Origin of the sequence: Rhizobium sp. S152 (assembly GCF_030380735.1) — a bacterium.
Lineage (GTDB): Bacteria > Pseudomonadota > Alphaproteobacteria > Rhizobiales > Rhizobiaceae > Rhizobium.
This window is the reverse complement of sequence record NZ_JAUDRZ010000009.1, coordinates 112,542-167,397: the sequence shown is the minus strand read 5'-3', so window position 1 is coordinate 167,397 and position 54,856 is coordinate 112,542. Positions and strand designations below refer to the sequence as shown.

At 62.5% G+C, this 54,856-nt stretch carries 61 protein-coding genes and 1 tRNA gene (2 of these 62 only partly in view); 33 read left to right on the top strand and 29 right to left on the bottom strand.

The features are described from left to right. Positions 1-274, bottom strand: the 5' end (the start) of a protein-coding gene (gene phnC, locus QTL95_RS13750; protein ID WP_289720525.1) for a phosphonate ABC transporter ATP-binding protein. It extends 575 nt beyond the left edge of the window; the window shows 274 of its 849 coding nt (coding positions 1-274); the start codon lies at positions 272-274; its stop codon lies beyond the left edge, outside the window. 199 nt (positions 275-473) lie between these two features. On the opposite strand from phnC, the gene QTL95_RS13745 reads away from it, so the two are divergent. Beyond that, positions 474-881, top strand: coding sequence for a type II toxin-antitoxin system VapC family toxin (locus QTL95_RS13745; RefSeq protein ID WP_289720524.1), 408 nt, complete (start codon positions 474-476; stop codon positions 879-881). A gap of 60 nt (positions 882-941) precedes the next feature. On the opposite strand, the gene QTL95_RS13740 is transcribed toward QTL95_RS13745, so the two are convergent. From QTL95_RS13740 to phnG, 11 genes are all read right to left on the bottom strand, one after another. Further along, positions 942-1,529: an NYN domain-containing protein gene (locus QTL95_RS13740; protein WP_289720523.1), complete on the bottom strand. Its 588-nt coding sequence runs from the start codon at positions 1,527-1,529 to the stop codon at positions 942-944. A 138-nt stretch (positions 1,530-1,667) separates the two neighbouring features. Then, complete coding sequence (rsgA, locus tag QTL95_RS13735) at positions 1,668-2,687, bottom strand: ribosome small subunit-dependent GTPase A (RefSeq protein WP_289720522.1); 1,020 nt, start codon at positions 2,685-2,687, stop codon at positions 1,668-1,670. 177 nt (positions 2,688-2,864) lie between these two features. Continuing rightward, the gene (locus QTL95_RS13730; RefSeq protein ID WP_289720521.1) at positions 2,865-3,401 is read right to left on the bottom strand and encodes an RNase H family protein; all 537 of its coding nucleotides are present in this window, start codon (positions 3,399-3,401) and stop codon (positions 2,865-2,867) included. A gap of 78 nt (positions 3,402-3,479) precedes the next feature. After that, a complete protein-coding gene (locus QTL95_RS13725) occupies positions 3,480-3,881 on the bottom strand; it encodes a hypothetical protein (protein WP_289720520.1) in 402 nt (133 codons plus the stop codon). 331 nt (positions 3,882-4,212) lie between these two features. Beyond that, the gene (locus tag QTL95_RS13720; RefSeq protein ID WP_289720519.1) at positions 4,213-4,830 is read right to left on the bottom strand and encodes a DapH/DapD/GlmU-related protein; all 618 of its coding nucleotides are present in this window, start codon (positions 4,828-4,830) and stop codon (positions 4,213-4,215) included. After that, a complete protein-coding gene (phnL, locus tag QTL95_RS13715) occupies positions 4,827-5,537 on the bottom strand; it encodes a phosphonate C-P lyase system protein PhnL (RefSeq protein ID WP_289720518.1) in 711 nt (236 codons plus the stop codon). The genes QTL95_RS13720 and phnL overlap by 4 nt, the downstream gene beginning before the upstream one ends. A gap of 68 nt (positions 5,538-5,605) precedes the next feature. Continuing rightward, the gene (gene phnK, locus QTL95_RS13710) at positions 5,606-6,382 is read right to left on the bottom strand and encodes a phosphonate C-P lyase system protein PhnK (RefSeq protein ID WP_289720517.1); all 777 of its coding nucleotides are present in this window, start codon (positions 6,380-6,382) and stop codon (positions 5,606-5,608) included. Between the two features lie 154 nt (positions 6,383-6,536). Next, the gene (locus QTL95_RS13705; protein WP_289720516.1) at positions 6,537-7,412 is read right to left on the bottom strand and encodes an alpha-D-ribose 1-methylphosphonate 5-phosphate C-P-lyase PhnJ; all 876 of its coding nucleotides are present in this window, start codon (positions 7,410-7,412) and stop codon (positions 6,537-6,539) included. Continuing rightward, positions 7,409-8,518, bottom strand: coding sequence for a carbon-phosphorus lyase complex subunit PhnI (locus QTL95_RS13700; protein ID WP_289720515.1), 1,110 nt, complete (start codon positions 8,516-8,518; stop codon positions 7,409-7,411). Before QTL95_RS13700 ends, QTL95_RS13705 begins: the two co-directional genes overlap by 4 nt. Positions 8,519-8,521: 3 nt before the next feature. Beyond that, positions 8,522-9,145 carry a phosphonate C-P lyase system protein PhnH gene (gene phnH / locus QTL95_RS13695; protein WP_289720514.1) on the bottom strand — a complete coding sequence of 208 codons (624 nt, stop codon included), beginning with the start codon at positions 9,143-9,145 and terminating at the stop codon, positions 8,522-8,524. Continuing rightward, positions 9,145-9,621 carry a phosphonate C-P lyase system protein PhnG gene (phnG, locus tag QTL95_RS13690; protein WP_289720513.1) on the bottom strand — a complete coding sequence of 159 codons (477 nt, stop codon included), beginning with the start codon at positions 9,619-9,621 and terminating at the stop codon, positions 9,145-9,147. Before phnG ends, phnH begins: the two co-directional genes overlap by 1 nt. A gap of 116 nt (positions 9,622-9,737) precedes the next feature. On the opposite strand from phnG, the gene phnF reads away from it, so the two are divergent. Next, a complete protein-coding gene (phnF, locus tag QTL95_RS13685) occupies positions 9,738-10,469 on the top strand; it encodes a phosphonate metabolism transcriptional regulator PhnF (protein ID WP_289720512.1) in 732 nt (243 codons plus the stop codon). A gap of 8 nt (positions 10,470-10,477) precedes the next feature. Here phnF and QTL95_RS13680 read toward each other — a convergent pair whose 3' ends face one another. Continuing rightward, the gene (locus tag QTL95_RS13680; RefSeq protein ID WP_289720511.1) at positions 10,478-10,636 is read right to left on the bottom strand and encodes a hypothetical protein; all 159 of its coding nucleotides are present in this window, start codon (positions 10,634-10,636) and stop codon (positions 10,478-10,480) included. Between the two features lie 83 nt (positions 10,637-10,719). Then, positions 10,720-11,586, bottom strand: a complete 867-nt coding sequence (locus QTL95_RS13675) for an oxidoreductase (protein ID WP_289720510.1) — start codon at positions 11,584-11,586, stop codon at positions 10,720-10,722. Between the two features lie 87 nt (positions 11,587-11,673). Here QTL95_RS13675 and QTL95_RS13670 point away from each other — a divergent pair, with 87 nt between their 5' ends. Further along, positions 11,674-12,087, top strand: coding sequence for a winged helix-turn-helix transcriptional regulator (locus tag QTL95_RS13670; RefSeq protein WP_289720509.1), 414 nt, complete (start codon positions 11,674-11,676; stop codon positions 12,085-12,087). Positions 12,088-12,150: 63 nt separating this feature from the next. Here QTL95_RS13670 and QTL95_RS13665 read toward each other — a convergent pair whose 3' ends face one another. The 6 genes from QTL95_RS13665 to mepA all read right to left on the bottom strand — a co-directional run bounded on the left by QTL95_RS13665 (position 12,151) and on the right by mepA (position 18,150). Continuing rightward, entirely contained in the window at positions 12,151-12,786 is a 636-nt protein-coding gene (locus QTL95_RS13665; RefSeq protein ID WP_289720508.1) for a 2,3-bisphosphoglycerate-dependent phosphoglycerate mutase, read from the bottom strand. A gap of 21 nt (positions 12,787-12,807) precedes the next feature. After that, on the bottom strand, positions 12,808-13,632 hold the full coding sequence (dapB, locus tag QTL95_RS13660) for a 4-hydroxy-tetrahydrodipicolinate reductase (protein WP_289720507.1): 825 nt from the start codon (positions 13,630-13,632) through the stop codon (positions 12,808-12,810). Between the two features lie 23 nt (positions 13,633-13,655). After that, on the bottom strand, positions 13,656-15,443 hold the full coding sequence (locus QTL95_RS13655) for an ABC transporter ATP-binding protein (RefSeq protein ID WP_289720506.1): 1,788 nt from the start codon (positions 15,441-15,443) through the stop codon (positions 13,656-13,658). 93 nt (positions 15,444-15,536) lie between these two features. After that, positions 15,537-16,568 carry a glucokinase gene (locus QTL95_RS13650; RefSeq protein WP_289720505.1) on the bottom strand — a complete coding sequence of 344 codons (1,032 nt, stop codon included), beginning with the start codon at positions 16,566-16,568 and terminating at the stop codon, positions 15,537-15,539. Positions 16,569-16,600: 32 nt separating this feature from the next. After that, positions 16,601-16,984 (bottom strand): methylglyoxal synthase, encoded by a 384-nt coding sequence (locus tag QTL95_RS13645; protein WP_289720504.1) that lies wholly within the window; start codon positions 16,982-16,984, stop codon positions 16,601-16,603. A gap of 95 nt (positions 16,985-17,079) precedes the next feature. Continuing rightward, positions 17,080-18,150, bottom strand: coding sequence for a penicillin-insensitive murein endopeptidase (gene mepA, locus QTL95_RS13640; RefSeq protein ID WP_289720503.1), 1,071 nt, complete (start codon positions 18,148-18,150; stop codon positions 17,080-17,082). A gap of 208 nt (positions 18,151-18,358) precedes the next feature. Here mepA and QTL95_RS13635 point away from each other — a divergent pair, with 208 nt between their 5' ends. The 13 genes from QTL95_RS13635 (at position 18,359) to QTL95_RS13575 (ending at position 30,937) form a co-directional block, all read left to right on the top strand. Continuing rightward, positions 18,359-20,197 carry an extracellular solute-binding protein gene (locus QTL95_RS13635; RefSeq protein WP_289720502.1) on the top strand — a complete coding sequence of 613 codons (1,839 nt, stop codon included), beginning with the start codon at positions 18,359-18,361 and terminating at the stop codon, positions 20,195-20,197. Positions 20,198-20,355: 158 nt separating this feature from the next. Further along, a complete protein-coding gene (locus tag QTL95_RS13630) occupies positions 20,356-21,447 on the top strand; it encodes a microcin C ABC transporter permease YejB (protein ID WP_018899212.1) in 1,092 nt (363 codons plus the stop codon). Beyond that, on the top strand, positions 21,447-22,595 hold the full coding sequence (locus tag QTL95_RS13625) for an ABC transporter permease (protein WP_289720609.1): 1,149 nt from the start codon (positions 21,447-21,449) through the stop codon (positions 22,593-22,595). Before QTL95_RS13630 ends, QTL95_RS13625 begins: the two co-directional genes overlap by 1 nt. 70 nt (positions 22,596-22,665) lie before the next feature. Continuing rightward, on the top strand, positions 22,666-22,962 hold the full coding sequence (locus tag QTL95_RS13620) for a hypothetical protein (RefSeq protein WP_289720501.1): 297 nt from the start codon (positions 22,666-22,668) through the stop codon (positions 22,960-22,962). Beyond that, the gene (locus tag QTL95_RS13615) at positions 22,959-23,444 is read left to right on the top strand and encodes a type II toxin-antitoxin system VapC family toxin (protein ID WP_289720500.1); all 486 of its coding nucleotides are present in this window, start codon (positions 22,959-22,961) and stop codon (positions 23,442-23,444) included. The genes QTL95_RS13620 and QTL95_RS13615 overlap by 4 nt, the downstream gene beginning before the upstream one ends. Then, positions 23,444-25,072: an ABC transporter ATP-binding protein gene (locus QTL95_RS13610; RefSeq protein WP_289720499.1), complete on the top strand. Its 1,629-nt coding sequence runs from the start codon at positions 23,444-23,446 to the stop codon at positions 25,070-25,072. Before QTL95_RS13615 ends, QTL95_RS13610 begins: the two co-directional genes overlap by 1 nt. Before the next feature lie 21 nt (positions 25,073-25,093). After that, positions 25,094-26,047, top strand: coding sequence for a 2-hydroxyacid dehydrogenase (locus QTL95_RS13605; RefSeq protein ID WP_289720498.1), 954 nt, complete (start codon positions 25,094-25,096; stop codon positions 26,045-26,047). Positions 26,048-26,139: 92 nt separating this feature from the next. Next, positions 26,140-26,472 carry a hypothetical protein gene (locus QTL95_RS13600; protein WP_289720497.1) on the top strand — a complete coding sequence of 111 codons (333 nt, stop codon included), beginning with the start codon at positions 26,140-26,142 and terminating at the stop codon, positions 26,470-26,472. 177 nt (positions 26,473-26,649) lie between these two features. Next, the gene (gene pncB / locus QTL95_RS13595; RefSeq protein ID WP_289720496.1) at positions 26,650-27,954 is read left to right on the top strand and encodes a nicotinate phosphoribosyltransferase; all 1,305 of its coding nucleotides are present in this window, start codon (positions 26,650-26,652) and stop codon (positions 27,952-27,954) included. A 143-nt stretch (positions 27,955-28,097) separates the two neighbouring features. Continuing rightward, a complete protein-coding gene (locus tag QTL95_RS13590) occupies positions 28,098-28,835 on the top strand; it encodes a glycosyltransferase family 25 protein (RefSeq protein WP_289720495.1) in 738 nt (245 codons plus the stop codon). A gap of 125 nt (positions 28,836-28,960) precedes the next feature. Further along, entirely contained in the window at positions 28,961-30,115 is a 1,155-nt protein-coding gene (locus QTL95_RS13585) for an MFS transporter (protein WP_289720494.1), read from the top strand. A gap of 121 nt (positions 30,116-30,236) precedes the next feature. Beyond that, entirely contained in the window at positions 30,237-30,566 is a 330-nt protein-coding gene (locus tag QTL95_RS13580) for a DUF6665 family protein (protein WP_289720493.1), read from the top strand. Positions 30,567-30,652: 86 nt separating this feature from the next. Beyond that, complete coding sequence (locus QTL95_RS13575) at positions 30,653-30,937, top strand: hypothetical protein (RefSeq protein ID WP_289720492.1); 285 nt, start codon at positions 30,653-30,655, stop codon at positions 30,935-30,937. 93 nt (positions 30,938-31,030) lie between these two features. On the opposite strand, the gene QTL95_RS13570 is transcribed toward QTL95_RS13575, so the two are convergent. Beyond that, positions 31,031-33,097, bottom strand: coding sequence for a methyl-accepting chemotaxis protein (locus QTL95_RS13570; protein WP_289720608.1), 2,067 nt, complete (start codon positions 33,095-33,097; stop codon positions 31,031-31,033). Between the two features lie 236 nt (positions 33,098-33,333). Continuing rightward, positions 33,334-33,423, bottom strand: a tRNA-Ser gene (locus QTL95_RS13565). A gap of 226 nt (positions 33,424-33,649) precedes the next feature. On the opposite strand from QTL95_RS13565, the gene QTL95_RS13560 reads away from it, so the two are divergent. From QTL95_RS13560 to deoA, 9 genes are all read left to right on the top strand, one after another. Continuing rightward, a complete protein-coding gene (locus tag QTL95_RS13560) occupies positions 33,650-33,967 on the top strand; it encodes a hypothetical protein (RefSeq protein ID WP_289720491.1) in 318 nt (105 codons plus the stop codon). A gap of 266 nt (positions 33,968-34,233) precedes the next feature. Beyond that, positions 34,234-35,226, top strand: a complete 993-nt coding sequence (locus QTL95_RS13555; RefSeq protein WP_289720490.1) for a BMP family lipoprotein — start codon at positions 34,234-34,236, stop codon at positions 35,224-35,226. A 71-nt stretch (positions 35,227-35,297) separates the two neighbouring features. Next, complete coding sequence (locus QTL95_RS13550; RefSeq protein WP_289720489.1) at positions 35,298-36,809, top strand: ABC transporter ATP-binding protein; 1,512 nt, start codon at positions 35,298-35,300, stop codon at positions 36,807-36,809. 7 nt (positions 36,810-36,816) lie between these two features. Further along, positions 36,817-37,920, top strand: a complete 1,104-nt coding sequence (locus tag QTL95_RS13545; protein WP_289720488.1) for an ABC transporter permease — start codon at positions 36,817-36,819, stop codon at positions 37,918-37,920. A gap of 11 nt (positions 37,921-37,931) precedes the next feature. After that, on the top strand, positions 37,932-38,903 hold the full coding sequence (locus QTL95_RS13540; RefSeq protein WP_289720487.1) for an ABC transporter permease: 972 nt from the start codon (positions 37,932-37,934) through the stop codon (positions 38,901-38,903). A 4-nt stretch (positions 38,904-38,907) separates the two neighbouring features. Next, positions 38,908-39,294: a cytidine deaminase gene (locus tag QTL95_RS13535; RefSeq protein WP_289720486.1), complete on the top strand. Its 387-nt coding sequence runs from the start codon at positions 38,908-38,910 to the stop codon at positions 39,292-39,294. Then, positions 39,294-40,097: a purine-nucleoside phosphorylase gene (locus QTL95_RS13530; protein WP_289720485.1), complete on the top strand. Its 804-nt coding sequence runs from the start codon at positions 39,294-39,296 to the stop codon at positions 40,095-40,097. The genes QTL95_RS13535 and QTL95_RS13530 overlap by 1 nt, the downstream gene beginning before the upstream one ends. Continuing rightward, complete coding sequence (deoC, locus tag QTL95_RS13525; protein ID WP_289720484.1) at positions 40,097-40,876, top strand: deoxyribose-phosphate aldolase; 780 nt, start codon at positions 40,097-40,099, stop codon at positions 40,874-40,876. Before QTL95_RS13530 ends, deoC begins: the two co-directional genes overlap by 1 nt. A gap of 1 nt (position 40,877) precedes the next feature. Further along, on the top strand, positions 40,878-42,197 hold the full coding sequence (deoA, locus tag QTL95_RS13520; RefSeq protein ID WP_289720483.1) for a thymidine phosphorylase: 1,320 nt from the start codon (positions 40,878-40,880) through the stop codon (positions 42,195-42,197). On the opposite strand, the gene QTL95_RS13515 is transcribed toward deoA, so the two are convergent. The 7 genes from QTL95_RS13515 to QTL95_RS13485 all read right to left on the bottom strand — a co-directional run bounded on the left by QTL95_RS13515 (position 42,187) and on the right by QTL95_RS13485 (position 47,611). Further along, entirely contained in the window at positions 42,187-42,759 is a 573-nt protein-coding gene (locus tag QTL95_RS13515) for a TIGR02281 family clan AA aspartic protease (protein ID WP_289720482.1), read from the bottom strand. The genes deoA and QTL95_RS13515 overlap by 11 nt on opposite strands. A gap of 120 nt (positions 42,760-42,879) precedes the next feature. Further along, on the bottom strand, positions 42,880-43,509 hold the full coding sequence (upp, locus tag QTL95_RS13510) for a uracil phosphoribosyltransferase (RefSeq protein ID WP_037188447.1): 630 nt from the start codon (positions 43,507-43,509) through the stop codon (positions 42,880-42,882). 109 nt (positions 43,510-43,618) lie between these two features. Beyond that, complete coding sequence (locus QTL95_RS13505) at positions 43,619-44,587, bottom strand: adenosine deaminase (protein ID WP_289720481.1); 969 nt, start codon at positions 44,585-44,587, stop codon at positions 43,619-43,621. Next, entirely contained in the window at positions 44,584-45,804 is a 1,221-nt protein-coding gene (locus QTL95_RS13500; RefSeq protein ID WP_289720480.1) for a phosphopentomutase, read from the bottom strand. The genes QTL95_RS13505 and QTL95_RS13500 overlap by 4 nt, the downstream gene beginning before the upstream one ends. Positions 45,805-45,894: 90 nt before the next feature. Then, complete coding sequence (locus tag QTL95_RS13495; RefSeq protein ID WP_289720479.1) at positions 45,895-46,470, bottom strand: TadE/TadG family type IV pilus assembly protein; 576 nt, start codon at positions 46,468-46,470, stop codon at positions 45,895-45,897. After that, positions 46,470-47,084, bottom strand: a complete 615-nt coding sequence (locus QTL95_RS13490; protein WP_289720478.1) for a TadE/TadG family type IV pilus assembly protein — start codon at positions 47,082-47,084, stop codon at positions 46,470-46,472. The genes QTL95_RS13495 and QTL95_RS13490 overlap by 1 nt, the downstream gene beginning before the upstream one ends. A 119-nt stretch (positions 47,085-47,203) precedes the next feature. Further along, the gene (locus QTL95_RS13485; RefSeq protein ID WP_289720477.1) at positions 47,204-47,611 is read right to left on the bottom strand and encodes a pilus assembly protein N-terminal domain-containing protein; all 408 of its coding nucleotides are present in this window, start codon (positions 47,609-47,611) and stop codon (positions 47,204-47,206) included. Positions 47,612-48,005: 394 nt separating this feature from the next. Here QTL95_RS13485 and QTL95_RS13480 point away from each other — a divergent pair, with 394 nt between their 5' ends. The 8 genes from QTL95_RS13480 to QTL95_RS13445 form a co-directional block, all read left to right on the top strand. Beyond that, positions 48,006-48,188, top strand: a complete 183-nt coding sequence (locus QTL95_RS13480) for a Flp family type IVb pilin (protein WP_289720476.1) — start codon at positions 48,006-48,008, stop codon at positions 48,186-48,188. Between the two features lie 96 nt (positions 48,189-48,284). Continuing rightward, positions 48,285-48,797 (top strand): A24 family peptidase, encoded by a 513-nt coding sequence (locus tag QTL95_RS13475; protein ID WP_289720475.1) that lies wholly within the window; start codon positions 48,285-48,287, stop codon positions 48,795-48,797. A gap of 109 nt (positions 48,798-48,906) precedes the next feature. Next, positions 48,907-49,719, top strand: coding sequence for a Flp pilus assembly protein CpaB (gene cpaB / locus QTL95_RS13470; protein WP_289720474.1), 813 nt, complete (start codon positions 48,907-48,909; stop codon positions 49,717-49,719). Between the two features lie 11 nt (positions 49,720-49,730). Then, complete coding sequence (locus QTL95_RS13465; protein ID WP_289720473.1) at positions 49,731-51,239, top strand: type II and III secretion system protein family protein; 1,509 nt, start codon at positions 49,731-49,733, stop codon at positions 51,237-51,239. Positions 51,240-51,256: 17 nt separating this feature from the next. After that, a complete protein-coding gene (locus QTL95_RS13460; RefSeq protein WP_289720472.1) occupies positions 51,257-51,982 on the top strand; it encodes a CpaD family pilus assembly protein in 726 nt (241 codons plus the stop codon). A 19-nt stretch (positions 51,983-52,001) separates the two neighbouring features. Beyond that, positions 52,002-53,279, top strand: coding sequence for an AAA family ATPase (locus QTL95_RS13455; RefSeq protein ID WP_289720471.1), 1,278 nt, complete (start codon positions 52,002-52,004; stop codon positions 53,277-53,279). 26 nt (positions 53,280-53,305) lie between these two features. Continuing rightward, a complete protein-coding gene (locus QTL95_RS13450; protein WP_289720470.1) occupies positions 53,306-54,778 on the top strand; it encodes a CpaF family protein in 1,473 nt (490 codons plus the stop codon). Position 54,779: 1 nt separating this feature from the next. Then, a protein-coding gene (locus tag QTL95_RS13445) for a type II secretion system F family protein (RefSeq protein WP_289720469.1) crosses the window boundary here: on the top strand, positions 54,780-54,856 show its 5' end (the start). It continues 931 nt past the right edge of the window; 77 of the gene's 1,008 nt are visible here — the first part of the coding sequence; it begins with the start codon at positions 54,780-54,782; its stop codon lies beyond the right edge, outside the window.

Here is a 54,856-nt window from a genome sequence, read left to right as displayed (position 1 = left end):
GCGGCACGAGATTGAACTGCTGGAAGATCATGGCGCAATCGCGCTGCCAGTTGCGCAGGTTTTTGCCACGCAGGCGCGAGACCTCGGCGCCGTTGAAATGGATCGAGCCGGAGCTCGGCTCCTGCAGGCGGTTGATCATGCGCAGAAGCGTGGACTTGCCAGCACCCGAACGACCGATGATGCCGACCATCTGACCCTGAGGGATGTCAAGCGTCACGCTATCGACGGCGGTCTTCTTGCCGAATTGACGGGTGACATTCTTCAGCTCGAACATCATGCTCTTCCTCATAGTCCAAACGCGATATGAGGGAGTGCATTAGGCCCGATCCGTGAAGCTCCAATGTCAGTTTTGTGTAACTGCTGTCACAATTCGGGCTGCTGTGGATTGATTTGTGACAGCGTGATCACAACTCTGTGACCACTCTGAGAGAGCCGGCAGGTCACGCGTGGTGGCCGGGAAAGAGGAGATCGACTTGGCGAAGCGATTTGCGATAGCACTCGACGCGGCGCTGTTTCTTTCGGAACACCGCGCCAAGGTACCCAGCGAGCATTTTCTGGTCGCCCCGACGCTGCTGCGCTCGCAGATGCTGTCGCATCTTTATGCCGCGGTCCGGCACGGCGACCTGCAGAAGCGGGACGCCGAGCAGCGGCTGGATCACCTCAGGAAGCTGCGCATCCGGCTGCTCGGCGACAGGGTCCTGCAGCGGCACGCATGGTCGATCGCGAGCCAAATGAATTGGGCCAATACCTATGACGCCGAGTATATCGCGGTGACGCAGTTGCAGGCGGATGCGCTGGTGACTGGCCACGCGGAGCTTGCGGCAGCTGCCAAGGCTTTTGTGGCTGTGTGTTCGGTGGAGGAGTTGCTGGGTGGCGGGTGAGCGGTGGGATTAGCCGCATCGGCTGGCTTCGGTCATGAGGATCGATTTTACCAACATGCATTATTGGGCCGGCCAAGCCACCCGTCTTTCAATGTCGGCATGGCGCAGCATCTCGTTGGACGCTGCCCGATTGGGAAACCCGACCAATACGATCTGCAACCCCGCGATGCGGGCATACTTCATTGCCGGTATGCAATCAGTATCGCCGGTCACCAGCACCAATCGATCAGCAGCCTTCGATGCGCAAAAAGTGGCGATATCCAGACCGATGCGCATGTCGACGCCCTTCTGTTCGAAGTCCGCCTTGAAATCGTTGTCCGTCACCGCCTGTCCGGCCGGCAGGATCTTTTTCGGCTTAAAGCCGCGAAACTTCAACACCCCCAACCTGACAGCGAAGAGATCCTTCGCCGCAAGCTCTCGCAGCCACGCATCCGAACCTGAGAATGTCTTGGGTTCCGCCGACACCGGCAGCTTCACCGTTCCGCTATAAGGAGCGCAATCGTAATAGAGGAATCGGAAAGCGTCCTCATCCGGCTCCACGCAAGCCTTGGCTATCTTCTCGATGTAGTCGGGATTGTAGTTCATTCCGGCATTTCGAGCCAGAACGCGGACATGGCCGCCATCGATCAACACCGCAACGTTCTTCAAATAAAAGACCCCCTCGGCTCGTCGCCTTGGGGGTCTCAGAATACGTGCCCGCCTACGGGCGTACGGATATGCGGTGATAATGCTCCAGCGCCGCGATTAGTCAATTGAAATTGTGCACGACAAGCCTTGGTGCCCCCCTCACCGCCGCTTCTGCAGCACTTTATTGCCCTTTGGCCCGGTCATCTTCGGTGTGTTCTTGTCGTTTTCCTCGCGCAGCACTCGCCAGCGGGCCAGGCGCTCCGGCGCCAGCGTGCCTGATTTGACGGCGGCCTGGACGGCGCAGCCGGGTTCGTGGTCGTGGGTGCAATCGCGGAAGCGGCAGTGTTCGGCGAGTTCGGTGATCTCGGAAAAGACCTGCTCGATCCCTTCCTGGACATCGCTGACGTGAAGCGTGCGCATGCCTGGGGTGTCGATCACCCAGCCGCCGCCGGCCATGGCGTGCAATGAGCGGGCGGTCGTGGTGTGGCGGCCCTTGGCGTCGCGTTCACGGATGCCGCCGGTGGCCTGCGAGCCCTCGCCGCTCAAGCTGGCCAGCGCATTGACCAGCGTCGACTTGCCGACGCCGGAGGAGCCGATCAGCGCAATGGTCTGACCGAAGCCGCTCCATGGACCAAGAGCTGCAGCCGCATCGTCGCTCTTGGCGTTGAGGACCACCACCGCGAGATCGCGCTGCAGGGCCTTCGCCTGCGCTTGGTATTCCGCGACGTCGGGCGCGAGATCGGCCTTGGTGAGCACGATGACGGGGGTTGTCTCGGCCTGGTTGGCGAGCGCCGTGTAGCGCTCGAGGCGAGCGACGTTGAAATCGGCATTGCAGGAGGTGACGATCAGAAGCGTATCGACATTGGCGGCGCCGAGCTGCTGGCCCTGACGACCCTCGACGCGGCGCTGCAAAAGCGTGCGGCGCTCCAGCCGGCGCACCAGCCTGTCGTCCTCGGGATCGACCATGACCCAGTCGCCGACGGCGAATTCGGAGGTGTTGAGCTGATGCGAGATCTGCAGCCGGATCAGGCCGTCGAGCGAGGTGACGCTCAGCCGGCTGCGGTGCACTTCGGCAATGCGGCGGGGTTCAAGGCCCTGATCGGCATCCGTCAGCTGATCGGAAAAGAATTCGGACCAGCCGAGCGAGGCGAGGAATGTCGCTTCGGGATCGGTCGTCAAAGGCTCACCGGGGATTGCGGCGTGTGGTTCAAGATGTGCTCCGTGATGCGGCGTGGCTTTGGTGCGATCTGGCCGGATATCGGCCCGGACAATGCCATGATCCGCCTGTTAGCGGAACTCTTCGGTCGAAGATAGGCAAGAACGGCGGCGCCCGCAAATGGGAGAGCCATCGGAATTCTACGACCGTGGTTGTTTTCCGAGAGAAAGACGCCCCTGCTCAGCGAGCATGTCCGCCCGCTCGTTGCCTGGGGTGCCGGCGTGGCCCTTGCACCATGCAACGACAAGCAACGGATTTCGCGAGAGGATGGCATCAATGCTTTTCCAGAGATCGACGCTGGCGATCACGCGGCTGCGGAGATTCTTGTTGGCGCTGATCTTCTTCCAGCCGTTATTCCTCCAGATCGGCCGCCAGTTGTTGCAGCCGTTCACCGCGTACACAGAATCCGACCAGATCACCGCTGCCTGAAGCGGAGCGTTGACGGCGACCCAGGACGAGGCCGCAAGCAGTGCAGCGACTTCGGCGGCATTGTTTGCCGTATCCTCGACGCCGCCCGAACCGGACGCGATCTCGATGTCATCGCGATAGATGACGAAGCCCCAGCCGCCGTTGCCCGACTGAGGCTCGAAACAACCATCGGCAAAGAGATGAAGGCCGAACCGCGTATCAGGCGCGACATCGACGGCATCGATAGTTCCGGAGGAATGATCTGTCATTTCGGGGAAGGACGGCCGTGGGAAAACAGACCCGAACGATCCGAGCCCGCTTCAACGCCGGACGACAGTCTCGGCGGATTATTCGGCAGCGGCAAGGAATACGGGATTCTGCGACGAAGCAGCAAGCGCCTGGACGCGGGCCTCGGTCCTGGCGATCAGGCGGTAGAATTCCTCCTGGGCGTCGACATCGAGCTGGATGACCGCATTGACGTCATCCGGCGTATCGCAGACACAGGCGACCACGGAAATGGGACAAATGCCGCCGGGATAGCGCTTGCCGGCGCCGGTGTAGGCGCGACGACCCCACTGCTCGGAGTAAACCGTCTCTTCGCGATCGAGCTCCAGGATCGTGCCCTTGCAGGCCGTCACAATGGCAGCCTTGCCATAAGCGAACCAGTGATAGTTCAGCTTGCGCAGGATATATTTGCCAGTGATGTCTTCGCCTGCGAGCTCCGCAGGATCTTCAATCATTCTGATCATGACGGCTTCCTCAAGATGAGGCTAATATCCATGAAGTCGATTCATCAGACAAGTCGGAAAAGCGCAGCTTTTGTAATGGCTTAGTCACAATGTGTTTCCAATTCTTACAAGAACTGGCGCCGCCGCGAGGCTGTTGGCCGAAAAAGCCGTCCACCGGAGCGACAAACCAGGGTTGTCTTTAATGCTTCCTTAACAGAGGCAGACGCGACTATTGTGACAGTTGCTGCGCCGAAAGCTTCGTCGGCTGCATTTTTTTGGCCGCGCGCACGGCACGGCAGCCACCCCTGACGCGAATGGCTTCAGGGGTGGAAAATCGGCGGTCGGACGCCGGTCAGCCTTCGTGGCGGGAAAGGAAATCCTCGGCGCTCAAGGCGCGGAAATCGGCGAGCGCGGTGCGCAGTCGGTCGTGCTCCCAATCCCACCATGCCAGCCTGTCCATGCGCTCGCCGATCTCTTTCGGAAAGCGCTCGCGGATCAGCTTGGCGGGGACGCCGCCGACGATGGTGTAGGGCGCCACATCCTTGCTGACAACCGCGCCGGCGCCGATGACGGCGCCATTGCCGACGCTGACTCCAGGCAGGATGGTGACACCATGGCCGATCCAGACATCATGGCCGATCCAGACGCGGTTGGAACGGCGCCATTCGAAGAACTCCGTTTCCATATCCGCATCCGGCCAGTAATCGGCGGCGCGATAGGTGAAGTGGTGCAGCGTGGCGCGCCATGTCGGATGGTTGGTGGCGTTGATGCGCACCGAGGCGGCAATATTGACGAACTTGCCGATCGTGGCACACCAGATGGCGCCGTCCTGCATGACGTAGGAGTAATCGCCGAGTTCGACCTCGTCGATACGGCAGCGCTCCGACAGCTCGGTGTAGCGACCAAGCGTGGCGTTGTTCACCGAGGCGGTCTCGTGGATATAGGGCTCGAGTCCAAGCTTGCGGCTCATGCTGCGATCGGCCTCCGTGGCGAGAATTTCTGCACGTCGAGGATGCGGTCGGCGACGGCCTCGCGGACCTCCTCGTCGTGGAAGATGCCGAGCAGGCCGACGCCCTTCTGTTTCTTCTCGGCGATCATCTCGACGACCACCGCGCGGTTCCTGGCGTCGAGCGAGGCCGTCGGTTCGTCGAGCAGCAAGATGGTGTGATCGGTGATGAAGCCGCGGGCGATGTTGACGCGCTGCTGCTCACCGCCGGAGAAGGTGGCCGGGGGGAGCTGCCAGAGCGCTTCCGGCAGGTTGAGCTTGGCGAGCAGCTCGGCTGCCTTTTCGCGGGCGATATCGGCCTTCGTGCCACGGGCGACCAGCGGCTCGGCGACGACATCGATGGCGGCCACGCGCGGCACGGTGCGCAGGAACTGGCTGACATAGCCGAGCGTGTGGCGGCGCACATCGATGACGGTGCGCGGATCGGTGGTGGCGAGATCGACGAGGCGATCCTGATGCTTGACGAGGATCTGGCCGCTGTCGACGGCGTAGTTGCCGTAGATCATCTTCAAGAGCGAGCTCTTGCCGATGCCCGAGGGGCCGCCGAGCACGACGCATTCGCCCGAGGCGACGGAGAAGGAGACATCCGAAACGACCGGCAGCTTGATGCCGTCGCGCAGATGCATGGTGAAGCTCTTAGAGACTTCCGAAACAACGAGTGGCGTTGCCATGATGTGGTTTCCCTGGTTTTCTGGCGACAATCCGCATCCATTAGCCGGCTTACAGATTTCGCTCTCAACTATACCTGCAGGATCGAGGACACGAGGAGCTGGGTGTAGGGCTCGCGGGGATCGTCGAGCACCCGGTCGGTCAGGCCATGCTCGATGACGTGGCCGTCCTTCATCACCATCATCCGGTGCGACAGCAGGCGGGCGACGGCGAGATCGTGGGTGACGATGATGGCGGCGAGGCCGAGGTCGTTGACGAGGCCGCGAACGAGATCGAGCAGACGGGCCTGGACGGAGACGTCGAGGCCGCCGGTCGGCTCGTCCATGAAGACGAGGCGCGGGCCGGTGACGAGGTTGCGGGCGATCTGCAGGCGCTGGCGCATGCCGCCGGAGAAGGCGCGCGGCTGGTCGTCGATGCGGCTCTCGTCGATCTCGACACGGCTCAGCCAATCGACCGCGGTGGCGCGGATATTGCCATAGTGACGATCGCCGATCGCCATCAACCGCTCGCCGACATTGGCACCGGCAGACACCGTCATGCGCAGGCCGTCAGCCGGATTCTGATGGACGAAGCCCCAGTCGGTGCGCATCAGGAAACGGCGCTCGGCTTCGCTCATGTGGTAGAGATCGCGGTATCGGCCATCGCGCATGTGATACTCGACGCTTCCCGTGGTCGGCATCAGACGGGTGGAGATGCAGTTGAGCAACGTCGTCTTTCCGGAGCCGGATTCACCGACGATCGCCAGCACCTCGCCGGGCCAGAGCTCGAAGGAGACGTTCTTGCAGCCGATGCGGTTGCCGTAGAATTTCGAGACGTCGTTGACTTTGAGAAGGGGGGTGTCGGTCATGGCGATGTCTTCCGGTTGAACGTGCGGCTATAGTCCCCCTCTGGCCTGCCGGCCATCTCCCCCACAAGGCGGGAGAGGACCCGCGGCGAGCGCCGAGGAAGCCCCTCCCCCCTGTGGGGAGGGGTTGGGGAGGGGTCTTTGTGGTTGATCGAATTCATTCCGCCGCCTCCCGCGCCAGCAATTCACCCGCATGCCCCTGCTCCCGCCGATCCTCGCAATGATCGGTGTCCGAACAGACGAACATGCGGCCGCCCTGGTCGTCCAGGATCACCTCGTCAAGATAGACGTCCTCGGCGCCGCAGAGCGCGCAGGGTTTGCCGAAGCGCTGGATCTCGAAGGGATGATCCTCGAAATCGAGGCTGACGACTTCGGTATAGGGTGGGACGGCGTAGATGCGTTTTTCGCGGCCGGCGCCGAAGAGCTGAAGCGCATCCGACATGTGCATCTTCGGATTGTCGAACTTCGGCGTCGGCGACGGGTCCATGACGTAGCGGCCGGCGACCTTGACCGGGTAGGCGTAGGTCTTGGAGATGCGGCCGTTATGGGCGATGTCCTCGTAGAGCTTCACGTGCATGAGGCCGTATTCCTCGAGCGCGTGCATCTTGCGGGTCTCGGTCTCGCGCGGCTCGAGGAAGCGCAGCGGCTCGGGGATCGGCACCTGATAGACCAGCACCTGGCCCGCGCCGAGCTTTTCTTCCGGGATGCGGTGGCGGGTCTGGATGATGGTGGCATCCTTGGTGTGGGTCGTCACCGCGACATTGGCTACCTTCTGGAAGAAGGCGCGGATGGAGACGGCGTTGGTGGTGTCGTCGGCACCCTGGTCGATGACCTTCAGCACGTCATCCGGGCCGATGATCGAGGCCGTGACCTGCACGCCGCCGGTGCCCCAGCCATAGGGCATCGGCATTTCGCGCGAGGCGAAGGGAACCTGATAGCCGGGGATGGCGATCGCCTTCAGGATGGTGCGGCGGATCATCCGCTTTGTCTGTTCGTCGAGATAGGCGAAGTTATACGTGGCGAGATCGCTCATTCGGCTGCCTCCTTGATGCTGTCGTCGCTACCATTGCGGGCGGCGTCGAAGTCGTTGCGCATGCGGCGGACGAGATCGAGCTCGGCCTGGAAATCGACGTAGTGCGGCAGCTTCAGATGCTCGACGAAGCCGGTCGACTGGACGTTATCGGCATGCGAGATGACGAATTCCTCGTCCTGTGCGGGCGCGGTGATATCCTCGCCGAGCTCGCCTGCCCGCAAGGCACGATCGACCAGCGACATGGACATGGCCTTGCGCTCGCTCTGGCCGAAGACCAGGCCGTAACCGCGGGTGAACTGCGGCGGCGCCTTGGAGGAGCCCTTGAACTGGTTGACCATCTGGCATTCGGTGACCTGGATGGAACCGAGCGAAACCGCGAAGCCGAGTTCCAGCACATCGAACTCCACCTCGACCTCACCGATGCGGATTTCACCGGTGAAGGGGTGATTGCGGCCATAGCCGCGCTGGGTGGAATAGCCGAGCGCAAGCAAGAAGCCCTCGTCGCCACGGGCGAGCGCCTGCAGGCGCAGATCGCGGCTCATTGGGAATTCCATCGGCTCGCGGGTGAGATCGCCGATCTCGTGATCCTCGGGCATCTCGCCATCGCCCTCGATCAGCCCCTCATGGGCGAGGATTTCGGAGACACGCATGACGCGGCCGGTTTCGGCCTCGCGCAGCACCGGCTCCTCGACCGCGCCGTCCTCGAGCAGCGAAGGGTCGAGCAGGCGGTGGGTATAATCGAAGGTCGGGCCGAGCAGCTGGCCGCCGGGCAGATCCTTGTAGGTCGCTGACACGCGGCGCTCGATCTTCATCTTGGCCGTATCGATCGGCTGCGAGTAGCCGAAGCGCGGCAGGGTGGTGCGGTAGGCGCGCAGCAGGAAGATCGCCTCGATCATATCACCGCGCGACTGGCGCACGGCGAGCGCCGCCAGCGTGCGGTCGTAGAGCGAGGCTTCGGCCATGACGCGGTCGACGGCGAGCGTCAGCTGCGCGACGATCTGCTCGATGCCGATGGCGGGAAGCGCGCGATCACCGCGACGGCGATCGGCGAGCAGGCGGTGGGCATTGGATATGGCGGCCTCGCCACCCTTGACGGCAACATACATGGGTCACATCTCCGTTGCGGTGATCTTGGTGGTGCGGGGAAGGCAAAGGAAACGGCTGCCCGAGGTGAGCACGATGTCGATACCGCGCGGGAAGAGCGCGCGGTTCTCGGTCCACAGATGCAGGAAGGTTTCCGGCAGACCCAGCGGCGCGACGTCGGCGACAGCCTTGATGCCCGGGCCCATGAGCGCGAGACGACGACCGCCTTCGAGATCAGGCAGTTCGATAACCAGCGTCGTCGAGCGATCCGGATACTCCTGCGTGCCTGAAGCGAAGAGACCGAAGGAGGAGAGCGAAGCGCCGCTTTCGACGAAGGCGAAGCGGGCTTCGGCCTTTTCCGGGGTGACCGACGCGCCGGTGTGAAAGCCGAGCCATTGCGGGACGGCGGACTTGGCAAGACCCGAGGAGAGCCAGACGGGCGTGTCGTGATCGCACAGCGTCAGCGCGATGGCGCCGGCGGCGACGCCGAGCGGTGCCGGCGGCTCGGCATCGGGCGCCACCGTCTGGATGGTGCCGGGGCGAGCCATGGCATCCATCATCAGCTTGAAGGCGCTCTGGGCGTGGAACACCGGTTCGGCGAAGCCGCCGGAGAGAGCATCAGCGTTGTGCGTTTCGGTCTTGAGGCTCATCAGTCGTCTCCGCGAACCATGGTGAAGAAATCGACGCGGGTGGCCGCGGTCTCGTCGGCTTTCCTGTTATCGGCATCGGAGACGCGGGCGGCGATCGGCGCAAGCAGGGTGGTTTCGACAAAATCGCGGGTATGAGGCTCCTGCCAGAGCGCGTCGAAGATGGCCGAGAGGCGAGCCTTTTCGCGATCGGTGCCGAGCGCCTGGGCGTGGCCGATGGTGCCGGAGGAGAGGCGTATGGTGGCACGGGTTACCGTGACCTCGCCGAGATTGAAGGCTGCACCGCCGCCGCCCATGCGGCCGCGCACCATGACGAGGCCGGTTTCGGGGCCGCGCACCGGCTGCGCCACCGGCTTCTCCGCCAATACCTGCCAAGCCGCTTCCAGCTCCTGCCGCTCGGCGCGGGCGAGCAGATCGACGGTGCGCTTGCGCGCGCTGTCGGCCTCGGCTTTAGCCTCGTTCATTTCCGCTAAGGTCATCGCCACATCCTTTAAATGTCTATTGATATAGACAACCATACAAGCTATACCTAGACCTAAATCGCCGAGGTGACAAGCGTGTGACATTTCGGGGGCGCATAAGATAAAGGGCTAGAATGGCTGGGCAGGTTCAGAGACAGACGGGCGTGGCGCTGTGGCGGCAGATCGCCGACCGGATACGCCAGGCGATCAGCGCCGGCGCTTACGACGAGACGGGCATGGTGCCGCCGGAGATGACATTGGCCACACAGTTCGGCGTCAACCGCCACACGGTGCGCAGCGCTCTGGCGGCCCTGGCGCAGGAAGGCATCGTGCGCGCCGTGCAGGGTCGCGGCACGCTGATCGAACGCAAGGAGCGGCTGAATTTTCCGATCAGCAAGCGCACGCGCTTCAACAGCGGCATCGGCGAGCAGGCGCGCGAGACGCGCGGGCTGCTGCTTGGGCACGGGGAGGAAGCCGCCAGCGACGAGGTGGCGCGCTGGCTGAAGCTTGCGCCGGGTACAAACGTGATCCGGCTGGAGACGGTGCGCAAGGCGGATGGACGACCGGTCTCGAGCGCGACCTCGTGGTTTCCGGCGACGCGCTTCGCGGGCATGCCGGACGCCTACGAGAAGACGGAATCGATCACCCACGCCTTCGCCAAACTCGGCCTATCCGACTATGTGCGCGCCACCACCGAAATCACCGCCGCCCACGCCGAACCCGCCGACCTCATGGCGCTGGAACTAACGCCGGGCGCGATCGTGCTCATCACCAAGGCGATGAACACCGACCTCGACGATGTGCCGGTGCAGTATTCGGTGACTCGGTTTGCGGCGGATCGGGTGCAGTTCACGATCGAGAATTGAGGGCTATCCTAGGCCTTCCGTGTCTTGATCGTCGGGGGCACCGTCAGACATGCGTTATCGAAGCCTTGCAGCGTCGCCTTGTCGATGCCGCCGACCTTGAACAGCGCCTGCGCGGAAGAATGGATAGCCTCGAAGGCATCTGATTTGAATTTAGGCGGGGTCGTCATGGTCTATCTCCCTGCTCGACCTTGAACGTAACACCCAGTCCTACTGCTCTCAAGCAGGCGTGCTTGGTGGTATTTTGGCGCCCTCACCTCGCCTCCCACGGAAAGTGCCCTGCTCCATTGCCGGCGTCGAAGTCGGTGGAGACGCTGAGGTCGCGCCAGGCGGCGTGTTCGGCGGCTCTTTGCGCGTCGTTCTGCTCGATGGCGCGGATGGCGTCGCTGCCGAGCGGCAGGCGCAGCGGCGGGTTGTCGAGGCTGGCGAGGTGAATGATGGCAGCGGCGGCTTTTGCCGGGTCGCCGGGCTGCCTGCCGTCGTAGTCGCGCTGGTAGCGGGCCATCTTGCCGACGGTTTCGTCGTATTCGGGGCGACCTTCGCGCAGCGTGGTGGACGTTCCGGCGAAATCGGTGCGGAAGCCGCCGGGCTCGACGATGGTGACCTTTACGCCGAGCGGGCCGACTTCGCGGCTCAAGACTTCGGAGAAACCCTCGACGCCCCATTTGGCCGCCGCATAGGGCGCGCGGCCGGCCGGACCGATGCGACCGCCGACGGAAGAGACCTGAACGATATGGCCGGCGCCCTGTTCGCGCATGACAGGCAATGCGGCCTTGGTGACGATGATGGTACCGAAGAGATTGGTTTCGATCTGGGCACGAAAATTGGCCATATCGGTATCCTCGATCGATCCAACGTCGCCATAGCCGGCATTGTTGACGAGGACGTCGAGACGGCCGAAGCGCTCGACCGCGCCCTTGACCGCTTGCCCGGCCGATTGCTCGTCGGTCACATCGAGCGCGACGGCCAGCACCTGATCGCCGTAGCGCTGCTTGAGATCGTCGAGCTGCGCGGGGTTGCGCGCCGTCGCGACCAGCTTGTGGCCCGCCATCAGCACCGCCTCCGCCAGCCCCCTGCCGAGGCCGCGCGAACTGCCGGTGATAAACCAAACCTGTGACATCGTCGTCTCCTTGTGTCGTTCAAGACGCGATATAAGCCTGACAGTATCTTCTTGAAAGAAGGTACCAGATGGATCTATACCTACCTCATGGTAACCAATATCAAAAACGGCACCTTCGACTTCTGCGAGACGCTGACGGATGACGAGGACGCGCTCGCTCGCGCGATGCTGGAGCGCGCCAGCGCCAAGTGGCCGCTGAGGGTCATGCACATTCTGGCGGAGGCCAAGGGGCCGCTGCGGTTTTCACGGGTTCTGGAAAGGGTGGAAGGCATCAGCCAGAAGGTTTTGACGCAGACGCTGCGGACGCTGGAGGCCGACGGACTGGTGACGCGCACGCTCTATCCGCAGGTGCCGCCCCGCGTGGAATACGAACTGACGCCGCTGGGAGGGGAGCTTCTGGTGGAGGTAGTGGGGCTCTGGCAATGGATCGCCAACCGGCTGCCGGACTTCGAGGCGGCGCGGAAGGCGAAGGGTCAGACGGAAAACGGACCCAAAAACTAAGGAACTTTCCGGTCTATCAGGAGAGGCGCCGCGCATCGGAAAAGACGCGCGGCGCTACGATGCTTAGTGGGCGCCGGACATGTCGCCCAGCACTTCCTTGGAAGCGACGGTGCTATCGGCGTTGAGCTTGTAGACCATGGGAACGCCGGTCGCGAGGTTGACGCCGAGGATCTGTTCCTTGGTGAGCTTGTCCAAGACCATGACCAGCGAGCGCAGCGAGTTGCCGTGGGCTGCGACAAGCACCTTTTCGCCACGCAGCACGCGAGGCAGGATTTCCGTCAGGTAATAGGGCCAGACGCGGGCGCCGGTGTCGCGCAGGCTTTCGCCACCCGGAGGGGGAACGTCGTAGGAGCGGCGCCAGATGTGGACCTGCTCCTCGCCCCACTTGGCGCGGGCGTCGTCCTTGTTGAGGCCGGAGAGATCGCCATAGTCGCGCTCGTTCAGCGCCTGGTCCTTGATCGTCTCGAGGCCGGTCTGGCCGACGTTTTCAAGGATGATCTTCAGCGTGTCCTGGGCGCGCTTCAGGTCCGAGGTGAAGGCGATGTCGAACTTGATGCCGTAGTCGGCGAGCGCCTTGCCGCCGGTGTTGGCTTCCTGAACGCCGAGCTCCGTGAGCTCCGGGTTCTTCCAGCCGGTGAAAAGGTTCTTCAGGTTCCAGTCGCTCTGGCCGTGGCGAACGAGGACGAGGGTACCGCTCATTATAAATTCCTCCTGATGAGATCAGTGTTGGGAGAGCCCGAGAACATCGAGCATGGAATAGAGACCCGGCTTCTTGTCGCGCGCCCAAAGTGCTGCCTTGACGGCGCCGCGCGCGAAGATGGAGCGATCGCCGGCGCTGTGGGCCATGGAAACGCGCTCGCCCTCGCCGGCGAAGATGACGGAATGTTCGCCGATGACGGAGCCGCCGCGCAGCGTGGCGAAGCCGATCGTGCCCTGTTCCCGCGGGCCGGTGTGGCCGTCGCGGACGCGCACGGAATGCGCTGCGAGATCGATGCCTCGACCCTTGGCGGCGGCTTCACCTAGAAGCAGCGCGGTGCCCGAGGGGGCGTCGACCTTGCGCTTGTGGTGCATTTCGAGAACTTCGATGTCCCAATCGGCGGGGTCGAGCGCGCGCGCCGCCTGTTCGACCAGCACGCTCAGGAGATTGACGCCGAGGCCCATATTGCCAGACTTGACGATGCGGGCGTGGCGACTGGCGGCCGAGATCTTCTGTTCGTCCTCGACCGAGCAGCCTGTCGTGCCGATGATGTGGACGATGCGGGCCTGGGCGGCGAGTGCTGCGAATTCATTGGTGGTATCAGGCGTGGTGAAATCGAGCACGCCATCGGCATGCAGGAAGGCTGCCAAGGGATCGTCGCCAATGATGACGCCGTTCTGGCCGAGGCCCGATACCTCGCCGGCGTCCTTGCCGATGAAAGGAGAACCCGGGCGGCCGACGGCGGCGTGCAGTGTGACGCCATCGATCTCATCGACCATGCGGATGAGCGCCTGTCCCATGCGACCCGCTGCACCAACCACTACCAGCTTCATCGCAGCATCGCTCATCTCAGGCGTCCATCATTCACGTATCAATAGGCATCAGAGGCGGCCGGCCTCTGCAGATTGTTGAGGCGAGCGTAGAGTCCGTCGGGACGCTTCGCAAGTGTCTCGTGGTTGCCCTCCTCGATCACCCTACCCTGCTGCATGACGACGATCTTGTCGGCGCGGACCACAGTGGAGAGACGGTGGGCGATGACGATGACGGTGCGACCGACCATGGCCTCGTCGAGCGCCTTCTGCACGGCGGCTTCCGATTCGGTGTCCAGCGCCGACGTTGCTTCGTCGAGAAGCAGGATCGGGGCGTTGCGGACGAGAGCGCGAGCAATCGACAGGCGCTGGCGCTGCCCCCCGGAAAGCGTCACGCCGTTTTCGCCGACGGGCGTTTCGTAGCCTTGCGGCTGGGCGAGGATGAAATCATGCGCATAAGCCAGCCGCGCGGCTTCCTCGCATTCGGCATCCGTCGCCTCTGGGCGGCCGTAGCGGATGTTGTCGCGGATCGAACCCTCGAACAGATAGGGCTGTTGCGACACATAGGCCAGCTGCTCGCGCAGCGACTGCTTGGTCACATGCGCGATGTCCTGGCCATCGATGAGGATATCGCCGGATTTCGGATCGAAGAAGCGCGGCACGAGCGTGATGATCGTCGACTTGCCGGCGCCCGACGGGCCGACCAGCGCGGTGGTCTTGCCGCCTTCGGCCACGAAGCTGACGCCGTTCAGCACATTGTCGTCGCCATAGGCGAAGGTGACGTCGCGGAACTCGATATGCGCCTTTGTGACGACGAGGGACTTGGCATCCGGCAGATCGCGCTGGTGCGGCTGCATGTCGAGCAGTTCGTACAGCATGCGCGCGTTGACCACGGCGCGCTCCATCTGCACCTGCAGGCGGGCCAGGCGGCGGGCGGGGTCGTAGGCAAGCAGCAGCGCTGTCACGAAGGAGAAGAAGGCGCCCGGAGGAACGTTGTTATAGATCGAGCGATAGGCGGCATAGGCGAGTACGCTCGCCACCGCGAAGCCGGCGAAGCTCTCCGTCAGCGGCGCGGTGCGCTCCGACAGGCGGGCAATGCGGTTGGCACGACTTTCGGCGGTGCCGATCAGCTTGTTGACCTTACGCTCAAGCTCGGCCTCCATCGTGAAGGCCTTGACAATGGCGATGCCCTGGATGGTCTCCTGCATGGCGCCGACGACATGGGTATTGACGTGAACAGCTTCCTTGGTGGCCGTGCGCAGGCGCTTGGACACGTAGCGCAACGCATAAAGCAGCGGCGGAGCGGTTATGAAGACCGCGAGGCTGAGCAGCGGATCCTGGATCACCATGACGCCGAGCAGCGAGATGAAGGTCAGCATGTCGCGAACCGTCGAAGTGACGGTGAGGTTCATCACATCGCGGATACCGCCGATGTTCTGGTTTACCTGGGCGACGATACGGGCGGAACGCGCCTGGTTGTAGAAGCCGAGGGAGAGCTTCATCAGGTGCGAATAGGTGCGCTGCTGATAGCGCGCAACGATGTTGTTGCCGATCTTCGAGAGGATGACCGCCTGCCCGTAGCTCGCGAAACCGCGCATGACGAAAGCGATGAAGATCGACAGGCAGATGATCGCGACGAGATCGGCGCGACGGTTCGCGAAGGCCTCGTTGATGATCGACTTCATGATCCAGGCCGTGAAGGCCGTCGACAGCGCGACGATCACAAGACAGCTGATCGCGCCGGCATAGCCCCAGACATGATCACGGCCATTCTCAGCGATGATGCGCTTGAGAATGCTGGTGATGCTGTCGCTGTTGACAGGCTTCTGCTGGGCTTCGGATGGACGCAAATTCAGGCTCTCGTATCGGTCACACCCGTCGTCATGACAGTGTGCGCTCGCGCGGCTCTATAAAGAGTTGGGGCCGGCTTGGCTAGGGTCGGGCTAGCGACCCCAGCGACGGCCATCGGTGGAAACGCCGAAGCTGTCGGGACGGCGGGCGTAGGACGACAGACCTGAAAGTGCTGCCAGCGGGTGCGTGACGACATAGGTCGGGATGGTCGAAAGAAGCGCGGAATGCGGCGCCTTGTCCTCGAAGGCGGCGCGGAATTCCGGCTTGCGCAGCGCGCCCAGAATCTTCTGGCTGATGCCGCCGGAGAGGAAGACGCCGCCGCGCGCCATGAAGATCATCGCCATATCGCCGGCGACACGACCAAGATAGGTCGAAAACAGCGAAATGGTCTCGACGGCAACCGGATCGCTCTCAGCAAGCGCATGCGAGGTGATGTCCGCCGGGTCGCTGTATTTGGGCACGATGCCATCGGCCGCACAGACGGCGCGATAGAGGTTGACGATGCCGCGGCCAGACAGAATCTGCTCAGCGGAGACGCGGCCCTCAATGGTTTCGACATGCGGGAAGATCTCGAGATCGCGCTTGCTGCGCGGTCCGAGATCGACGTGGCCGCCCTCGCCGGGGACCGGGATCCACGCACCGCGCGCATGAACCAGACCGCCAACGCCGAGGCCGGTACCGGGTCCGAGCACGACACGGGACGCAACCATGTCCTCGTGCGCAGCCGGATCGCCGAGACGTTCGCGGTGCTCGGCGGCAAGATCGGAGATGGCCAGCGCCTGGGCTTCAAAATCGTTGACGACCAGGACATCTTCGATGCCGAGGTTCTCGATCATCGACTTCGGGCGCACGACCCAGTCGCAGTTGGTCAGCGGAATTTCGTCGTCATTGATCGGGCCGGCGACGGCCAGAATCGCCGAGCGCGGTTTGATCGCGCTTTTCTCCAGGATCGTGGCGCGGATGGCGTCGTCGATGGTTTCGAAATCGGCGGTGCGCACGTTCGGGAAATTGACCTGTTCGGCCGTCGCGTTTTCGATGATCGCGAAACGGGCATTGGTGCCGCCGATATCGCCGATCAGGATCGGGAAAGGCATGGAGGCGTCGCTGGTATCGAGCTGATGCATGGCATGTTCCGTTATGTGCGCCGGCGTGGCGTTCAAGCGTGAAGGTCCGCGATCAGCCTGTCGGCCGTCGCCTCGTTGAGCGCCATTGGGATATCATAGACGATGGCAAGACGCATCAGCGCCTTGACGTCGACATCATGAGGCATGGGGGTCAGGGGATCGACGAAGAAGATCAAAGCATCGGCCTCGCCGGTGGCGATCAGAGCGCCGATCTGCTGGTCGCCGCCAAGCGGGCCACTCTTCAGGCGCGTGACATCGAGGCTGGGAGCTGCTTCCAGTACGCGACCGCCGGTGGTGCCGGTCGCGACGATCCGCCAGTTGGCGGCGAGAATCGCCTCGTTGCGCCGGGCGAACGCCGCCATGTCGTCCTTCTTCTGGTCATGCGCGATGAGCGCTAGGCACTTGCGGCCGGCCATCAGAAGCTCCTCCTCAAAAAAACCAGGCAAAATTCAATCGATTTGACCGCTTCTATACGAAGCGATCCGGCTTTGAAAGGGCAGGATCATGCGGTTCACTGAAAGCCCGGCTTGTCGTCCGGAACCGGCCCCACCGGCGGCAATTCCTCGTCCGACGCCGCGGGCTCGGCGGCCGGCGCAACACCAAGCGCCTCGGCGGCGGAGCCGCCGCCATAGGTCGCCGCACGCACGGACGAGACCGACGGCGCATCGAGGACCGCCTGGCAGGCTTTGGGCAAATCCGACACCATGACCTCGCGCGGCTTGACCGGCTTGGCATCCGGCTTCGGCGGCTTGGGCTTGGCCCAGGGGGCGGGGCTGAACCACCAGGCGAGCGACTTGTCGCAGCCGTCACCCGATGCGACAGGTGCCTGCGGCTTGCAGCCGGCGGCACCCGGCGGGCACTTGATGCGGATGTGGAAATGGGAATCGTGACCGTATTCGGGGCGAAGCTTGCCGAGATTGGTGCGATCGCCGGTCCAGGTGTCGCACATCTTCTTCTTGATCGCCGGATTGACGAAGATGCGCTCGACCTGCGGGTAGCTCGCGGCGCGCATCAGCAGGCGCGCGTGAGCGGGCGTCCAGACGTTCGGGTTGATCGTCAGGAACGCGTTCTTCTGCAGCATCGTGGTGAAGGGCAGCGTTTCCCGCTGTTCTGCCGTCATGCGGTAGGCCGGCATCGGCGTCAGCCAGATATCGGCGTCGAGGCCGATCTGGTGCGAGGCGTGGCCGTTGAACATCGGGCCGCCGCGCGGCTGGGCGATATCGCCGACCAGCAGGCCGGGCCAGCCATCATATCTGGCGGCGTCGCGCGACAGCTGCTCGATAACGGACAACATCGCCGGATTGCCCCAGCGACGATTGCGCGACAGGCGCATGGCCTGCCAATTCGGACCATCCGTCGGAAGCGCCTCGGCACCGGCCATGCAGCCTTTGGCGTAGAAGCCGAAGGGTTGCGGACCACCCTGAGTGGGCAGCTGAACGCCGCCGAAGATCGCCTTGGCGCTGCCGGGGCTCGGCTGTTTCTGCTGGGCGACGACATCGCCGGCGACGAGGCTGGCGCCGATGGCGGCGGCCAGCGCCAATTTACCGATTGAAGAAAGCGCCTGCGCGATGCGGAAAGCCATGCCGTGTCCTGAACTGCTGCCGACGACCGATGTCGATGGGTCGAGTGATTTGCACCTAGATTTATCGTGAAAAGCGATTTTGGTGAATCGATGATTTCAATGTCCCAGCGGTCACAATCACGCGAGCCGGATAAAAAAGGTGACGTCACCTGTTTTTCGCCAGCATTTCGCCTATCCTCGCAAAAAGCGAAACAATTGGGGCTGGCGAATGGCGCGTGCGTGGTCGAGACTTGGTTTGGTGTTTTCTCTGTTGGGCGCAGCCGCCCTGCCCCTGCAGGCCGCGGCCCAGGAGCCGACCTTCCGGATCGGCAGCTCGGTCATCAGCGAGCTCAAATACAAGCCGGGCTTCAAGCACTTCGACTATGTGAACCCGGATGCGCCGAAGGGTGGCAATCTCAAGCTTTCGGCATCCGGCACCTACGATACGTTCAACCCGCTGCTTTCCAAAGGCGAGGCCGCAGTCGGCCTGACGCTGCCGTTCGAGACGCTGATGAAATCGGCGGACGACGAACTGCTCGCCTCATACGGGCTGCTGGCGGAGGGGCTTTCCTATCCCGACGACGTATCGAGCGCGACCTTCCGGCTGCGCGCCGAGGCAAAGTGGGCGGATGGCAAGCCGGTGACGCCCGAAGACGTGATCTTCAGCTTCGACAAGGTGAAGGAACTGAACCCGCTCGCCTCCAACTACTACAAGCATGTGGTGAAGGCCGAGAAATCGGGCGAGCGCGACGTGACCTTCACCTTCGACGAGAAGAACAACAAGGAGCTGCCCAACATCCTGGGGCAGCTGGTCGTGGTGCCGAAGCACTGGTGGGAGGGCACAGGCCCGGACGGCAAGCCGCGCGATATCGCTAAGACGACGCTGGAACCTGTCATGGGATCCGGGCCCTACAAGATCGCCGCTTTCTCGGCAGGGTCCACGATCCGCTACGAGTTGCGCGACGACTACTGGGGCAAGGACCTCAACGTGAATGTCGGGCAGAACAATTTCGGCTCGATCACCTACACCTATTACGGCGACCGCGATGTTGAGTTCGAGGCCTTCCGCGCCGGCAACAGCGATTACTGGCAGGAGACGCAAGCGGCGCGATGGGCGACCGGCTATGATTTTCCCGCCGTCAAGGAAGGGCGCGTAAAGAAGGAGGACGTGGCGAATGCGCTGCGCGCCACCGGTATCATGCAGGCGCTGGTGCCGAATACCCGCCGCGACATCTTCAAGGACGAGAAGGTGCGCGACGCGCTGAACTACGGCTTCGATTTCGAGGAACTGAACCGCACCGTCGCCTTCAACAGCTACAAGCGTATCGACAGCTATTTCTGGAACACCGAGCTCGCCTCCTCCGGTCTGCCTGAAGGACGCGAACTGGAGATTCTGAACGGCCTCAAGGACAAGCTTTCGCCTTCGGTCTTCACCACCGCCTATTCGAACCCCGTCGGCGGCGACCCGCAGAAAAGCCGCGACAACCTGCGCACCGCGATCAAGCTGCTCAAGGAAGCAGGCTGGGAGATCAAAGGCAACCGCATGGTCAACACCAAGACCGGCAAGCCGATGAGCTTCGAGATCCTGCTTTCGAGCCCGATGCTGGAGCGCTGGGCGGTGCCCTACACCAACAACCTCAAGAAGATCGGCATCGATGCGCGGGTGCGCACCGTGGATGCCTCTCAATATACCAACCGGGTGCGCAGCTTCGACTACGACATGATCTGGAACGTGTGGGCACAGACGATGAACCCTGGCAACGAGCAGGCGGATTACTGGGGTTCGGGCTCCGCCAACCAGCAGGGCTCGCGCAACTATGCCGGCGTTTCCGACCCTGCCGTCGACTCGTTGATCCGCATGGTGATCTTCGCGCCTGATCGCGACGAGCAGGTGGCGGCGATCAAGGCGCTCGACCGAGTGCTGATGGCGGGGCACTATGTAATCCCGCTGTTTTATCGCGGCACGCAGTCCATCGCCTACTGGAATACGATTACCCGACCGGCCGATTACCCGACCTATGCGACCGGCTTCCCCGACGTCTGGTGGTCGTCTTCCGCCAAGAAATGAGCGGACTTGCATTGGCCTGACGGCTGGGCTCCAAATGGGCCAGCCGAATCACTTCGGACCATGATCAGCGCCGGTATTGACCGGCAGAGGAAGGCTTGACGATTGAACGGCGTTAGACTGGACAGCCTACGACAGAACTCCCCGGAGGCCGCTCGCTGATGGGAGCCTATATCCTTCGCCGCCTGCTTCTGATGATCCCGACCATTATCGGCATCATGGCCATCTCGTTTACCGTCATCCAGTTCGCGCCGGGCGGGCCTGTCGAACAGGTGATCGCGCAGCTGACCGGCGACGCGCAGGGCGCGGACGCCCGCCTCTCGGGCGGCGGCGGCGACCTGATGGGATCTGGCATGGATGAAGGCGGCTCGAAGTATCGCGGCGCTCAGGGGCTCGATCCGGAGCTGATCAAGAAGCTCGAGAAGCAGTTCGGCTTCGACAAGCCGCCGCTGACACGCTTCGGCGAGATGATGTGGAACTATATCCGCTTCGATTTCGGCGAGAGCTTCTTCCGCAACACGTCCGTTCTCGACCTGATCAAGGACAAGCTGCCGGTCTCGGCCTCGCTTGGCATCTGGATCATGATCTTCTCCTACGGCATCTCCATTCCGCTCGGCATCCGCAAGGCGGTGAAGGACGGCTCGACCTTCGACGTCTGGACCTCGGGCGTGATCATCATCGGCTATGCCGTTCCGAGCTTCCTGTTCGGTATCCTGCTGATCGTGCTCTTCGCCGGCGGGTCCTTCTACGACTGGTTCCCGCTCCGCGGGCTCGTCTCCGACAACTTCGACCAGCTTTCATGGTGGCAGAAGCCGCTCGACTATTTCTGGCATCTGGCGCTGCCGCTAATCTCGCTGTCGCTGGCGGCGTTTGCGACGACGACGCTGCTGACGAAGAACTCCTTCATCGAGGAGATCAAGAAGCAGTATGTGGTGACCGCGCGCGCCAAGGGGCTGAACGAGCGCAAGGTGCTCTACGGCCATGTGTTCCGCAACGCCATGCTGATCATCATCGCCGGCTTTCCCGGCGCATTCATCTCGGCCTTCTTCACCGGATCGCTGCTGATCGAGAACATCTTCTCGCTCGACGGGCTGGGGCGGCTAGGCTACCTCTCGGTGGTCAACCGCGACTATCCGATCGTGTTCGCGACACTGTACATCTTCTCGCTGCTCGGCCTGTTCGTCAGCCTGATCTCCGACCTGATCTACACCTGGATCGATCCGCGCATCGACTTCGAGCGGAGGGACGTGTGATGGACACCGCCGCCAAGCCCGCCACCGCCACTCCCGTCAAGCCGCCGCGCAAGGGGCTCTTGTCGCCGACCAACATCCGCCGCTGGAAGAACTTCAAGGCCAACCGGCGCGGCTACTGGTCGCTCTGGCTGTTCCTTCTGCTGTTCGGGCTCAGCCTCTGCGCCGAGTTCATCGCCAACGACCGGCCGATCATCGCCTCCTACAAGGGCGAGATTCTCTTTCCGGTTCTCGTCAACTATCCGGAGGAGAAGTTCGGCGGCTTCCTGGCCGAAACCGACTACCGCTCCGACGTGATCTCGGACGAGATCAAGGCCAATGGCTGGATGATCTGGCCGCCGATCCGCTATTCCTACCGCTCGGTCAATTCCAACATCCCGCATTCGGCGCCGACCGCGCCCTTCTGGATGATGAGCGAGCAGGAGCGCTGCTCGGGCTACCCGCAAGGGGTGAATGATCCCAACTGCACCTGGAACAACCTCAACTGGCTGGGCACCGACGACCAGGCGCGCGACGTGCTTGCCCGCGTGATCTACGGTTTCCGCATCTCGGTGCTGTTCGGGCTGGTGCTGACAATATGCTCGGCCGTCGTCGGCGTGACGGCGGGGGCGATCCAGGGCTATTTCGGCGGCTGGACCGATCTTCTGCTGCAGCGTTTCATCGAGATCTGGTCGTCGATGCCGGTGCTCTACATTCTGCTCATCATCGCCGCGATCCTACCGCCGGGCTTCTTCGTGTTGCTCGGGATCATGCTGTTGTTCTCATGGGTCGGCTTCGTCGGCGTGGTGCGCGCGGAGTTTCTCAGGGCGCGCAATTTCGAGTATGTGCGCGCTGCGCGCGCGCTCGGCGTCGGCAACCGGACGATCATGTGGCGGCATCTTCTGCCGAACGCAATGGTCGCGACGCTCACCTTCCTGCCCTTCATCCTCTCCGGCTCGATCACGACCCTGACCTCGCTCGACTTCCTCGGCTTCGGCATGCCGCCCGGCTCACCCTCGCTCGGCGAGATGATCGCCCAGGGCAAGGCCAACCTGCAGGCGCCATGGCTGGGACTGACCGCCTTCTTCGCGATGTCGATCATGCTGTCGCTGTTGATCTTCATCGGCGAGGCGGTGCGCGATGCGTTCGATCCGAGAAAGACCTTCGGATGAGGGCGGCCTCGTCATGGCAGGGGTTTGCGGGTAGAGTTGCTGGCGTTGCAGCTTTTGGAGCGTGGCCGTCATGAACAAGATTGTGCGTGATCATTATCCTGTCGCCAACCTTCCCGAGGATCTCAGGGAGGGGTTGGGGGATGTGGCGACGGTGCGTATTGTCGTTGAGGTTGAGGGAAAAACCAGCCTCGATCGCAACCTTTACCCTGGCCTAAGCGAGTTCCAAGACGAACCTCGAAAGCCGATGACCGCGGCCGAGCTTATTAAAAGAATTCGGGAATATCAGAGGCACCACCCAGAAGGCGTCACTACGGAAGAGGCCGTTGCGCGCATCCGGGCTTTGCGTGACGAATGGGACGATGAATGAACCCGCCGCCGCATCTATATTTAGATACGAATATCTTCATCGACCTATTCGAAGGTGGCCCCGCGACCCGACAGCTCGAGACCCTGCTTATGTTGGCGCGGGATAAACAATCAGAACCTTATTTTTCTACCAGCGAATTGACGTATTCCGAACTGATCGTGAAACCCTATAAGGCGAAAGATGACGAAGCCTTGGCGGTTTACGATGACATGCTGAAAACCAGCGAGTGGCTAAGCGTTTTGCCGGTGGACCGGACAATTCTTCGCTATGCGGCAATGATGTGTGCAGGGAGCGGCAATCTGAAGCTGCCTGACGCGATTCACATAGCGACGGCCTTGCAAACCGGCTGCTCGCATTTTCTGAGCGCCGATCTGGGCATCCGCGGGCCATACAGCTTGCCGGAAGATGCGGCCGCTGCTCCTCTTGTTGTTCTCCGCCCCGACGACGCCACCCTGACCTCCCTGATCGAGAGCCTGTCCTGATGTCCGAACCCTTGCTGTCCGTCCGCAATCTATCCGTCGCCTTCCATCAGGGCGGCGCGACATCCGTGGCTGTGGATGGCATTTCCTTCGACGTCGCCAAGGGCGAGGTGGTGGCGCTGGTAGGAGAGTCCGGCTCGGGGAAATCGGTGTCGGCCAATTCGATCCTGCGGCTGCTGCCCTACCCCTCGGCCAGCCATCCCTCGGGCGAAATCCTGTTCAAGGGCAAGGACCTGCTCAAGGCATCCGACAAGGCGCTGCGCGAGGTGCGCGGCAACGACATTACGATGATCTTTCAGGAGCCGATGACCTCGCTCAATCCGCTGCACAATATCGAGAAGCAGATCGCCGAGATCCTCGAGCTGCACCAGGGCCTGAAGGGTCAGGCGGCGCGCACGCGGGTACTTGAGCTCTTGAACCAAGTGGGGATCCGCGAGCCGGAGAAGCGGCTGAAGGCCTATCCTCATGAGCTGTCAGGCGGGCAGCGGCAGCGCGTGATGATTGCCATGGCGCTCGCCAACCGGCCGGAACTGCTGATCGCCGACGAGCCGACGACGGCGCTCGACGTCACCGTGCAGGCGCAGATCCTCGAGCTCTTGCGGCAGCTGAAGGGCCAGCATGGGATGTCGATGCTGTTCATCACCCACGACCTCGGCATCGTGCGCAAGTTCGCGGACCGGGTCTGCGTGATGACCAAGGGCAAGATCGTCGAGACCGGCACGGTCGAGGAGGTCTTCAGCAACCCGCAGCATGAGTATACGCGCCATCTGCTGGCGTCGGAGCCGCGAGGCGAGCCACCGCTTGCCGACAGTTCCAAGCCGATCGTCATGCAGGGATCGGATATCAAGGTCTGGTTCCCGATCAAGGCAGGATTGATGCGCAAGGTGGTGGATCACGTGAAAGCGGTCGATGGGATCGATCTTTCGCTACGCGCCGGGCAGACGCTGGGCGTGGTCGGCGAATCCGGATCGGGCAAGACGACGCTCGGGCTGGCCTTGACCCGGCTGATCTCGTCCGAGGGGCGGATCAGCTTCGTCGGCAAGGATATAGCGAGCTATTCATTTACAGAGATGCGGCCGCTACGCAACCAGCTGCAGGTGGTGTTCCAGGATCCTTACGGCTCGCTCAGCCCGCGCATGTCGGTGGGCGATATCATCGCTGAGGGGCTGAAGGTGCACGAGCGCGGGCTTTCCTACGAGGAGCGCGACCGGCGCGTCTGCTGGGCGCTGGAGGAAGTGGGGCTCGACCCCGCCACCCGCTGGCGCTATCCGCACGAATTCTCCGGCGGCCAGCGGCAGCGTATCGCGATCGCCCGCGCCATGGTGCTGAAGCCGCGCTTCGTGATGCTCGACGAGCCTACATCGGCGCTCGACATGAGCGTGCAGGCGCAAGTGGTCGACCTCCTGCGCGACCTGCAGCAAAAGCACGACCTCGCCTATCTCTTCATCAGCCACGATCTCAAGGTGGTGAAGGCGCTGGCGAACGAGGTGATCGTCATGCGCTTCGGCAAGGTGGTGGAGCAGGGGCCATCGGCCGATATCTTCCGCGCGCCAAAGGACGACTATACGAAAGCACTGATGGCGGCCGCCTTCAACATCGAGGCGCGGCCGACGCCCGCAGTGCAGCACTAACGACATCAGAGCCCAGACACCATGCCAGCCCCCATTCTCGTCGATCTCAAGTTCAATGCCGATACCGTCGCGCGTATCCTCAAGACCGCCTTTCTCGACCGAGGCAGCGTCAATCTGGCCGATCCCGGCACAAAGAGCGTGGATCTTTCCGACCTCGACTATGCATTGCTGTGGAAGCCAGATGCGGATCTGTTCGAGCGGGCGCCAAATCTGAAGGTGATCTTCTCGGGCGGCGCGGGCGTCGACAGTTTCATGAACCTGCCCGGCCTTCCCGACGTGCCGATCGTGCGCTTCGTCGACCACAGCCTGACGACGCGAATGAGCGAGTGGGTGGTGATGCAGTGCCTGATGCACTTGCGCCAGCAGACCGCGCACGAACGTCACCATCGCCAGCATCGCTGGGGCGATATGATCCCGCCCGAGGCTTCCGAAATCACCGTCGGCGTCATGGGTCTTGGCGTGCTGGGCCAGGACGCGGTGCGCAAGCTGAAGATCATGGGCTTCAACGTCATCGGCTGGTCGCGAAGCCGCAAGGAGATCGAGGGCGTCGAGACGTTCGACGCCGGTGATCTCGACACATTTCTTTCGAAGACCGATATCCTCGTCGGGCTGCTGCCGCTGACGCCGGAGACGACCGGCTTTTATAATGAGCGGCTGTTTGCCCGGCTGCGCCAGGGCGGTGCGCTCGGAAAGCCCGTGTTCATCAATGCCGGTCGGGGAAAGAGCCAAGTGCAGGCGGACATCTTTTCGGCGATCGAGGGTGGCGTGCTTGGCGGCGCCTCGCTCGACGTGTTCGAGGTCGAACCCCTGCCGGAAGATAGCCCGCTATGGGATCTCGATAACGTCTTCATTTCGCCGCACAATGCCGCCTCCTCGGAGGAAACGGCGCTGTTTCGTCATGTCGAGCGGCAGATCGCGCGTTTCGAAAACGGCGAGCCTTTGCAGTTCGTCGTTAACAGGATGGCCGGCTACTGAACCGGTTGGAACCATAGAGCATTCAGTTCGTTAGTTTTCGGAAGCTTTGAGCTTGCCGGTCCCGGCTGGCGTCATTTCTGAAGGAGACACGCATGGCTCAGCAGATGCAAACCCGCTGGGAGAAATCCGACGGCAAGATGCACGTCGAGGAGGAGATTTCGCCGGTCAAGGCGAAACAGGGGCGCACCGGTCGGCGAATTCTGACGCTCCTGATCGTGGCACTCGTTCTCGCCTTCGTGGTGTGGATTCCGGTCGAAATCTGGGGGCAGCGGGAGGCGGACGAGGTCGCGCCGCAGCAGCCCGGCCAGGAAATGCAGTCACAGCAACCGGCTCCTGCGACAACGCCGCCCTCGGTCGAGAACGGCAACGCGGTGCCGACGGAACCGCCGAGCACGAACCAGCCCGCGCCTGCCGCCAAGCCATAAGAGGCAACCGGCAATACCGATCAGACAGCACCCGCCGCACCCAGCGGCAGGGTGCTTTTCCATGCGCCGGCATTTGCGCTGGACTTTGCCGCCTGATTTTTCGATAAGAAGGCGCACGAGCCGGTCTCCGTGCGCCGGCGCATGGCGGCACCCGACCGGTGGGGATGGGTGAATTTGATGGCCAAGACCGATATCGCACGACGCGTCTACAATCACGCCTGGAAGCTCGATCCGATCGTTCGCAGCCTGATCGACACGGATTTCTACAAGCTCCTGATGCTGCAGATGATCTGGAAGCTCTATCCCGACGTCGATGCCACCTTCACCGTGATCAACCGCACCAAGCGCGTGCGCCTGGCCGACGAAATCGACGAGGGGGAATTGCGCGCGCAGCTCGATCACGCGCGCTCACTGCGTCTTTCCAAAAAAGAGATGATCTGGCTGGCGGGTAACAGCTTCTACGGCCGCGCGCAGATCTTCGAGCCCGAATTCCTTGCCTGGTTCTCGCACTTCCAGCTGCCGGAATACGAGCTTTCCAAGCGCGACGGACAATATGTGCTGGATTTCCACGGGTCGTGGAAGGAAACCACGATGTGGGAGATCCCCGCGCTGGCGATCATCAACGAGCTCCGATCGCGTTCCGCCATGCGGGCGCTCGGGCCGTTCACGCTCGACGTTCTCTATGCGCGCGCCAAGGCGAAGATGTGGTCCAAGGTGGAGCGGCTGCGCGAGATGCCGGGCCTTCGCATCTCGGATTTCGGAACGCGGCGCCGACATAGCTTCCTGTGGCAGCGCTGGTGCGTGGAAGCACTGAAGGAAGGCATCGGCCCGGCCTTTACCGGCACCAGCAACGTGCTGCTCGCGATGGACAGCGACCTGGAAGCCGTTGGAACCAATGCGCATGAGCTGCCGATGGTGGCGGCGGCGCTGGCAAAGACCGACGAGGAACTGCACAACGCGCCCTACAAGGTGCTACGCGACTGGAACAAGCTCTATGGCGGAAACCTTCTGATCGTGCTGCCGGATGCCTTCGGCACCGCCGCCTTCCTTCGCGACGCGCCGGAATGGGTGGCCGACTGGACGGGCTTCCGCCCCGACAGCGCACCGCCGATCGAGGGCGGCGAGAAGATCATCGAATGGTGGAAGAAGATGGGCCGCGACCCGCGCCAAAAGCTCCTGATCTTTTCCGACGGCCTCGACGTCGATGCCATCATCGACACCTACAAGCATTTCGAAGGTCGCGTGCGGATGAGCTTCGGCTGGGGCACCAACCTGACGAACGATTTCGCCGGGTGCGCACCGACGGAAATATCGGGGCTCAACCCGATCTCGGTCGTCTGCAAGGTCATAGACGCCAACGGCCGACCCGCCGTAAAGCTCTCCGACAACCCGCAGAAGGCGACCGGCGAGCCAGCCGAAGTCGAGCGCTACCTGAAGTTCTTCGGCAGCGAGGATCGGACGGAGCAAGCCGTCCTGGTCTGATCCTTGGCGACCGTTCATTGTCTTAAAGATGTAGAAGGTGCCGTTCCCGCTCACCGTAAGGGTGCGTTCGGGTTGATTGCTTCCCGAGCCCCTGGGGATTACATTTCTTCCACAATCTCCTATGCATCGTGGAAAGATGCCGAATGCAATCGCATCCCTTGAACTACTTCGACAAGATATTCGTCATCAATCTCCCTTCACGGCCTGACAGGCGTAGCGAACTTCTCCAGGAATTCTCGGCAATCGGCTTCGCGCCATCGACAGTCCGATGGTTCGATGCGGTGAAGCCGGATGACAGGGGTCCTTTTGAAAGCATCGGGGTTAGGGGCTGCTTCCTCAGCCACCTCGGGATATTGCGGCAAGTGGAAAAAGAAGGCGCCGAACGTCTGCTGATCCTTGAGGACGACGCCAGCTTCGCACCGGGATTTGCAAACCGCTTCTCTCATATTGTCGATGTTCTTGCTCGCGAAGATTGGGATTTGTTCTACGGGGGCGGGCGCCTGGACACACCTGTATTGCCATCGGCAACGGGGCTCATGCGGGTGGAGCCGCAAGACGGCATCGGATGCAGCCACTTCATCGCGATCAAAGGTTCGAAAGTCGCTGACCTGCGCGCCTATTTCGAGGCACAGCTTGGCCGGCCCGACGGCGATCCGCATGGCGGCCCCATGCCCGTGGACGGCTCATACAGCTGGGCGCGAAGGGATCTCAACCTGACAACCCTGATCGCGAGCCCCGATGCCTGCTTTCAGCGCTCGTCACGAAGCGATATCACGACGCAATGGTGGGACGACGTGTACGGCCTGAGGCAGGCGGCGGCGCTTTACCGAAGACTGAAAACCAGAACCCAACGCGCGGTCTCCCACGGCGGCATGTCCTAGGCCCAGGACATATCGGTTATCCCGCGGCCCTCCATCCGGGCGACGTCCAACGAACCACGAGATTGTTGCGGACGATTGGTTCATGTAAGAGATGGCCTCCCACCCGATCCGTTTCCGGAGTCCCCATGCATATCGGACCGCAGCAGCGGATTTACGTCTGCTTTTTCCTTTTCGCCGTCTCCATGGGCGCCATGCTGTCGCGGCTGCCCGACATCCAGGATGCGCTGCAGGTCAACAAATCCGAGTTGGGGTTGACGCTGATCGGTGCGGCGATCGGTGCGCTGATCTCCCTGACCTTCGCGTCTCCCATCGTGGATCGGCTCGGCGCGCGAACCACCGCCTTCATCACCGTGCTCGGTACCTCCGCGCTGCTTGCCCTGGTCCCCTGGATGAGCGCGGCCCCGCTGGTGTTCGGCATTCTGCTGTGCGAGGGCCTGCTGGCGGGTGCACTGGAAATCAACCTCAATGTGGAAATCGACCGCATCGAGGCGCAACTTGGCCGCGGAGTGATGAACCGTGCTCACGGCTTCTGGAGCCTCGGCTTTTTCGTCACCGCGCTTGTGTCGGCGGCTGTCCGGCAGGCAGGCGTGCCGATGCAGGTCCATCTCGGCCTGACGTTTGCCTTCGTGCTCATCGTCGGAAGCCTTGTCATCGCGGGAATGCGAAATGCGCCGGCACGACCAACGCTTGAGCACACGGAAACGGGCCGGATCGCGCTGCCGACGATGGCGCTTCTGCCGCTTTGCGTCATCGGCATCGCCGCCTTCCTGGTCGAGGGCGCGGGTATCGACTGGTCGGCGATCTACATGCGCGACGTCTTCCATTCGGAGCCCTTCGTGGGCGGGATGGGCCTGACACTCTTCACCTTCTTCATGGCCCTGACGCGTATCTTCGCCGATCCGTTCGTCGATCGCTTCGGGCCCCGCGCCGTGGCATTCACCCTGCTGGTCGTATCGGCCGTCGGGCTTTGCGCGGTATGGCTCGCGCCGCATCAGTATGTCGCCCTCCTGGGTTTCGCGCTGATGGGCGGCGGGTGCAGCGCCGTCTATCCGCTTGCGGTTTCCGCGGCGGCGCAGCGTACCGACCGGGCCTCTCATCTGAACGTCGCGGCGCTCGGGCAGATGTCGTTCGTCGTCTTCTTCCTGGCACCGCCGCTGCTCGGTGTGGTGGCGGAGCAGCTCGGCATTCGGACGGCCTATCTCGTATGCCTGCCAGTCATTCTCGGCGCGCTCGCCTGCATTCGCGCGCTCTCCGGACGCCGCCGTCTGGCGATCGCCTGAAAAACTCGGACGCGTTCAATCTCTGGACTGGCGTGAGCAAACGCTTACATCTTCCGAGTGCCGCCGGCTTCGGCCCGGCGCGGGCGGGGTGATCCCTGCCATGTCATCGTGGGAGTGCTTCGTGAGTTTTCGTCCACCGCAATCGTTGACGCATCCGGCTTCCGTCGAAAACGGTTTCAATGTTCTCGAATACGAGCTCAACGCAGAGCGGGCAAACTCGCTCGGGCGCAGCGGGCTCAAAGCCGAGGCAGCGCTCGCGGAGCTGAAAGCCTGGGAGTCCGGCAAGGACAGCGCCGAGCATCGCGACCAGTTGCTGCGCAAGGCGACGGATGCGGTTTGGGAGCTCTTCGTGCAACGGGAAATATGCGGCTTGCGCAATGGTCGAGATTTCGTCCAGCGCTATGGGGTGCCGGACGAGGTCATGGCGCGGCTTGGATCGAACGGACGCTGAAAGCGCTGTCCTGGCCGACCATATGCATCGAACCAAATCGACGCTCCGACGTTGAGTTCCAATAGGCTTTCGAAAGGAGCAGTCCGATGAGAAAAGCTATTGGAGCCATAATCGCAGCGACGGTCGTTCTGGGAGCGTCCCTGAGCCCCGCAGTCGCCCGCGACCATCACCATGACGATACCGGGCGGGCTATTGCCGGTGGCGTGGCCGCAGGTGTGGTCGGCGGACTGGTCGGCGGCGCGCTCGCTGATCCGGGCCCCCGCTATATTGATCCGCCGCCTCCGCGTCCTCGCTGCTGGTACGAAGACCGCGACGTTCAAAACAGCTATGACAATGGCTATCACGTCGAGACGGTTCGCGTCTGCAATTAGGTGCGTCAGCTGACAAGTCCGGCAGCCGAGTGGCTGTCGGACCCTTTCTTCAAGCTTTCACGCATTTGAAACAAGCCGACGCGGGCGCCTATCTCAGGCCACGCGGCGTATTGCCTGGCGCCCGATCCGGCTGTCGGCCTGAATGCGGAACACGGACAGCAGTTCGCGCAAGCGCGTGGCCTCGCCCGCAAGCACTGCGGATGCGGCGTTGCTCTCCTCGACCATGGCCGCGTTCTGCTGCGTATCCTGGTCCATACCGTTTACCGCCGTGTTGATCTCCACCAAACCGACCCGTTGTTCGCGCGTAGACAATGCGATCGCTTCCATATGCTGGTTCATGACCACGACATATCCGCTGATGCCATGGAGCGCCGTGCCCGTGTCCCTGACCGCGCGCACGCCTTCCTCCACTTCGCTGGCCGATTCCTCGATCAGGATTTTGATTTCCCGGGCGGCATTGGCGGACCGCTGGGCAAGTTCCCTGACTTCATGGGCGACCACAGCGAAACCGCGGCCGGCTTCACCCGCGCGCGCCGCTTCCACGCCGGCGTTCAAGGCAAGGAGATTGGTCTGGAAGGCGATCTGATCGATGGTGGCGGTGATCGTCGCGATCCGCCCGGAAGAGGCCTCTATGCGCTCCATCGCAACCACAGCTTCATCGACAAGAGCCGCGCCCCTGGAGGCACTGTCATTTGCCTCGCGGGCAACCCTTTGGGCGTCCTCGACGCGGCGGGCGGCGCTCGACACGTTCGCCGTGATCTCCTCGAGCGCTGCCGCCGTCTGCTCCAGCGACGCGGCCTGGCGTTCCGTTCGCTGGGCCAGCTCATTTGCGCCGCTGCTGATCTCCCGGGTGCCGTTGTCGATGGAATGGCTGGACTGGGTAATATCGGCCATCACACCCGCCAACTGCTCCAGCGTTGCGTTGAGATCACCACGAAGGCTTTCGAAGTCGGTGGCGAAAGGTTGGGCAAGCTGGAAGGAAAGGTCGCCCGCGGCCATGCGCTTCAACCCCTGCCCGAGATCGCCGGTTGCCTGAAGAAGCCGCTCTCTCGCAAGCAGCTCGGCCTCCTCCTGTATCCTGATCCGAGCCGCCTCCGCGTCCCTGCGCACGGTTGCCGCTTCCGCTTCCAGGGCCGCCGACGCGATCGCCGCCTGCCGAAAGACTTCAAGCGCCTTCGCCATCGCCCCCACCTCGTCGCGCCTCGTCGCGCCGGGCGCGGGGCTTGCGGTATCGCCGTCCGCGAGACGGCGCATCGCGGCGGTGATGCGAAGGACCGGAGCACTGATCGAGCGACCGATCAGCCACACGCTGAAAAGAATGATCGTCATCGCCGCCGCGATCAGCCCGATCACGATTGTAATGTTGCGTTGGCCCACTCTCTCGTTCTCGGCCAGTGTGGCGGCTTCGGCCGCCTGGTAGCTTTCGATCGTTTCGGACAGGATCGGCTGGACGGCCGCGTAAGCCGTGTTGACAGCGTCGCGCGCCGCAGCTTCCTGAAGCGTGCCTTCGCCATAAAGGCGAAACGCGTTCTGGTAGACGGAAAGGGCTTCGGCGGCGCGCATGCGCTGGGCGCCTGGACGGAAGGCCTTTTTCATGAGCTCCGTAAAATTGGCGACTTCGGCCGCATGCTTGGTCAGATAGTCGGGGTTGCGGCGAAGAATGAAATCCTTCTCGTGGCGGCGCATCATCAGCATGCTGGCGCGCAACTCGGCATCGGTCACCGCTTCGAGCTGACTTTCGATCGAGTGGACGGCGTCGCGCATCGCTCCTTCCAAGCCTTGAGACTGATCCAGGCCGAGGTTCTTGTCCTTGGCGACGAGGGTGGCGAAGGCCTCCGCATAGCGCTGTAGCGCTGTCGTCAGCGCGTCCAGCCGTGCGGCCTGTTCGCTATTGCCCTCGGCTTTCAATCGATCGATCACGGACGCGGCACTCCGAAAGGCCTTGTCGAAATTGTCGGCAGCGGTGATCTGCCGCGTCAGCAGAAATTCCTTCTCCCACAGCAGCGTATCGCGAACATCATCGCGCGCGCCGGCGACGTCCCGCTGCTGCCGCGCGAGATCGTCAGCGACTTTCCGATATTCGGTTTCAATCTGCCGCTGACCTATGAAGATCGCCGAGATCGCGACAATCCCGACCAACGCGATGACCGCGAGCAGCATCACCCGATGCGCGATTTTCAGATTTGAAAAAAGAGTCACAGCCCACCCCGGTTAAATTCGTCGCGGGCTTACAGCATTCATGACGTTAAGCATTCACCAACACCGGATGAAACTTTGGTGACGCGTGAAAGAAAGTAACTTGCGCGCGCTTTTCGACGTCGGCGGTCAACTTCACGCCGTACGTGTTGGCGAAACAGCAGAGGTAAAGCAGTGCGGGAATTGAAAAAAGAAAAAAATGGCGGACAAGGTGGGATTCGAACCCACGGTACGCTTTCACGCACACACGCGTTCCAGGCGTGCGCCTTAAACCACTCGGCCACCTGTCCTGCTATCTGATTTGCATCGTCAAACGCAAATCGTTGGAACGGCGCGATATATACCGATGAATTTTCCGCGATCAACCTAAATCTAACAGTTTTTTGACTTCTTCCGGTAAAAGTGCGCCAAAGACCGCCATTGCGCTTCAACCGGCAGCCGCCTCTTGACTCCGCCGGGCACGGAATGGGACGGTTTGCCCTTAAAGAGGGCCGGGATCAGGGACCGGAGTGAGCAATGCGTTTCCTTTTGCGTTTGGCCAGCCTTGTCGCGCTGGCGGTTGCGGTAATTGCCGGGACGGTGGATTCCATCCAGTCTGTGGCGGCGTCGGCCGTGGTGATCACCCCGATGGGCGATGCCTGGCAGGATCTTAATCCCGGTTCCCTGGAAAGCCTGCAGTCGTCGATGGCCTATTACGTCCATCCCGGTTTCTACACGGTGGCCCTGCAATGGCTGATGCTACAGCCGGCCTTCGTGGTGTTCCTGGTCCTCTCGTTACTTCTCTGGATGATCGGCTACAAGAAGCCGCCAGTGGCTGGACGCTTCGCCGCGTAAGTAGAAGCCGCGTGCGAAAATCATTACAGTTGACTATAAAATTCGCAACTTTGCGGTGATTTTGCGCAAAAACCGACCCGTATGGGCTGTTTTTCGGCAAAACCGGCAAATTTTTACCACCCGAAAAATTTCTCGTGAATTTTCTTTTGAGCCATGCAAGGATGCCCAAAGCCAGGCCTCCGGGGGGAGGTCGGTGGTTCCGCAGACATGCCTGAACAAGGCTTGCGGGAGGACCCAAACAAATAGAAACAACAGGGCTGCAACTCATGAAAAAATCCCTTCTCGCTCTCCTTGCCGTGGCCGCGATGTCCACGACGGCACTTGCCGCCGACGTCAAGCCGGCACTGGTTTACGGCACCGGCGGAAAGTTCGATAAGTCCTTCAACGAAGCTGCCTATACCGGCGCCGAGAAGTTCAAGAAAGAAACCGGCATTGCCTATCGCGACTTCGAACCCACCGGCGACACCCAGGGCGAGCAGGCCATCCGCAACTTCGCGAGCCGCGGCTTCAACCCTGTTGTCGCCGTGTCCTTCGCCTGGACCTCGGCGATCGAGAAGGTCGCAGCCGAATTCCCCGATACCAAGTTCGTGATCGTCGACGCCGTAGTCGACAAGCCGAATGTCCGCTCTGTCGTCTACAAGGAAGAAGAGGGTTCGTACCTCGTCGGCGTTCTCGCCGGCATGGCGTCGAAATCAGGCAAGGTCGGCTTCGTCGGCGGCATGGATATTCCGCTGATCCGCAAGTTCGAGTGCGGCTACGAGCAGGGCGCGCGCGCGGCCAACGCCAAGATGGAAGTGTTCCAAAACATGACCGGCACCACGGGTGCAGCCTGGAACGACCCGGTTCGCGGCGGCGAACTCACCAAGAACCAGATCGACCAGGGCGCCGACGTGATCTACGCGGCAGCCGGTGCAACAGGTCTCGGCGTTCTGCAGACGGCAGCCGACAACAAGAAGTTCTCGATCGGCGTCGACAGCAACCAGAACCACCTGCATCCGGGCTCGGTGCTGACCTCGATGGTCAAGCGCGTCGACCTCGCCGTCTACAACGCCTACACCGATGCCAAGGCTGACAAGTTCACCGGTGGCACCCAGGTTCTCGGCATCAAGGAAGACGGCGTCGCTGCTGCCATCGACGACAACAACAAGGCGCTGATCACGCCTGAAATGCTGGCCGCCGTCGACAAGGCCAAGGCCGACATCATCGCAGGAACCGTCAAGGTGCACGACTACACCTCGGACAACGCCTGCCCGAAGTGATCCGCGCCTGAAATTGGGCGTATGGCGAGAGGTGATTTCGCCATACGCCCTTTTCGTATCTGGAGCCTGCTGTGACTGACACGCCCGCTATCGAACTTGTGGGCATCGACAAGAAATTCGGTGCCGTCCACGCCAACAAAGACATCAACCTGACCGTCGCCAAGGGAACCATCCACGGCATCATCGGGGAGAACGGTGCCGGGAAATCGACACTGATGTCGATCATCTACGGCTTCTACCACGCAGACCAGGGCGAGATCCGGGTCAACGGCCAGGCCGTGACGATCAAGGACAGCCAGACGGCGATCGCAACCGGTATCGGCATGGTGCACCAGCACTTCATGCTGGTCGACAATTTCACGGTGCTCGAGAACATCATGCTCGGCGCCGAAGGCGGCGCGCTACTGGCACGCGGCGTGGCATCGGCCCGCGCCGAGCTGAAGCGGCTGGAAAAGGAATACGGCCTCGAGGTCAACCCGGACGCGCTGATAGAGCAGCTCCCCGTCGGCCTGCAGCAGCGCGTCGAGATCCTCAAAGCCATGTATCGCGGCGCCGAGATTCTCATTCTCGACGAGCCCACCGGCGTGCTGACGCCTGCTGAAGCCGACCACCTGTTCCGCATCCTCAAAGTGCTGCGCGACCAGGGCAAAACGGTCATTCTGATCACCCACAAGCTGCGCGAGATCATGGCAATCACCGACACGGTGTCGGTCATGCGCCGCGGCGAAATGGTGGCCACCCGCAAGACCGCCGAGACGACGGTCGAGGAGCTGGCCGAGCTGATGGTCGGCCGCCGCGTGCTACTGCGCGTGCAGAAGGGCGAAGCCAATCCGGGCAAGGTGATCCTGTCGGTGAAGAACCTGACGGTGAAGGATGATCGCGGCGTCGTCATGGTCGACAACGTCTCGTTCGACGTGAGGGCCGGCGAGATCGTCGGCGTGGCGGGGGTTGCCGGCAACGGGCAGTCGGAGCTCCTGGAAGCGATCGCGGGCATCCGCAAGCCGCATTCCGGCGAGATCCTGCTCGACGGCCAGACGATCGACAAGGCGAGCCCAGCGCGGCTGCGCGAGCTTGGGCTGGCGCACATCCCCGAGGACCGCCACCACATGGGCCTCGTGCTGAAGTTCGAGGAATACGAGAACGCGGTGCTCGGCTACCACCGCAACCCTGAATACAGCAAGGGCCCGCTGCTCGATCTCGACGCCATCCGCAAGGATGCGATGGAGAAGATCGAGAAATACGACATCCGGCCGCCGAACCCGCGGCTGAAAACCGCTAATTTCTCCGGCGGCAACCAGCAGAAGATCGTCGTCGCCCGCGAGATCGAGCGCGACCCGACGGCGCTGATCATCGGCCAGCCGACGCGCGGCGTCGATATCGGCGCCATCGAATTCATCCACCGCCGGATCATCGAGATGCGCGACGCGGGCAAGGCGATCCTGCTCGTCTCCGTCGAGCTCGACGAAATCCGCGCCCTTTCAGACCGTATCCTTGTCATGTTCGCCGGCCACGTCGTTGGCGAGAAGACGCCCGATGCCGGTGAACAGACCCTCGGCCTGATGATGGCCGGCATTGCCGCGTGAGGCCTTGATGAGCACTGCTTCCATTCCCCTACCCCGCTGGATCAACTACGGCCTCATCCCGATCCTGAATCTTCTGACCGCCTTCCTGATATCAGGCTTCGTCGTCTGGCTGATCGGCGAGAGCCCGATCGGCGCGCTGCAGCTTCTGATCGAAGGCGCGCTCGGGAGCGGTGAAGGCATTGGCTTTACGCTGTATTACGCCACCAGCTTCATCTTCACCGGGCTTTCGGTGGCGGTCGCCATCCATGCCGGGCTGTTCAACATCGGCTCCGAGGGCCAGGCCTATCTCGGCGGCCTCGGCTGCGCGCTGGTGGCGCTGGCGCTCGACAAGTTCGTGCCGTGGTATGTGACCATGCCCGTGGCGGTCATCGGCGCCGGCCTGTTCGGCGCGGCCTGGGCCTTCATTCCAGCCTGGCTGCAGGCCAAGCGCGGCAGCCACATCGTCATCACCACGATCATGTTCAACTATATCGGCGCGGCGCTGATGGTGTACCTTTTGGTCCACGTGCTGATTGTGCCAGGCAAGATGGCGCCTGAGACCCGCACCTTCCTCGAAGGCGGCCAGCTGCCGAAGCTCGGCTGGATCATGGACATGTTCGGCGCCAAGCTGGGGGCGGCACCGTTCAACGTCTCGTTCATCATCGCGCTGGTGGCTGCCTGGTTCGTCTGGCTGCTGATCTGGCGCACCAAGCTCGGCTTCGAGATGCGCACGCTCGGCGTCAGCCCGAGTGCTGCGGCCTATGCCGGCATTCCCTATGCGCGCATCGTCATCATCGCCATGCTGCTTTCGGGCGCGCTGGCGGGCATGATGGCGCTCAACCCCGTCATGGGCTCGTCGGCCCGCCTGCAGGTCGAGTTCGTCGGCGGCGCCGGCTTCGTCGGCATCGCGGTGTCGCTGATGGGCCGTAACCATCCCGTCGGCATCGTGCTCTCGGCGATCCTGTTCGGCATCCTCTACCAGGGTGGCGACTGGATTTCGTTCGAGATGCCCAACATCACCCGCGAGATGATCCTCGTGATCCAGGGTCTGGTCATCCTGTTTGCCGGTGCGCTTGAGTATATGTACCGGCCGGCGATGGTGCGCCTCTACCAACAGTTCAAGCGGGCGTAAGGAGAGCGACGATGGAATTTTATGACATCTTCATCAGCGTTCTGAGCTCCACCATCCGCCTGTCGATCCCGCTGATCTTCACCGCGCTGGCAGGCCTCTTTTCCGAGCGCGCCGGCGTCTTCGACATCGGGCTTGAAGGCAAGATGCTGGGCTCGGCCTTCGCCGCCGCCTGTGTCGCCTATCTCACTGATTCCGCCTGGGCGGGGCTTTGCGCCGGCATCGTCTGCTCGGTGGCGCTGAGCTTCGTGCACGGCTTTGCCTCGATTACCAACCGCGGCAACCAGATCATCTCCGGCGTCGCGATCAACTTCTTCGTGGCGGGGATCACCATCGTGCTCGGACAGGCCTGGTTCGGCCAGGGCGGGCGCACGCCGCAGCTTGCCGGCGATGCGCGTTTCACGCCGATCACGCTTCCGGGCGCAGATGCCATGCGCGAGGTGCCGTTGATCGGGCCGCTCTATGCCAACGTCATCTCCGGCAACAACATCCTGACCTACCTCGCCTTCCTGGCGGTGCCGCTTTCCTGGTGGATCCTCTACCGCACGCGCTTCGGTCTTCGTCTGCGCGCCGTCGGTGAAAATCCGGGTGCGGTCGATACCGCCGGGATCTCGGTCAGCTGGCTGCGCTACCGCGCTGTCATCTGCGCCGGCATTCTCTGCGGTTTTTCCGGCACCTATCTGGCGATCGCGCAGTCGGCCGCCTTCATCAAGGACATGTCGGCCGGTAAGGGCTATATCGCGCTCGCCGCACTCGTCTTCGCCAAGTGGAAGCCGGTACCCGTCATGTTCGCCTGCCTGCTGTTTGGATTCCTCGACGCACTTGGGAACTTCATGCAGGGCAAGCCGATCCCGGGGATCGGTGAAGTGCCGGTGCAGATATTCCAGGCCCTGCCCTATATCCTCACCTGCGTGCTGCTCGCGGGTTTCATCGGCAAAGCCATCCCGCCGAAAGCCGGCGGCACACCCTATGTCAAGGAGCGCTAAGATCATGTCCCACGACCTCTTCGAAGCCGCCCGCGGCGCCATGGCATTCGCGCATGCGCCCTACTCGAAATTCCCCGTAGGTGCTGCGATCCGCGCCGAGGATGGCAAGGTCTATACCGGCGCCAATATCGAGAACCTTTCTTTCCCCCAGGGCTGGTGCGCCGAGCCGACGGCGATCAGCGCCATGATCATGGGCGGGGCAAAGAAGATCGTCGAGATGGCCGTGATCGCCGAGAAACTGCCGCTCTGCCCGCCCTGCGGCGGCTGCCGCCAGAAGATCTCGGAATTCGCCTCCAAGGAGACGAAGATCTATCTCTGCGACGAAGCGGGCGTGAAGAAGACTATGACGATGGAAGAGCTGTTGCCCTTCAGTTTCGAAACGGAACTTTGATGAAACCGACGCTCGACCTCCTGAAGGCTCTGCTTGGCGGGCTTTCGCCGCGCTACGGCATTATCCTCGGATCGGGGCTCGGAACGCTGGTCGGCGAACTCGAGAATGCCGTCCGCATCCCCTATGCCGACATTCCGGGCTTTCCGGTCAGCGCGGTGTCGGGCCATGCGGGCGAAGTGGTAGCCGGTAGTCTAAACGACGTGCCGGTCATCATGTTGTCCGGGCGGGTGCATTTCTACGAGAAGGGCGATGCCAATGCGATGCGGCTGCCGATCGAGGTGCTGCAGGGGCTGGGCGTCGAGGCGCTGATCCTCACCAATTCGGCCGGGTCTCTGCGCGAGGAGATCGAGCCCGGCTCGGTGATGCAGATCACCGACCACATCAACTATTCCGGCATCAATCCGCTCATCGGCGAGGACAGCGACCGCCGCTTCGTCGGCATGACCAGCGCCTATGACGGCGATCTGGCGCAGGCGATGCGTGCGGCGGCTGAGAAGCTCGACATCAAGCTCGCGCAGGGCGTCTACATGTGGTTCTCCGGCCCGAGCTTCGAGACGCCGGCGGAGATCCGCATGGCGCGCATTCTCGGCGCCGATGCCGTCGGCATGTCGACCGTGCCGGAGGTGATCATTGCGCGAATGCTCGGGATGAGGGTTGCGGCGGCGTCCGTAATCACCAACTATGGGGCGGGGATGACCGGGGCAGAACTCAGTCATGACGAAACCAAGGACATGGCGCCGATCGGTGGCGCCCGTCTTGCCGCGATCCTCAAGGAGATGATCGCGGGTGGAGGACATCGATAATGAATACGCATTCCGCGAAAGAGACGGCCGCCGTGGCGCTGTCGCTTCTCGATCTGACCAATCTCAAGGACGACTGCACGGAAGCGCAGATCGAGGCGCTGTGCGCCCGCGCGCAAACGCCCTACGGCAATGCTGCCGCCATCTGCATCTGGCCGCGCTTCGTCGCCCAGGCGCGCTCCATTCTCGGCAACGGCCATAAGGTGCGGATCGCCACCGTGGTGAACTTTCCTTCCGGCGACATGGAGATCGCCGACGTGGCGGCGGAAACGCGCGAGGCGATTGCCGATGGTGCCGACGAGATCGATCTCGTCATCCCCTACCGCAAGTTCATGTCGGGCAGCGGCAAGGCTGTGAGCGACATGGTGGCCGCCATTCGCGGCGAGTGCGGTGAAACGGTGACGTTGAAGGTCATTCTGGAGACCGGCGAAATCCGGGATGCGGCGCTGATCCGCCGCGCCTCGGAACTGGCGATCGAGGCCGGGGCGGACTTCATCAAGACCTCCACCGGCAAGGTATCCGTCAACGCCACACTGGAAGCCGCCGATATCATGCTGCGCGCCATCCGGCAGAGCGGGCGCAAGGTGGGCTTCAAGCCGGCGGGCGGCATCTCTTCGGTCGCGGACGCCGCACTCTATCTCAGCCTCGCCGAGACGATCATGACGCCGGACTGGGCGATGCCATCGACCTTCCGCTTCGGCGCATCCGGCCTGCTCGACGATATCCTGGCCGTGCTGTCGGGAACGCAATCGACGCCCGCGGCGGCGGCATCGAGTTACTAACATGATCCCGCAGGAGATCATTCGCCGGAAGCGCAACGGGGAGACGCTTGCGGCCAAGGAGATCCAGGCGTTCATTGCCGCACTCGCCGCCAACGAGCTTTCCGAGGGGCAGATCGGTGCCTTTGCCATGGCCGTCTGGTTCAAGGGCATGGTACGCGAGGAGATCGTGGCGCTGACGCTTGCGATGGCGCGCTCGGGCAACATGCTCGACTGGCGCGATATCGACCGGCCAATCGCCGACAAGCACTCGACCGGCGGCGTCGGCGACAATGTCTCGCTGATGCTGGCGCCGATCGCGGCAAGCTGCGGGCTCGCCGTGCCGATGATATCGGGTCGCGGCCTCGGCCACACCGGTGGCACGCTCGACAAGCTGGAATCCATTCCAGGCTATGGAATTACGCCGGACGCCGCGCTGTTCCGCAAAGTGGTGAAGGAAGCGGGCTGCGCCATCATCGGCCAGACCGCGGCGCTGGCGCCCGCCGATGGCAAACTCTACGCCGTCAGGGACGTGACGGCGACGGTGGATTCGATACCGCTGATCATTGCGTCGATCCTCTCGAAGAAGCTCGCCGCCGGGCTGCAGACGCTGGTGCTCGACGTCAAGGTCGGCAACGGCGCGTTCATGTCCGATGCCGGCGACGCAGAAGCTCTGGCGCGCGGATTAGTCGAAGTGTCGAACGGCGCGGGCGTGAAGACCGCGGCGCTGATCACGGACATGAACCAGCCGCTGGCGGATGCGGCCGGCAACGTCGTGGAAATCAGGAACTGCCTCGATTTTCTGGCTGGGCGGAAGACCGGCACGCGGCTGGAGACGGTGGTGCTCGCCTTCGCCGGCGCGATGCTCAGCCAAGCCGGTCTGGTCGCCTCCCGCGAGGAGGGAGAGCGGAAGGCTGCCGCGGCCCTGTCATCCGGCAAGGCGGCGGAGATATTCGGGCGCATGGTGCATATGCTCGGCGGGCCGGCTGATCTGATGGACAAGCCGAATACCTATCTGTCCTCGGCGCCGGTCGTTCGGCCGGTGACGGCGGACCGCGGTGGCTGGCTGACGTCCTGCGACACCCGAGCGATCGGCCTCGCCGTCATCGAACTCGGCGGCGGGCGGCGGCATCCCGCGGACAAGATCGACCATCGCGTCGGCTTCACCGACCTCAAGCCGCTCGGCACGCGCGTCGAGCGGGGCGATCCGATCGGCTTCGTGCATGCGGCGAGCGACGCAGGCGCGGATGCGGCCGCCGCGGTGCTTCAGGCGAATTATCGGATCGAAGACAGCGAACCGCCGCTGCTGCCGGTGATCCCGGGATATATCGAGCCTACTGCTTGAGGTTCAGAGCGCCGTCCGCAACCGAATAGGAGGCCAGCTTCTGCAGGAAGCTCATGCCGACGAGCGTGGAGGACAGGGCATCGTCCCTGAGCACGAAGGCTTCGACATCGCGCACACGGATGCCGCCAATCTCGACGCGGTCGAGCGTCACATGCGCCGCCTTGGTCTGGCCGTTGGCGGTGTTGACGGCGTAGCGGAAATCGAGCTGGTTGGCCGTATAGCCGAGGCGCCGCGCGAGCGTTTCGTTGAGCGCGACGAAGGTGGCGCCGGTATCGATCATGCCCTGGACCGACTTGCCGTTGATGCGGAAATCGCCGGAATAGTGACCCTGCGCATCGGCCTGAAGGCGCATGCTGCCGCTGCCGACGGCGACGCCCGACGCCTTGGGCTGGTCGGTGGCGGGGAAGACATAGTTGGCGGAGACGTTGGTCGCGGCCGGTTGGGCTGTTTCCCGGGTGAGCAGCGACGGCAATTGGGTGGCAAACACCGCGGCGATGCTTGCGAATATGACGGTACGCACGAGCATGGAACAGAAATCCTTCCTGTCTAAACCACGCATCATGCGGGGCCATTTAAACAGCTACTCCACATTTACTGAAAACTTCCTAATCGCGAAAAGCAAAAGGCCCGGAACGATCGCCCGGGCCACAGCACTCATTCACGCTGGTTAACAGAGGTTTAACTACTTGGTGCCGTACATGCGGTCGCCGGCATCGCCGAGGCCGGGCATGATGTAGCCCTTCTCGTTGAGATGACTGTCGATTGAGGCCGTGTAGATCTTCACGTCGGGATGGGCTTCCTGGAAGTTCCGAATGCCTTCAGGTGCCGCCAGCAGGCAGAGAAAGCGGATGTTCGTGGCGCCGCGTTCCTTGAGCTTGTGGATGGCCGCGATCGAGGAATTGCCGGTAGCCAGCATCGGATCGACGACGATCATCAGGCGCTCGTCGAGCGCTTCCGGCGCCTTGAAGTAATATTCGACCGGCTGCAGCGTATCGTGATCGCGGTACATGCCGATATGCGAGACGCGGGCCGAGGGCACCAGTTCCAGCATGCCTTCAAGCAGGCCGTTGCCGGCGCGCAGGATCGAGACGAAGACCAGCTTCTTGCCTTCGAGGATCGGCGATTCCATCGTCTGCATCGGCGTCTCGATGGTCGCCATCGTCAGCTCGAGATCGCGCGTCACCTCGTAACACAGCAGGGTGGAGATTTCGCGCAGCAGGCGGCGGAAACTCCCGGTCGATGTCTCTTTGCGCCGCATGATGGTGAGTTTGTGCTGCACAAGCGGATGATCGATAACGGTTACGCCGTCCATGGCCGAACCCTTTCTTGAATTGTTGTTATCCGACGTTTCTTTCACGGAAATCCCCGGTTCCGCAAGAGCGCAGGCGGTTTTGCACCTGCCATCCCCAGCCCTCGGTCGCCTAAAGCCTTGCCAGAAGCGCCTTCCGGGTCGCCTCGTCGACGAAGGCCGCCTCGATGCCGGTGCGCGTCATGTCGTCGATCTCGGCATCGCTGAAACCGAATTCCGTGGCGGCGATCTCGTATTCCCGCTTCAGCGAGGTATGGAAGAAGGGCGGATCGTCGGAGCTGATGGTGACGCGAACGCCGGCTTCCTTGAGTTTGCGCAGCGGGTGCGACTGGAAGCCCGGGAAGACATCGAGCGCGATGTTGGAGCCGGGACAGACCTCGAGCACCGTGCCGAGATCGGCGAGCCGGCGGACCAGATCGGCATCCTCGATAGCGCGGACGCCGTGGCCGATGCGCGAGGGGCGCACGACATCGAGCGCGTCAATCACGCTGAAGGCGCCGCAAACCTCCCCGGCATGGATGGTGAGGCCCAAGCCGGCATCGCGGGCGATGTCGAAGGCGCGTGCGTAATCGGCGACGCGGCCCATGCGTTCCTCGCCGGCGAGATTGAAGCCCGTAATCAGCGGGTTGCCGGCGCTGGCCGCGTATTCGGCGGCGCCGATGACGCTCTCGGGGCCGAAATGGCGTTCGCCGGTGACGATCAGCCGCGCCTCGATGCCCGTCTTCGCCTTGGCGCGGCGAATGCCCTCGCAAACGCCCGACATATAGGCGTCCGCTCCGAGGCCGATGCGCTTGCCATGATCGGGCGAAACGATGAGCTCGCTATAGATGGTGCCGATATCGGCAAGCTCGTCGAGATAGGTCTCGGTCAGGAGGGCATAGTCATCCTCGGTCTTGTAGACCTCCGACACCTTGTCATAGCACTGAAGAAAGCTGGCGAAGTCGTGCCAGATATAGGTATCGCCGTCGAGACAGGCGCTGATATCGATGTTGTACTTGCGGGCCTGGGCGAGCGTCAGCCGCGGCGGGGCGGCCCCTTCGAGGTGACAGTGAAGCTCGACCTTCTTCAGATGCGACGTCACAGGAAGCTCCTCCCATGCTTGCCGGGGGCAATTCTGAGATGCCGAGCGATAGTTTCGCCGATATCGGCATAGCTTGCGCGGATGCCGATATCGCGGGATCCGAGGCCCGGGCCATAGGCGATGATCGGCACGCGCTCGCGCGTGTGATCGGTGCCGCGCCATGTCGGGTCGCAACCGTGGTCGGCCGTCAGGATGACGAGGTCGCCGGGCTTCAGCTTGCCGCCAACCTCGGCAAGGCGCGCATCGAAGGCCTCGAGCGCCGCGGCATAGCCCGGCACATCGCGGCGGTGGCCGTAGACCATGTCGAAATCGACGAAATTGGTGAAGACGAGATCGCCGTCCCCAGCCGCATCCATCGCTTCCAGCGTAGCATCCATCAGCGCCATGTTGCCGTTGGCCTTGATGACGCGCGACACCCCCTTGTGGGCGAAGATATCGCCGATCTTGCCCACCGCATGGACCTTGCGGCCATCCTCGACCAGGCGATCGAGCAATGTGGCCTCCGGCGGCGGAACAGAGAAGTCGCGGCGGTTGCCGGTGCGCTCGAAGCTGGAGGGCTTCTCGCCGACGAAGGGACGAGCGATGACGCGACCGATATTGTAGCGGTCGAGCAGGGCGCGGGCGATCGTGCAGAAAGTCATCAGCCGGTCGAGCCCGAAATGGGTCTCGTGGGCGGCTACCTGGAATACGGAATCCGAAGAGGTGTAGCAGATCGGCTTGCCGGTGCGGATATGCTCCTCGCCGTAGCGGGCGATGATATCCGTGCCGGAAGCGTGGCAATTGCCGAGGATACCCGGCACATCCGCCGCCCGGCAGAGCGCCTCGACGAGTTCCGGCGGAAAGGCATCGCCTTCGGTCGGGAAGTAGCCCCAATCGAAACTGACCGGCGCGGCGGCGATCTCCCAATGGCCCGACGGCGTGTCCTTGCCGCGCGAGACCTCATTGGCGGAGCCATGGATGGCATAGACCTTCTCGGGCACCGGCATACCGAGCGGGAAACGGCCGGAAGCTTTCTTGACGAGATGAAGGAGGCCGAGCGCCGACAGGTTCGGCAAGTTCAACGGTCCGGAGCGCAGGCCGTCGCGATCGCCGGCGCCGGCCGCGCAGAACTCGGCGATGTGGCCGAGCGTATCGGCACCCTCGTCGCCGTAATCAGCGGCATCGGGAGCGCCCCCCACGCCGAAGGAATCCAGAACGAAAAGAAACGCACGCGGCATGTTTCACCCAGCAACTCGGCAGCGGCCTCTCGGGCCGTCAATCGTCAAGCCTTATAGCGACCAGCGCGGCTTGGCAAATTCGCCTTCCCCTCAGCAATCGCTGCAGGGGACGTTCTCGTCCTGCCGCTGGCGATAGAAATAGCTGCGGTTGATGTTGATGGTGCTGATATTCTTTCCGAGGCTCGGCGTGAACAGGAACAGCTGGTAGGGATAGCTGAGCTCGGCGCGAACAAGGAAGCTGTCCGCCTTCTTGATGTCGGCAGGCACCGTCACCGCCGAGTTGACGGCGTAGGGGCGAGACTTGTCCTGCGCCCACGACCACAGCACCTTTGCATTGCCGCCGGAATCGATGGTGATGCCGGTGATCTTAACGGTCATCCCGGTTGTGACGTAGGGCACGAATATGGCGTTGGCGACCGCGGGCATGTCGTCAAGCCAGGCTTTGGTAACGGACTTCTGCTGGGTAACCACGTCGGCGATGGTACCGGCGGCGCGCGCCGCACGCTTGCTGGCGCTGAGACCGACGGTGATCTCGACCGCGCCGACATAGAGCATGACCATGATCGGAAAGAGGATCGCGAACTCGATCGCGCCGACGCCTTCGCGATCGTGAGCGAAGCGCCGGACCAGTGTCTTCAGTCTGTTCAAGCCGCCGCGAACCGCCATCAATATTGCTCGTTCTGGAACGCGGTCGTGGCCACGATGAGGAAATAGGAGGCCGATCCGTCGGCAGGGCGGATATTGCTGATATAGGGGCGGATGAGATCGGTGATGATCTGCCAGCGATAATAGGCACGCACCATGTTGATGGTGCCGGAGCCGCCGGGATCATACTTGAAATCCGCGATCTTGAGATCGGAGTAGCGGTCCGTCGTAAGTTTCGGAATTGTCGTCGGGATGCTGGCGAAGGTAGAGAACTTCTGTACGTCGATGAACAGCTTATTCGGGGTCGCGGCTTCCGTCGTCGAGCACTTTATGAGAATCGAGATCTCGTTGCAGAAGGCAGTGCGGAAGGCGGTGCGATCGGTATTGGTGGACGTGATCTGCCCGGTTCGCATCCTGCGACCCATGGTATCGACCGCATTCGACACCAGCATTTCGCCGGCGAAGGCGACGAAGGTCTCGATGATCGCGAAGATGACAAGGAAGTAAGGAATCGCAAGCAAGGCGAATTCGATCGCCGCCGATCCGTCTCGGGAACGTGCAAAGGCGGCAAGTCGCCGCCGCGGTGCACATTCACGCTTGGGGGCAACATCCGCTGCTTGATCCATTTCCGTCATGGGCGCATCCAACAGCTTCGATCACGCAGTTTTAAAGCGTGATCGTTGATTTTCCGTTTCAGGTTGGATCAGAATTTTATTGGATGCGCGAATGCGGGGTTGTCGTTCAGGAGAGCCGGTCACGGGCTGGCCGTTGCACCCGTCTGCTGACTATGCTGCTCGCAATTGGGCGTACAGGACAGAACCGACCGCTCCGTCTGGCGGAAGACCCGCACAGTATTTCCCTCGTCGATCGACACGAGAATACTTTCGTCGAGGATGGCGTTACCATCGGCATCCAGGAGAACAAGGTTGGTCGTGCCGAAGCTCCGCCCCGTCAATACGATCGTCTTGGAATCGGCAACCGTGGCGTCCGCGACCTTGGCGTTGCCGACGATGACCTTGCTGACCGGTCGGTCGAGCTTCAGGACACGCGCCTGGTCCATATAGACCCGCAGCATCCCCTGGTCCTGCGCGGCAACGGATCCCCCGACGCCCAGGGCGGCGACAAGGCTGGCCAGAAAAATCCTCTTGCCGCTCGACGACATATCGTTTCTCTTTCGCGGATGAATTCGAATTCGGCCCCTAGCATGAGAAAAAATGGTGAACGAAGCTTTAATCTCGCGGCAATCGGCTCAATACGGGCGGGTGGCGCGCCATTTTGATATAGCTGCGTCAGGGTTCGTATCATTTTAAAGCATCGCCGTTACGTTTTAAAGCAACTCCAAGGCTCTCTACTGCCTTACTCTCAGCACTATCGCTCGAATTTTAGCGGTTTTTCAGCGTCGATACTTACCACACGACGGGGTCCTTAAGCCGTTTACGAAATAGTAACCCAACTCTTTAAGTCGATCGAAAGAGGGCCCGGCTAGATTGCAGCCATCCGATCAACGGCAAACAGTTGGCGGACGTGCTGAACATCAACTGGAGTTAGGAGTTACCATGACCAAGCTTGTAAGCCGTTTTCTCAAGGACGAATCCGGCGCAACCGCAATTGAATACGGCCTGATCGCCGCCCTCATCTCTGTCGCGCTGATCACCGGCGCAACCACTCTCGGCAGCAAGCTGAACACCGTCTTCGTCAACCTTGGCACCAAGATGACGACCGCATCGACGGCCAACTAATCTGCCTCGAGAATGTCAATCGGATCAGGCGCAAAGCCTGATCCGATACAAAGGCACGTTCGCGTGCCTTTTATTCTTAATGGAGATCTTTGATCCATGATTGCAGCTGCCATCTTTGTGATCTTGCCACTGTGCCTCGCGGTCGCGGCATTCTCGGATCTCTTCACGATGACGATCCCGAACCGGATCTCCGTGATCATTTCGCTCGCCTTTCTCATCATCGCGCCGCTCGCCGGCATGCCGCTTGCGGCGATCTCGGCGCATCTCGCCGGCGCGCTCGCGGTCTTCACCGTCTGCTTCGTGCTGTTCGCACTGAACGTCATGGGTGGCGGCGATGCCAAGCTGCTGGCCGCAACCGCCCTATGGTTTGGGCTCGACCCCTCGCTGATCGAATTCCTGGCCTATGTCGGCATTATCGGCGGCGCCGCGACGCTTGTCATCCTGATGATCCGGTCGCAGGCGGATGCGATCATGGCTATCGGGCTGCCGGTGCCGCATTCCATTCTGACGGCAAAGAAGATACCTTACGGCATCGCAATCGCGATCGGCGGTTTTCTTGCCTTTCCATCATCTTCTCTTTTCATGATGGCGCTGCACGGGCTGAAATGAAGACTTTAAGTCTCCATTAACTTAAAAACGCAGCTATTTATTAACCATAATTACACCAATTGCGCGCCATTCTCAGGGTCGAATATCTCGAATCCCCGAGGAACGACCAATGAGACCCGCGCGCCTTTTGATACTTGGAGTGGCTGTCGTAGCGGCCGGCCTTGCCGGCGTGCTTGCCATGAGCCTCGCGGGCCGTGGCTCGGTCGTGACCCAGGTGAAGTCGGTCGTCGAAAAGGAACCGACGGTCAACGTGCTGGTATCGAGCGCCAACCTGCCAGTCGGCGCGCGGCTCGACGACAAGGCGGCCCACTGGATGGCATGGCCGCAGGGCGGCGTCGTGCAGGGCTTCATTACCGAGACCGACAAGCCGGATGCGCTGAAGGACCTGCAGGGTTCCGTCGTCCGACTGCCGATCTTCGAGGGCGAGCCGATCCGCGCCGAAAAGATCGCCGACGCCAGCAGCCGTATCATGTCGTCGCTGCTGCCGACGGGCAAGCGCGCCGTCGCCACCGAGATCTCGGTCGCGACCGGCGCCGGCGGCTTCATCCTGCCGAACGACCGTGTCGACGTGACCATGGTCCGCAAGGCGAAGGACAGCGAAAAATATCTGACCGAGACCGTGCTCAGCAACGTGCGCGTTCTCGCGATCGACCAGCAGATCGAGGAAAAGGACGACGGATCGAAGGCCGTCGTCGGCACGACGGCGACACTGGAACTGACGCCTGACCAGACCAAGGTTCTGGCCGTGGCGCAGCAGATGGCCGATCGCCTGACGCTGGCTCTGCGCTCGGTCGCCGATGCGCAGGAGCAGGACACCAGCGCGGCGGATTATCTTCTGAGCGGCGATAACGGCAGCTCCATCGTCCAGGTCATCAAATCCGGGACGATCGTCACCGACAGCAACGCGCCGAAAGCCGAGTAAAGGATATGGGAATGGGCACATTGAAGCGGCATATGCAGCCCCTGATGGCGGGTTGCCTGTCCTTTGCGATCGGCTTTACCGGCATCGTGCCGGGCTTTCTCGTTGCGGCGACGGGCGTGACGGCAGCAAACGCTGCGGAAAGCGGCGGGATGGTCAACATCACCCAATCGGGCCCCGGCGCGCACCGCAGCCTCAAGCTCGGCCTGAAGAAGGCGATCGTCGTGGACCTTCCCGAGGATGCGCATGACATTCTCGTTTCCGATCCTGAAATGGCGGACGCCGTGACGCGCACCTCGCGCCGCATCTATCTCTTCGGCAAGACTGTTGGCCAGACGAACATCTTCATCTTCGGCGCCGACGGCCAGCAGATCGTCAGCCTCGACATCGTCATCGAACGCGACACCTCCAACCTGCAGGCCAACCTGCGGCGCTTCATTCCCGATTCCAACATCAACGTCGAAATCGTCTCCGACAACATCGTATTGACCGGTACGGTGCGCACGCCGCAGGACGCCGCGCAGGCGGCCGACCTCGCCGGGGTCTTCCTGAAGGGCGGCGAGGCGACGACGCGCACGGAAACGGCTAGCGCCAAGGGCGGCGACACTGCCGTGGCCCTGTTTGCAGAGAACCGCCAGACTTCGCAGGTCATCAACCTGCTGCAGATCCAGGGCGAAGACCAGGTGACGCTGAAGGTGACGATCGCGGAAGTCCGCCGCGAGGTGCTGAAACAGATCGGCTTCGACAATCTGGTTTCGAACTCCTCAGGCCTGACGGTTGCGCAGCTGGGTGCTCCGAACTCGAGCGGCACAGTCGCCACGCTGGGCGGCGGTCTCGCCGCGCTCTTCAAGAACAGCATCGGCAAATACGACATCTCGACCTATCTGAGCGCGCTCGAGCAGGCAAAAGTGGTGAAGACGCTGGCAGAACCGACGCTGACGGCCATCTCCGGGCAAGCAGCGACCTTCAATTCCGGGGGCCAGGTTCTCTATTCGACCACCGACAACGACGGCAACACGACGATCGTGCCGTACAATTACGGCATCAACCTCGCCTTCAAACCGGTCGTGCTTTCCTCCGGCCGCATCAGCCTCGAGATCAAGACCAACGTCTCGGAGCCGGCGCCTTCCGTGTCGGGTTCGATCCCGACCTATCAGCGCCGCTCGGCTGAAACCTCGGTCGAACTGCCTTCCGGCGGCTCGATCGCGCTTGCGGGCCTCATTCGCGACAATGTTTCGCAGACTTCCAACGGTACGCCCGGCGTCAACAAGATTCCCGTGCTCGGTACGCTGTTCCGGCAGAAATCGATCGAGCGCGACGAGACGGAACTCGTCATCATCGCGACGCCCTATCTGGTGCGCCCCGTTGCTCGCAATCAGCTGAACCGGCCGGATGATAACTTCAGCCCCGAAAACGATGCCTCCGCATTCCTGATGAACCGAGTCAACAAGGTCTATGGCGGTCGCGAGACGCCCGTCGCAGACGCGCAGTTCCACGGCTCCATCGGTTTTATCTACAAGTGATAGGGGCCGAGACGGCGATGGCACAACACAGAGATCAGTCGATGGACAAGCAGATGACATCGCATCACACCGGATTTTCCAAGTCGATCCTGGCGGCGGCCGCAATTGCGACCGCCCTGCTCTCGGGTTGCGCCTCGCGCGACAACCTGACGACCGGCGGCATTCCCGACGACTATCGCCAGCGGCACCCGATCGTGGTTACCGAAGCCGAGCAGTCGGTCGACATTCCGGTCGCCTCCACCGATCGGCGGCTCAACATCGCACAGCGCGACATGATCCGCGGCTTCGCGCAGACCTACATGTCGCGCGCGACGGGCCCCGTCTACATCCTGGCGCCGGAGGGATCGCCGAACAACGCGGCGGTTCGCCAGCTACGCGGTCAGATTCGCTCCGAGCTTTCGGCCCGCGGCATCGCCAGCTCGAAGATCATCAACAGCTCCTACGTGACGCTGAACGCCACCGACGCGGCGCCCATCCGCCTGACCTTCACCGGCACGACGGCGATGACGACACAGTGCGGCCAGTGGCCACGGGACATCATCAACGATTTCAGCAACCAGAATTACTACAATTTCGGTTGCGCCACGCAGAACAACCTGGCTGCCCAGATTGCCAATCCGGAAGATCTCGTCGCGCCGCGCGGCATGACACCGATCGATGCGACGCGCCGCAACGCCGCCATCCAGGAATACCGTGAGAGAACGTCGACGATCGAAGACGTTACCGGCTCCAGCACCTTTTGATCAGAGTTAGGACCAAACGATGAGTGCAGTCGAATACGAGATCGGGAACAGCAGCGAGCTCAGGAACGCCGACGATGCAGTGCGCATGGCGGAACTCGAAAACATGCGCCCCCTGCCCCGCATCTCGGTGCACGCCTTCTGTGAGAGCGAGGAACTGCAGCGCGTGATGGAGCGCTGCGGCAACGACCGCCGTATGTCGAAGGTCAGCCTGCGCGTCACCAATGGAGGCATCGGCGCCGCTGCCAACATGTTTTCCAGCGCGCCGACGCCGAACCTGATCATTCTCGAAACCAAGGCCAATGCCGCCAACCTGCTGAACGAACTGGCACCGCTCGCCGCCGTCTGCGATCCTTCCACCAAGGTCGTCATCGTCGGTTACTACAACGACATCGCGCTCTATCGCGAACTGATGCGCAACGGTATTTCCGAATATATCGTCCAGCCGGTCGCCATGCCTGACATCATGGCGGCGATGGCTGCGATCTTCGTCGATCCCGACGCCGAGCCGCTCGGCCGCAGCGTCGCCTTCATCGGCGCCAAGGGTGGGGTCGGTTCCTCGACCATCGCGCATAACTGCGCCTTCGGCATTTCCAACCTGTTTTCGACCGAAACCATCCTGGCCGACCTCGACCTGCCCTATGGCACCGCCAATATCGACTTCGACCAGGACCCGACCCAAGGCATAGCCGAAGCCGTCTACGCGCCCGACCGCCTGGACGAGATGTTCCTCGACCGCCTGCTCACCAAGTGCTCGGAGCACCTGTCGCTCTTGGCCGCGCCTTCGCTTCTCGACCGGTCCTACGATTTCGACGCGCATGCCTTCCAGCCGGTCCTCGAAGTGCTGCAGCGCAGCGCGCCGATCACCGTTCTCGACGTGCCGCATGTCTGGTCGGAGTGGACGCGCTCGGTGCTCTCCGGCGTCGACGAGGTGGTGATCTGCGCGGCGCCGGATCTCGCAAACCTGCGCAACACCAAGAACATGATGGACGCGCTGCGCAAGATGCGGCCGAACGACAGGCCGCCGCATCTGGTGCTGAACCAGGTGGGAATGCCGAAGCGGCCGGAGATCGGCCCGTCGGAGTTCTGCGATCCGCTGGAGCTCGAGCCGATCGCCATCATCCCGTTCGACAGCAACCTGTTCGGAACGGCGGCCAACAGCGGCCGGATGATCTCGGAGATGGATTCGAAATCGCCCACCGCCGAAACATTCTCGCAGATATCGCACATTGTCACGGGACGCATCGCCGTGAAGAAGGCCAAGCGGAGCGGTCTGCTCGGCCTCCTGAAGCGCAAGTGACGCCCGGCACTGGATTGGAATAAGGCATGTTCGGAAAACGTGGAAATGAAAGCTTCGGCAAGACAGGCGGCGTGGTAGCGCCGCCTCCGGCCGTTACGCCGCCATCCTCGTCCGCGCCTGCGGTTCTCGTGGAGCCGCAGCGCGAACCGGTACGCCAGCAGGTTTCCCCGCCGCCGATGCAGACGCCTCAGCGCAAGCGCCCGGTTCGCACCGACGAATATTACGAGACGAAGGCGCAGGTCTTTTCCGCGCTGATCGACACGATCGACCTGTCGCAGCTCGCCAAGCTCGATGCCGAAAGCGCGCGCGAGGAAATCCGCGACATCGTCAACGACATCATCACCATCAAGAACTACGCGATGTCGATCTCCGAGCAGGAAGAACTGCTCGAGGATATCTGCAACGACGTTCTCGGTTACGGTCCGCTGGAGCCGCTCCTGGCGCGCGACGACATCGCCGACATCATGGTCAACGGCGCAGGCCAAACCTTCATCGAAGTCGGCGGCAAGACGATCGAATCCGAGATCCGCTTCCGCGACAATTCGCAGCTGCTGTCCATCTGCCAGCGCATCGTGAGCCAGGTCGGCCGCCGTGTCGACGAATCCAGCCCGATCTGCGACGCCCGCCTTCCCGACGGCTCACGCGTCAACGTCATCGCGCCGCCGCTGTCGATCGACGGTCCGGCGTTGACGATCCGCAAGTTCAAGAAAGACAAGCTGACGCTCGAACAGCTCGTCCGTTTCGGCGCGATCACGCCCGAGGGCGCGACGCTTTTGCAGATCATCGGTCGCGTGCGCTGCAACGTCGTCATCTCCGGCGGTACCGGCTCGGGCAAGACGACGCTTCTGAACTGCCTGACCAACTATATCGACCGCGACGAGCGCGTCATCACCTGCGAGGACACCGCCGAACTGCAGCTGCAGCAGCCGCATGTCGTGCGCCTTGAAACCCGCCCGCCAAACATCGAAGGCGAAGGCGAGATCACCATGCGCGACCTCGTCAAGAACTGCCTGCGTATGCGTCCCGAACGCATCATCGTCGGCGAGGTGCGTGGACCCGAGGTCTTCGACCTCCTGCAGGCGATGAACACCGGCCATGACGGCTCGATGGGCACGATCCACTCGAACTCACCGCGCGAATGCCTGAGCCGTATCGAATCGATGATTGCCATGGGCGGCTTCACCCTGCCGGCCAAGACCGTCCGCGAGATCATTTCCAGCTCGGTCGACATCGTCGTCCAGGCCGCACGCCTGCGCGACGGCTCACGCCGGATCACGCAGATCACCGAGGTGATCGGCATGGAAGGCGACGTCATCATCACCCAGGACCTGATGCGCTACGAGATCGAAGGCGAGGACGCTTCCGGCCGGCTCATCGGACGCCACAAGTCGACCGGCATCGGCAAGCCGCATTTCTGGGACCGTGCCCGCTATTTCAACGAGGAAAAGCGTCTCGCCGCGGCACTCGACGAGATGGAAGCGAAGTCGAAGGACCTCTGACATGTTCGGTTTCGATCCGATCGTCCTGGCCATCATCCTGCTCGCCGCGGTCGCCGCCGGCGCAGTGTGCTACGGCAT

What these genes read in the sequence shown, in the direction of transcription:
- QTL95_RS13480 (WP_289720476.1), top strand. Translation starts at nt 48,006, where the DNA reads ATGACCAAGCTTGTAAGCCGTTTTCTCAAGGACGAATCCGGCGCAACC.
- QTL95_RS13605 (WP_289720498.1), top strand. Translation starts at nt 25,094, where the DNA reads ATGCCAGCCCCCATTCTCGTCGATCTCAAGTTCAATGCCGATACCGTC.
- phnG (WP_289720513.1), bottom strand. Translation starts at nt 9,621, where the DNA reads ATGACCTTAGCGGAAATGAACGAGGCTAAAGCCGAGGCCGACAGCGCG.
- deoC (WP_289720484.1), top strand. Translation starts at nt 40,097, where the DNA reads ATGAATACGCATTCCGCGAAAGAGACGGCCGCCGTGGCGCTGTCGCTT.
- QTL95_RS13700 (WP_289720515.1), bottom strand. Translation starts at nt 8,518, where the DNA reads ATGTATGTTGCCGTCAAGGGTGGCGAGGCCGCCATATCCAATGCCCAC.
- QTL95_RS13630 (WP_018899212.1), top strand. Translation starts at nt 20,356, where the DNA reads ATGGGAGCCTATATCCTTCGCCGCCTGCTTCTGATGATCCCGACCATT.
- QTL95_RS13515 (WP_289720482.1), bottom strand. Translation starts at nt 42,759, where the DNA reads ATGATGCGTGGTTTAGACAGGAAGGATTTCTGTTCCATGCTCGTGCGT.
- QTL95_RS13545 (WP_289720488.1), top strand. Translation starts at nt 36,817, where the DNA reads ATGAGCACTGCTTCCATTCCCCTACCCCGCTGGATCAACTACGGCCTC.
- QTL95_RS13570 (WP_289720608.1), bottom strand. Translation starts at nt 33,097, where the DNA reads ATGCTGCTCGCGGTCATCGCGTTGGTCGGGATTGTCGCGATCTCGGCG.
- QTL95_RS13455 (WP_289720471.1), top strand. Translation starts at nt 52,002, where the DNA reads ATGAGTGCAGTCGAATACGAGATCGGGAACAGCAGCGAGCTCAGGAAC.
- dapB (WP_289720507.1), bottom strand. Translation starts at nt 13,632, where the DNA reads ATGAGCGATGCTGCGATGAAGCTGGTAGTGGTTGGTGCAGCGGGTCGC.
- QTL95_RS13680 (WP_289720511.1), bottom strand. Translation starts at nt 10,636, where the DNA reads ATGACGACCCCGCCTAAATTCAAATCAGATGCCTTCGAGGCTATCCAT.
- QTL95_RS13725 (WP_289720520.1), bottom strand. Translation starts at nt 3,881, where the DNA reads ATGATCAGAATGATTGAAGATCCTGCGGAGCTCGCAGGCGAAGACATC.
- QTL95_RS13670 (WP_289720509.1), top strand. Translation starts at nt 11,674, where the DNA reads ATGGTAACCAATATCAAAAACGGCACCTTCGACTTCTGCGAGACGCTG.
- QTL95_RS13665 (WP_289720508.1), bottom strand. Translation starts at nt 12,786, where the DNA reads ATGAGCGGTACCCTCGTCCTCGTTCGCCACGGCCAGAGCGACTGGAAC.
- phnF (WP_289720512.1), top strand. Translation starts at nt 9,738, where the DNA reads ATGGCTGGGCAGGTTCAGAGACAGACGGGCGTGGCGCTGTGGCGGCAG.
- QTL95_RS13500 (WP_289720480.1), bottom strand. Translation starts at nt 45,804, where the DNA reads ATGCCGCGTGCGTTTCTTTTCGTTCTGGATTCCTTCGGCGTGGGGGGC.
- QTL95_RS13645 (WP_289720504.1), bottom strand. Translation starts at nt 16,984, where the DNA reads ATGGCCGGCCGCAAGTGCCTAGCGCTCATCGCGCATGACCAGAAGAAG.
- QTL95_RS13705 (WP_289720516.1), bottom strand. Translation starts at nt 7,412, where the DNA reads ATGAGCGATCTCGCCACGTATAACTTCGCCTATCTCGACGAACAGACA.
- QTL95_RS13475 (WP_289720475.1), top strand. Translation starts at nt 48,285, where the DNA reads ATGATTGCAGCTGCCATCTTTGTGATCTTGCCACTGTGCCTCGCGGTC.
- QTL95_RS13620 (WP_289720501.1), top strand. Translation starts at nt 22,666, where the DNA reads ATGAACAAGATTGTGCGTGATCATTATCCTGTCGCCAACCTTCCCGAG.
- phnK (WP_289720517.1), bottom strand. Translation starts at nt 6,382, where the DNA reads ATGACCGACACCCCCCTTCTCAAAGTCAACGACGTCTCGAAATTCTAC.
- QTL95_RS13610 (WP_289720499.1), top strand. Translation starts at nt 23,444, where the DNA reads ATGTCCGAACCCTTGCTGTCCGTCCGCAATCTATCCGTCGCCTTCCAT.
- QTL95_RS13490 (WP_289720478.1), bottom strand. Translation starts at nt 47,084, where the DNA reads ATGACGGAAATGGATCAAGCAGCGGATGTTGCCCCCAAGCGTGAATGT.
- QTL95_RS13575 (WP_289720492.1), top strand. Translation starts at nt 30,653, where the DNA reads ATGAGAAAAGCTATTGGAGCCATAATCGCAGCGACGGTCGTTCTGGGA.
- QTL95_RS13675 (WP_289720510.1), bottom strand. Translation starts at nt 11,586, where the DNA reads ATGTCACAGGTTTGGTTTATCACCGGCAGTTCGCGCGGCCTCGGCAGG.
- QTL95_RS13600 (WP_289720497.1), top strand. Translation starts at nt 26,140, where the DNA reads ATGGCTCAGCAGATGCAAACCCGCTGGGAGAAATCCGACGGCAAGATG.
- cpaB (WP_289720474.1), top strand. Translation starts at nt 48,907, where the DNA reads ATGAGACCCGCGCGCCTTTTGATACTTGGAGTGGCTGTCGTAGCGGCC.
- QTL95_RS13495 (WP_289720479.1), bottom strand. Translation starts at nt 46,470, where the DNA reads ATGGCGGTTCGCGGCGGCTTGAACAGACTGAAGACACTGGTCCGGCGC.
- QTL95_RS13555 (WP_289720490.1), top strand. Translation starts at nt 34,234, where the DNA reads ATGAAAAAATCCCTTCTCGCTCTCCTTGCCGTGGCCGCGATGTCCACG.
- QTL95_RS13450 (WP_289720470.1), top strand. Translation starts at nt 53,306, where the DNA reads ATGTTCGGAAAACGTGGAAATGAAAGCTTCGGCAAGACAGGCGGCGTG.
- QTL95_RS13590 (WP_289720495.1), top strand. Translation starts at nt 28,098, where the DNA reads ATGCAATCGCATCCCTTGAACTACTTCGACAAGATATTCGTCATCAAT.
- QTL95_RS13650 (WP_289720505.1), bottom strand. Translation starts at nt 16,568, where the DNA reads ATGCATCAGCTCGATACCAGCGACGCCTCCATGCCTTTCCCGATCCTG.
- QTL95_RS13535 (WP_289720486.1), top strand. Translation starts at nt 38,908, where the DNA reads ATGTCCCACGACCTCTTCGAAGCCGCCCGCGGCGCCATGGCATTCGCG.
- phnH (WP_289720514.1), bottom strand. Translation starts at nt 9,145, where the DNA reads ATGAGCCTCAAGACCGAAACGCACAACGCTGATGCTCTCTCCGGCGGC.
- upp (WP_037188447.1), bottom strand. Translation starts at nt 43,509, where the DNA reads ATGGACGGCGTAACCGTTATCGATCATCCGCTTGTGCAGCACAAACTC.
- QTL95_RS13585 (WP_289720494.1), top strand. Translation starts at nt 28,961, where the DNA reads ATGCATATCGGACCGCAGCAGCGGATTTACGTCTGCTTTTTCCTTTTC.
- QTL95_RS13635 (WP_289720502.1), top strand. Translation starts at nt 18,359, where the DNA reads ATGGCGCGTGCGTGGTCGAGACTTGGTTTGGTGTTTTCTCTGTTGGGC.
- QTL95_RS13560 (WP_289720491.1), top strand. Translation starts at nt 33,650, where the DNA reads ATGCGTTTCCTTTTGCGTTTGGCCAGCCTTGTCGCGCTGGCGGTTGCG.
- QTL95_RS13720 (WP_289720519.1), bottom strand. Translation starts at nt 4,830, where the DNA reads ATGAGCCGCAAGCTTGGACTCGAGCCCTATATCCACGAGACCGCCTCG.
- mepA (WP_289720503.1), bottom strand. Translation starts at nt 18,150, where the DNA reads ATGGCTTTCCGCATCGCGCAGGCGCTTTCTTCAATCGGTAAATTGGCG.
- QTL95_RS13460 (WP_289720472.1), top strand. Translation starts at nt 51,257, where the DNA reads ATGGCACAACACAGAGATCAGTCGATGGACAAGCAGATGACATCGCAT.
- pncB (WP_289720496.1), top strand. Translation starts at nt 26,650, where the DNA reads ATGGCCAAGACCGATATCGCACGACGCGTCTACAATCACGCCTGGAAG.
- deoA (WP_289720483.1), top strand. Translation starts at nt 40,878, where the DNA reads ATGATCCCGCAGGAGATCATTCGCCGGAAGCGCAACGGGGAGACGCTT.
- QTL95_RS13615 (WP_289720500.1), top strand. Translation starts at nt 22,959, where the DNA reads ATGAACCCGCCGCCGCATCTATATTTAGATACGAATATCTTCATCGAC.
- QTL95_RS13485 (WP_289720477.1), bottom strand. Translation starts at nt 47,611, where the DNA reads ATGTCGTCGAGCGGCAAGAGGATTTTTCTGGCCAGCCTTGTCGCCGCC.
- QTL95_RS13540 (WP_289720487.1), top strand. Translation starts at nt 37,932, where the DNA reads ATGGAATTTTATGACATCTTCATCAGCGTTCTGAGCTCCACCATCCGC.
- QTL95_RS13465 (WP_289720473.1), top strand. Translation starts at nt 49,731, where the DNA reads ATGGGCACATTGAAGCGGCATATGCAGCCCCTGATGGCGGGTTGCCTG.
- QTL95_RS13730 (WP_289720521.1), bottom strand. Translation starts at nt 3,401, where the DNA reads ATGACAGATCATTCCTCCGGAACTATCGATGCCGTCGATGTCGCGCCT.
- QTL95_RS13530 (WP_289720485.1), top strand. Translation starts at nt 39,294, where the DNA reads ATGAAACCGACGCTCGACCTCCTGAAGGCTCTGCTTGGCGGGCTTTCG.
- phnL (WP_289720518.1), bottom strand. Translation starts at nt 5,537, where the DNA reads ATGGCAACGCCACTCGTTGTTTCGGAAGTCTCTAAGAGCTTCACCATG.
- QTL95_RS13625 (WP_289720609.1), top strand. Translation starts at nt 21,447, where the DNA reads ATGGACACCGCCGCCAAGCCCGCCACCGCCACTCCCGTCAAGCCGCCG.